51 protein-coding genes, 4 tRNA genes and 1 riboswitch (2 of these 56 running past the window's edge) are annotated in these 57,119 nt (G+C 60.3%); of the genes, 16 read left to right on the forward strand and 39 right to left on the reverse strand.

From position 1 onward, the window contains the following. Window positions 1-314, reverse strand: partial view of a dicarboxylate/amino acid:cation symporter gene (locus tag PCOSP_RS22080; RefSeq protein WP_139647896.1) — the 5' end (the start) only. 1,039 nt of this gene lie to the left of the window's left edge; only the first 314 of its 1,353 coding nucleotides appear in the window; its start codon is at window positions 312-314; its stop codon lies off the left edge, out of view. Window positions 315-648: 334 nt separating this feature from the next. On the opposite strand from PCOSP_RS22080, the gene PCOSP_RS22085 reads away from it, so the two are divergent. Further along, window positions 649-1,647: an AraC family transcriptional regulator gene (locus PCOSP_RS22085; protein ID WP_139647894.1), complete on the forward strand. Its 999-nt coding sequence runs from the start codon at window positions 649-651 to the stop codon at window positions 1,645-1,647. A gap of 136 nt (window positions 1,648-1,783) precedes the next feature. Here the strand turns inward: PCOSP_RS22085 and PCOSP_RS22090 are convergent, their stop codons facing one another. From PCOSP_RS22090 to PCOSP_RS22100, 3 genes are all read right to left on the reverse strand, one after another. Beyond that, entirely contained in the window at window positions 1,784-3,130 is a 1,347-nt protein-coding gene (locus PCOSP_RS22090; RefSeq protein WP_139647892.1) for an ATP-binding protein, read from the reverse strand. Next, window positions 3,127-3,804, reverse strand: a complete 678-nt coding sequence (locus PCOSP_RS22095) for a response regulator (protein WP_139647890.1) — start codon at window positions 3,802-3,804, stop codon at window positions 3,127-3,129. Before PCOSP_RS22095 ends, PCOSP_RS22090 begins: the two co-directional genes overlap by 4 nt. A 106-nt stretch (window positions 3,805-3,910) precedes the next feature. Continuing rightward, window positions 3,911-4,510: an outer membrane beta-barrel protein gene (locus tag PCOSP_RS22100; protein WP_047701062.1), complete on the reverse strand. Its 600-nt coding sequence runs from the start codon at window positions 4,508-4,510 to the stop codon at window positions 3,911-3,913. Between the two features lie 155 nt (window positions 4,511-4,665). On the opposite strand from PCOSP_RS22100, the gene PCOSP_RS22105 reads away from it, so the two are divergent. Both PCOSP_RS22105 and PCOSP_RS22110 read left to right on the forward strand, forming a co-directional pair. Beyond that, window positions 4,666-5,457, forward strand: coding sequence for a dienelactone hydrolase family protein (locus tag PCOSP_RS22105; RefSeq protein ID WP_139647888.1), 792 nt, complete (start codon window positions 4,666-4,668; stop codon window positions 5,455-5,457). A gap of 213 nt (window positions 5,458-5,670) precedes the next feature. Beyond that, entirely contained in the window at window positions 5,671-6,396 is a 726-nt protein-coding gene (locus PCOSP_RS22110; protein ID WP_217510121.1) for a 4'-phosphopantetheinyl transferase family protein, read from the forward strand. Between the two features lie 117 nt (window positions 6,397-6,513). Here the strand turns inward: PCOSP_RS22110 and PCOSP_RS22115 are convergent, their stop codons facing one another. Next, window positions 6,514-8,124, reverse strand: coding sequence for an ATP-binding protein (locus tag PCOSP_RS22115; protein WP_464709525.1), 1,611 nt, complete (start codon window positions 8,122-8,124; stop codon window positions 6,514-6,516). After that, entirely contained in the window at window positions 8,121-8,843 is a 723-nt protein-coding gene (locus tag PCOSP_RS22120; protein WP_464709526.1) for a response regulator, read from the reverse strand. The genes PCOSP_RS22115 and PCOSP_RS22120 overlap by 4 nt, the downstream gene beginning before the upstream one ends. Window positions 8,844-9,717: 874 nt before the next feature. On the opposite strand from PCOSP_RS22120, the gene PCOSP_RS22125 reads away from it, so the two are divergent. Next, window positions 9,718-12,609, forward strand: coding sequence for a ribonucleoside-diphosphate reductase subunit alpha (locus PCOSP_RS22125; RefSeq protein WP_464709527.1), 2,892 nt, complete (start codon window positions 9,718-9,720; stop codon window positions 12,607-12,609). A 269-nt stretch (window positions 12,610-12,878) separates the two neighbouring features. Here the strand turns inward: PCOSP_RS22125 and flgE are convergent, their stop codons facing one another. The 6 genes from flgE to PCOSP_RS22155 form a co-directional block, all read right to left on the reverse strand. Further along, entirely contained in the window at window positions 12,879-14,177 is a 1,299-nt protein-coding gene (gene flgE, locus PCOSP_RS22130) for a flagellar hook protein FlgE (protein ID WP_464709528.1), read from the reverse strand. A 29-nt stretch (window positions 14,178-14,206) separates the two neighbouring features. Continuing rightward, the gene (gene flgD / locus PCOSP_RS22135; protein WP_139647878.1) at window positions 14,207-14,929 is read right to left on the reverse strand and encodes a flagellar hook assembly protein FlgD; all 723 of its coding nucleotides are present in this window, start codon (window positions 14,927-14,929) and stop codon (window positions 14,207-14,209) included. 15 nt (window positions 14,930-14,944) lie between these two features. Next, on the reverse strand, window positions 14,945-15,388 hold the full coding sequence (flgC, locus tag PCOSP_RS22140; protein WP_139647875.1) for a flagellar basal body rod protein FlgC: 444 nt from the start codon (window positions 15,386-15,388) through the stop codon (window positions 14,945-14,947). A 3-nt stretch (window positions 15,389-15,391) separates the two neighbouring features. Next, the gene (gene flgB / locus PCOSP_RS22145; RefSeq protein ID WP_024779770.1) at window positions 15,392-15,799 is read right to left on the reverse strand and encodes a flagellar basal body rod protein FlgB; all 408 of its coding nucleotides are present in this window, start codon (window positions 15,797-15,799) and stop codon (window positions 15,392-15,394) included. Between the two features lie 381 nt (window positions 15,800-16,180). Next, window positions 16,181-17,008 carry a protein-glutamate O-methyltransferase CheR gene (gene cheR / locus PCOSP_RS22150; RefSeq protein WP_024779771.1) on the reverse strand — a complete coding sequence of 276 codons (828 nt, stop codon included), beginning with the start codon at window positions 17,006-17,008 and terminating at the stop codon, window positions 16,181-16,183. Between the two features lie 53 nt (window positions 17,009-17,061). Then, window positions 17,062-17,988: a chemotaxis protein CheV gene (locus PCOSP_RS22155; protein ID WP_139647873.1), complete on the reverse strand. Its 927-nt coding sequence runs from the start codon at window positions 17,986-17,988 to the stop codon at window positions 17,062-17,064. A 78-nt stretch (window positions 17,989-18,066) separates the two neighbouring features. On the opposite strand from PCOSP_RS22155, the gene flgA reads away from it, so the two are divergent. The 4 genes from flgA (at window position 18,067) to PCOSP_RS22175 (ending at window position 20,661) form a co-directional block, all read left to right on the forward strand. Next, window positions 18,067-18,831: a flagellar basal body P-ring formation chaperone FlgA gene (gene flgA / locus PCOSP_RS22160; RefSeq protein ID WP_041024270.1), complete on the forward strand. Its 765-nt coding sequence runs from the start codon at window positions 18,067-18,069 to the stop codon at window positions 18,829-18,831. 171 nt (window positions 18,832-19,002) lie between these two features. After that, complete coding sequence (gene flgM, locus PCOSP_RS22165) at window positions 19,003-19,308, forward strand: flagellar biosynthesis anti-sigma factor FlgM (protein WP_139647871.1); 306 nt, start codon at window positions 19,003-19,005, stop codon at window positions 19,306-19,308. A 46-nt stretch (window positions 19,309-19,354) separates the two neighbouring features. Continuing rightward, entirely contained in the window at window positions 19,355-19,822 is a 468-nt protein-coding gene (locus PCOSP_RS22170) for a flagella synthesis protein FlgN (RefSeq protein WP_139647869.1), read from the forward strand. A gap of 92 nt (window positions 19,823-19,914) precedes the next feature. Beyond that, window positions 19,915-20,661: a flagellar brake protein gene (locus PCOSP_RS22175; RefSeq protein WP_139647867.1), complete on the forward strand. Its 747-nt coding sequence runs from the start codon at window positions 19,915-19,917 to the stop codon at window positions 20,659-20,661. A gap of 122 nt (window positions 20,662-20,783) precedes the next feature. Here the strand turns inward: PCOSP_RS22175 and PCOSP_RS22180 are convergent, their stop codons facing one another. From PCOSP_RS22180 to PCOSP_RS22200, 5 genes are all read right to left on the reverse strand, one after another. Continuing rightward, entirely contained in the window at window positions 20,784-22,121 is a 1,338-nt protein-coding gene (locus tag PCOSP_RS22180) for an MFS transporter (protein WP_139647864.1), read from the reverse strand. Between the two features lie 69 nt (window positions 22,122-22,190). After that, window positions 22,191-23,432 carry a glutamine synthetase family protein gene (locus tag PCOSP_RS22185; RefSeq protein ID WP_464711987.1) on the reverse strand — a complete coding sequence of 414 codons (1,242 nt, stop codon included), beginning with the start codon at window positions 23,430-23,432 and terminating at the stop codon, window positions 22,191-22,193. 341 nt (window positions 23,433-23,773) lie between these two features. Next, a complete protein-coding gene (locus PCOSP_RS22190; RefSeq protein WP_139647860.1) occupies window positions 23,774-24,466 on the reverse strand; it encodes a sensor histidine kinase in 693 nt (230 codons plus the stop codon). Continuing rightward, window positions 24,459-26,066 carry a tetratricopeptide repeat-containing response regulator gene (locus PCOSP_RS22195; protein ID WP_175363335.1) on the reverse strand — a complete coding sequence of 536 codons (1,608 nt, stop codon included), beginning with the start codon at window positions 26,064-26,066 and terminating at the stop codon, window positions 24,459-24,461. Before PCOSP_RS22195 ends, PCOSP_RS22190 begins: the two co-directional genes overlap by 8 nt. A 256-nt stretch (window positions 26,067-26,322) precedes the next feature. Continuing rightward, on the reverse strand, window positions 26,323-27,288 hold the full coding sequence (locus PCOSP_RS22200) for a transcriptional regulator GcvA (RefSeq protein WP_175363334.1): 966 nt from the start codon (window positions 27,286-27,288) through the stop codon (window positions 26,323-26,325). A 132-nt stretch (window positions 27,289-27,420) separates the two neighbouring features. On the opposite strand from PCOSP_RS22200, the gene gstA reads away from it, so the two are divergent. Further along, window positions 27,421-28,032, forward strand: coding sequence for a glutathione transferase GstA (gene gstA / locus PCOSP_RS22205; RefSeq protein WP_464709530.1), 612 nt, complete (start codon window positions 27,421-27,423; stop codon window positions 28,030-28,032). A 116-nt stretch (window positions 28,033-28,148) separates the two neighbouring features. Here the strand turns inward: gstA and PCOSP_RS22210 are convergent. Then, window positions 28,149-28,225, reverse strand: a tRNA-Arg gene (locus PCOSP_RS22210). A gap of 530 nt (window positions 28,226-28,755) precedes the next feature. On the opposite strand from PCOSP_RS22210, the gene PCOSP_RS22215 reads away from it, so the two are divergent. Beyond that, entirely contained in the window at window positions 28,756-29,082 is a 327-nt protein-coding gene (locus PCOSP_RS22215) for an Arc family DNA-binding protein (RefSeq protein WP_047701087.1), read from the forward strand. Window positions 29,083-29,390: 308 nt separating this feature from the next. Here PCOSP_RS22215 and mgtE read toward each other — a convergent pair whose 3' ends face one another. Next, complete coding sequence (mgtE, locus tag PCOSP_RS22220; RefSeq protein ID WP_041023496.1) at window positions 29,391-30,833, reverse strand: magnesium transporter; 1,443 nt, start codon at window positions 30,831-30,833, stop codon at window positions 29,391-29,393. A 454-nt stretch (window positions 30,834-31,287) separates the two neighbouring features. On the opposite strand from mgtE, the gene PCOSP_RS22225 reads away from it, so the two are divergent. Beyond that, on the forward strand, window positions 31,288-31,791 hold the full coding sequence (locus PCOSP_RS22225) for an outer membrane protein assembly factor BamE (protein ID WP_139647846.1): 504 nt from the start codon (window positions 31,288-31,290) through the stop codon (window positions 31,789-31,791). A 40-nt stretch (window positions 31,792-31,831) separates the two neighbouring features. On the opposite strand, the gene PCOSP_RS22230 is transcribed toward PCOSP_RS22225, so the two are convergent. The 7 genes from PCOSP_RS22230 to ltaE form a co-directional block, all read right to left on the reverse strand. Next, window positions 31,832-31,908, reverse strand: a tRNA-Arg gene (locus PCOSP_RS22230). 72 nt (window positions 31,909-31,980) lie between these two features. Beyond that, a tRNA-Arg gene (locus PCOSP_RS22235) sits at window positions 31,981-32,057 on the reverse strand. A gap of 108 nt (window positions 32,058-32,165) precedes the next feature. Then, window positions 32,166-32,256 (reverse strand) — tRNA-Ser (locus PCOSP_RS22240). Between the two features lie 62 nt (window positions 32,257-32,318). Further along, the gene (gene csrA, locus PCOSP_RS22245) at window positions 32,319-32,507 is read right to left on the reverse strand and encodes a carbon storage regulator CsrA (protein WP_003178872.1); all 189 of its coding nucleotides are present in this window, start codon (window positions 32,505-32,507) and stop codon (window positions 32,319-32,321) included. A 187-nt stretch (window positions 32,508-32,694) separates the two neighbouring features. Further along, on the reverse strand, window positions 32,695-33,936 hold the full coding sequence (locus tag PCOSP_RS22250; RefSeq protein WP_139647844.1) for an aspartate kinase: 1,242 nt from the start codon (window positions 33,934-33,936) through the stop codon (window positions 32,695-32,697). An 87-nt stretch (window positions 33,937-34,023) separates the two neighbouring features. Further along, window positions 34,024-36,645 (reverse strand): alanine--tRNA ligase, encoded by a 2,622-nt coding sequence (alaS, locus tag PCOSP_RS22255; RefSeq protein ID WP_464709532.1) that lies wholly within the window; start codon window positions 36,643-36,645, stop codon window positions 34,024-34,026. A gap of 145 nt (window positions 36,646-36,790) precedes the next feature. Next, entirely contained in the window at window positions 36,791-37,795 is a 1,005-nt protein-coding gene (gene ltaE, locus PCOSP_RS22260) for a low-specificity L-threonine aldolase (protein WP_139647840.1), read from the reverse strand. 243 nt (window positions 37,796-38,038) lie between these two features. Further along, window positions 38,039-38,207, forward strand: a riboswitch (FMN riboswitch). Between the two features lie 100 nt (window positions 38,208-38,307). Between ltaE and PCOSP_RS22265 the strand changes: the two genes are divergently transcribed. Then, window positions 38,308-38,814 (forward strand): 6,7-dimethyl-8-ribityllumazine synthase, encoded by a 507-nt coding sequence (locus PCOSP_RS22265; protein ID WP_139647837.1) that lies wholly within the window; start codon window positions 38,308-38,310, stop codon window positions 38,812-38,814. A 116-nt stretch (window positions 38,815-38,930) separates the two neighbouring features. Here the strand turns inward: PCOSP_RS22265 and astE are convergent, their stop codons facing one another. The 13 genes from astE to acs form a co-directional block, all read right to left on the reverse strand. Beyond that, complete coding sequence (astE, locus tag PCOSP_RS22270) at window positions 38,931-39,938, reverse strand: succinylglutamate desuccinylase (protein ID WP_464709533.1); 1,008 nt, start codon at window positions 39,936-39,938, stop codon at window positions 38,931-38,933. A 12-nt stretch (window positions 39,939-39,950) separates the two neighbouring features. Further along, window positions 39,951-40,238 (reverse strand): hypothetical protein, encoded by a 288-nt coding sequence (locus PCOSP_RS22275; RefSeq protein ID WP_024776525.1) that lies wholly within the window; start codon window positions 40,236-40,238, stop codon window positions 39,951-39,953. Window positions 40,239-40,307: 69 nt separating this feature from the next. Beyond that, window positions 40,308-41,654 carry an N-succinylarginine dihydrolase gene (gene astB / locus PCOSP_RS22280; protein WP_175363329.1) on the reverse strand — a complete coding sequence of 449 codons (1,347 nt, stop codon included), beginning with the start codon at window positions 41,652-41,654 and terminating at the stop codon, window positions 40,308-40,310. A gap of 172 nt (window positions 41,655-41,826) precedes the next feature. Then, window positions 41,827-43,296: a succinylglutamate-semialdehyde dehydrogenase gene (gene astD / locus PCOSP_RS22285; RefSeq protein WP_175384715.1), complete on the reverse strand. Its 1,470-nt coding sequence runs from the start codon at window positions 43,294-43,296 to the stop codon at window positions 41,827-41,829. Then, on the reverse strand, window positions 43,293-44,318 hold the full coding sequence (gene astA / locus PCOSP_RS22290; RefSeq protein ID WP_041023505.1) for an arginine N-succinyltransferase: 1,026 nt from the start codon (window positions 44,316-44,318) through the stop codon (window positions 43,293-43,295). Before astA ends, astD begins: the two co-directional genes overlap by 4 nt. Window positions 44,319-44,364: 46 nt before the next feature. Next, the gene (gene aruF, locus PCOSP_RS22295; protein WP_041023506.1) at window positions 44,365-45,384 is read right to left on the reverse strand and encodes an arginine/ornithine succinyltransferase subunit alpha; all 1,020 of its coding nucleotides are present in this window, start codon (window positions 45,382-45,384) and stop codon (window positions 44,365-44,367) included. A 190-nt stretch (window positions 45,385-45,574) separates the two neighbouring features. Further along, window positions 45,575-46,795, reverse strand: a complete 1,221-nt coding sequence (locus PCOSP_RS22300; RefSeq protein ID WP_139647832.1) for an aspartate aminotransferase family protein — start codon at window positions 46,793-46,795, stop codon at window positions 45,575-45,577. Window positions 46,796-47,172: 377 nt separating this feature from the next. Further along, the gene (argR, locus tag PCOSP_RS22305; RefSeq protein ID WP_139647831.1) at window positions 47,173-48,153 is read right to left on the reverse strand and encodes a transcriptional regulator ArgR; all 981 of its coding nucleotides are present in this window, start codon (window positions 48,151-48,153) and stop codon (window positions 47,173-47,175) included. A 113-nt stretch (window positions 48,154-48,266) separates the two neighbouring features. Further along, on the reverse strand, window positions 48,267-49,031 hold the full coding sequence (locus PCOSP_RS22310) for an ABC transporter ATP-binding protein (RefSeq protein ID WP_018612663.1): 765 nt from the start codon (window positions 49,029-49,031) through the stop codon (window positions 48,267-48,269). 56 nt (window positions 49,032-49,087) lie between these two features. Further along, window positions 49,088-49,786, reverse strand: coding sequence for an ABC transporter permease (locus tag PCOSP_RS22315; RefSeq protein ID WP_041023510.1), 699 nt, complete (start codon window positions 49,784-49,786; stop codon window positions 49,088-49,090). After that, complete coding sequence (locus PCOSP_RS22320) at window positions 49,783-50,472, reverse strand: ABC transporter permease (RefSeq protein WP_025215109.1); 690 nt, start codon at window positions 50,470-50,472, stop codon at window positions 49,783-49,785. Before PCOSP_RS22320 ends, PCOSP_RS22315 begins: the two co-directional genes overlap by 4 nt. 90 nt (window positions 50,473-50,562) lie before the next feature. Continuing rightward, on the reverse strand, window positions 50,563-51,336 hold the full coding sequence (locus tag PCOSP_RS22325) for an ABC transporter substrate-binding protein (RefSeq protein ID WP_464709535.1): 774 nt from the start codon (window positions 51,334-51,336) through the stop codon (window positions 50,563-50,565). A 665-nt stretch (window positions 51,337-52,001) separates the two neighbouring features. Then, entirely contained in the window at window positions 52,002-53,957 is a 1,956-nt protein-coding gene (gene acs / locus PCOSP_RS22330) for an acetate--CoA ligase (RefSeq protein WP_139647829.1), read from the reverse strand. Between the two features lie 463 nt (window positions 53,958-54,420). Between acs and PCOSP_RS22335 the strand changes: the two genes are divergently transcribed. From PCOSP_RS22335 to PCOSP_RS22350, 4 genes are all read left to right on the forward strand, one after another. After that, the gene (locus PCOSP_RS22335; protein WP_139647828.1) at window positions 54,421-54,684 is read left to right on the forward strand and encodes a DUF2790 domain-containing protein; all 264 of its coding nucleotides are present in this window, start codon (window positions 54,421-54,423) and stop codon (window positions 54,682-54,684) included. 32 nt (window positions 54,685-54,716) lie between these two features. Then, window positions 54,717-54,932, forward strand: a complete 216-nt coding sequence (locus PCOSP_RS22340; RefSeq protein ID WP_464709536.1) for a hypothetical protein — start codon at window positions 54,717-54,719, stop codon at window positions 54,930-54,932. A gap of 487 nt (window positions 54,933-55,419) precedes the next feature. After that, window positions 55,420-56,667, forward strand: a complete 1,248-nt coding sequence (locus tag PCOSP_RS22345) for a ribonucleotide-diphosphate reductase subunit beta (protein WP_024776511.1) — start codon at window positions 55,420-55,422, stop codon at window positions 56,665-56,667. A 201-nt stretch (window positions 56,668-56,868) separates the two neighbouring features. Continuing rightward, a protein-coding gene (locus PCOSP_RS22350; protein WP_464709538.1) for a hypothetical protein crosses the window boundary here: on the forward strand, window positions 56,869-57,119 show its 5' end (the start). Its footprint extends 736 nt past the window's final position; only the first 251 of its 987 coding nucleotides appear in the window; it begins with the start codon at window positions 56,869-56,871; its stop codon lies beyond the right edge, outside the window.

The raw sequence follows: 57,119 nt of genomic DNA on the forward strand, positions 1-57,119 counted from the left end.
TTGCCCGGTTGCACGACGTTGACCACGACCAGGCCGATCAGCAGGGCGATGGTGGAGACGATTTCGAAGTACAGCAGCGCGTAGCCGCCGGTCTTGCCCACCGACTTCATGTTCTGCATGCCGGCGATACCGCTGACAACAGTACAGAAGATGATTGGGGCGATGACCATTTTGATCAGTTTGATGAACCCGTCACCGAACGGTTTGAGGGCAACACCGGTCTGCGGGTAGAAGTGACCGAGCAAAATACCGATGGCAATGGCAACGATCACCTGGAAATACAGGGATTTGTACAAGGGCTGACGAGTCGTCATGGCAAACCTTCCTCAAGCGTCCCGTGTGACAACATCCATCTGTTGTCCACGACACCTCAACTTTGCGAACCCTCCTGCACTGGAGGGATTTGTTCTGTCGGCTGCACAGGGGCAGACCTACGTAACGCATCGCAAAGCCCGTGCCATTTCTCAGAAATGCCCTACAGCCGCCATGGCAGACAGGTTTTATGACTAATCAAAGGTTGAACGATAGCGTATAGGATGGCGGATTTCCGCCAACAGCTTGATTCCTGTTCCAGGATTTGGCGGATATCCGCCTTGTCGCGATGGAGCTCCCTGCTACCATCGGTCGCTTATCGAACGGATTGATGCCATGCGCCAACGCACGATCGCCAGTCACTTTGCCCGCGCAGCCTTGGGCGGCGCACGTCGGCAGGGATTCGACGCTCTTCCCCTGCTGCAACAACTGGGCATCAGCCCTGAGCTGTTGGACGAACCCCGCGCGCGTATCGCGCCGGAGCAGTTCGCCCGTCTGTTGCAATCGCTGTGGCTGGCATTGGGTGATGAATACCTTGGATTTGGCAGCGCCCCGAGTAAACCCGGGACGTTCGCCATGATGTGCCATACGCTGATCCACTGCCGGACCCTGGGCAAGGCTCTCCAACGTGGGCTGTTGTTCTACCGCCTGTTCCCCGACGCCCCGGACCTGACACTGGTCGCCGAAGGCGAACGGGTGCGCCTGGTGCTGAACGATTCGGCATTGTGGGACCCGGATCATTTCCTCGCCGAAAGCCTGCTGGTGGTATGGCATCGCCTCGCCAGTTGGCTGATCGGTCAGCGAATCGCCCTGGAGCAGGCCAGCTTCAGTTATGCCAGGCCCGCCCATGGCGCCGAGTACGATTTGCTGTTCCCCTGTCCGCTGGCGTTCGAGGCGCAACACAGCGGCCTGCTGTTCCACAGCCGCTACCTGGACATGCCGTTGCTTCAGGACGAACGGACCCTCAAGCGTTTTCTCGAGCACTCCCCCGCCGATCTGCTCTCGCGTCCGGACGATGGCCACAGCCTGAGCAGCCAACTGCGTCGGTTGCTCGGCCGCGATACCGCACGCTGGCCGGACCTGGAGGCTGCCGCCAATCACCTGCACCTGAGCCCCCAGACCCTGCGCCGCCATCTGCGGGAGGAAGGCACCAGCTTCCAGGAGCTCAAGGATCACCTGCGGCGGGATATCGCCATCTACCACTTGGGACGCGCGGACCTGTCGTTGCAGCAGATCGCCGAGCAGTTGGGGTTCTCGGAGCCGTCGGCGTTCCACCGGGCATTCAAGAAATGGACGGGGCTGACGCCGGGGGCTTACCGGGAGCAGGAGAACTAAGGCTGGGGGTTTGCGGTGTACTGACTGCCGTCATCGCGAGCAGGCTCGCTCCCACAGGGTTTTGTGATCGGCACACATCCCCTGTGGGAGCGAGCCTGCTCGCGATGGCGTCAGCGGCTCCACCACCCAACCCCGATCAAACCGCTGGAAAAAGCACCCGGAACGCCGCGCCGCCCAGCTCCGAGTCGCCCAAGGTCAAGCGCGCACCGTAGCTTTCGATGATGTCCTTGACCACCGCCAGCCCAATCCCCTGACCCGGATGCTGGCGGTCCAGCCGCTCGCCGCGCTGCAGAATCCGCGCACGCTGGTCCGGCGGCACGCCCGGCCCGTCATCCTCGACGCACAGCTCGATCCCGCCGAGGGTCTGGTGCACGCTGACGCACACTTCGCCCAGGCACAGCCGATAGGCATTCTCCAGCAGGTTGCCGAGCATCTCGAGCAAGGCGCCCTGCTCGATCGGCACCTGGCAGTGCTCCGGCAGGTCGAAACGGACGTTGACCCGTTTATCGCGATAGACCTTGTCCAGGGTGTCGCAGAGACTTTGCAGCACCGGTCGCAGGCGCACCTGATGGCGCACCAGCCCACTCTTGCGCAAGCTGGCCCGCTGCAACTGGTAGCCGATCTGCTGGCTCATGCGCTCGATCTGGGTTTGCAGCACCCAGGCCTGCCCACGGTCTTCAGGGCGTCGGGCCATGTCTTCACTGACACCCTGCAACACCGCCAACGGCGTCTTCAAGCTGTGGGCCAGGTCGTCGAGGGAGTCGCGATAGCGGCTGCGCTGCTCCCGCTCGCTGTACAACAGTCGGTTGAGAGAGCCGGTCAGGCGCAGCAGTTCCCGGGGATGCTCGGTACTGAGGCTCTCCCGCGTGCCGCCTTCGATTTCATCCAGCTCCTGACTCAGGCGGCGCAACGCCCGCAGCCCCCAGGTCAGACCGATCCACAGCAACGCCAGCAACACCGCCAGCGCCGCCCCGAACCCCAGGTAGAGCTTGTCACGCAACCCCTGCAGGGTCACTTCGTAATCGCGCACCGGCTGCAAGGTGACGATGCTGAACGCCGCGTTCTGGCCGGCGAGCAACTTGATCTCGACGTCATAGACAAAGAACTCCTCGCCGCTCTGCTCGCGAATGCGAGCAAACTCATTGCCCTGGCCGTCATAGCGAGGCGTGTAGTTGATGTTTTCTTCCCGGGTCGCCTTCGACCGCCATACCAGTTTCCCGTCACGATCATAGATGTAACCCAGCAGACGGGCGTCGGCGAGATTGAAACGTTCGTCGGGCAACTGTGCCGGCATCTTCAGGTGATTGTTTTCCACCCGGGCGGCGGAAATCAGCGTGGTCACGTCCGAGGCCAGGCGTTGCTGGATGGATTCCTGCAACGCCAGGCTGAACGCGCCTTGCATGGCAGGCAGCAGTGCCAGCATGAACAACACCGCCAGGATCGTGGCGGCCAGCATCAACCGCAGCCGCAGAGAACGAATCACTGGCAGCGCTCGTTGAACAGGTAGCCCAGGCCACGCACGGTATCGATCGGTTTGAAGCCGGAGGGGGCTTCGAGTTTACGGCGCAGGCGCCCGACCAGGACTTCGATGACATTGGGGTCGCGCTCGTCGTCATCGGGATACAGCTGCTCCATCAGGCGGTCCTTGGCCACCACCTGCTGGTGATGGCGCATCAGGTACTCGAGGATGCGGTATTCGTAGGCCGTCAGTGCCAGGGGCTCCTCGTCGAGGGAGGCTTGCTTGCGGTTGAGGTCCAACAGCAACGGACCGGCGACGATGGTCGACTGGGTAAAACCACTGGAACGGCGCAACAGGGCATTCAGCCGGGCCTCCAGTTCCTCGAACTGGAACGGCTTGACCACGTAGTCATCGGCCCCGGCGGCCAGGCCTTCGACCTTGTCCTGCCAGTTGCCACGGGCGGTGAGGATCAGGATCGGAAAGGTCTTGTCCTGGGCACGCAGCCGGCGGATCAGCTCCAGGCCGCTGATCCCGGGCAGACCAAGGTCAATCACCGCCAGGTCGTGGTTGAATTCCGCGACCTGGTACAGCGCCTCCTCGGCATTGGCGACGGCCTGCACCACATGGCCGCTGTCGGTGAGACGGGTTTGCAGGTGATGGCGCAACAGCGCTTCGTCTTCGACGACCAGTAACTTCATGGAGCCTCTCTCCAGGCAAATCAGACAATCCGATGCTGTGCAGCGCAACGAAAGCCGCCGGATCGTCTTGGGCCGATCCGGCGGGACACGCTCACCCTCCGACCGCTTAGAACGTGTAGTTGGCGGACAGGTAGGTCTGGGCACTGCTGGTCAGGTCCAGCGACCCCACCTTGTCGCCGCCGTGGGGGCTCATCTCGGTGCTGGCGTTGCTGCGCAGGTAACGGTAACCCAGTTCCACCGAGGTGTTCTGCGAAATTTGTTGCAGGACGCCGCCCTGCAGGCCTGCCGTGAAACCGATGTCGCTGTCGCGACTGAAGCCGGGGGAGTCCTGGGTGACTTTGGTCAGGCCCGCCGTCGCACCGCCGAACAGTTTGGTGCTGCCAGTGACGGGGTAGAACAGGTCGTAGCTGCCCAGCAGGTTTTCCTGGCGCAACTTGATGCCGTTGTGGGTCCCTGAAACGTTGTCGTAAGTGGCGTAGTAGCGGCCCTGGTCGTTCTGCTTGCCCAGGCGCAGGCCATAGGTGGTGTCCTTGCCGATCACGCCGTCGGCGTTCGGATTGTTCAGCGCCTGGTCCAGGGCACTGGACTTCTTGACCTTGTCGCTGGTTTGGCCAAGGGTCAGGCTGGCGAAGTTGTCATCGGCATGGGCCATGGCGCTGGCACCCAGCACAGTGAAAGCCAGCAGCAGTTTTTTCATGTGTGTCATGTTCAGGTTCCTTTGAAACGTGGGTGGTGTGTGAAGTCGTGGTCACGTTAACCAGCGGTCCCTGAACACCCCTTGAACGTTCTCTGAACCTGCGCTGAATGAATCGGCTAGAGTGTCCAGTCTCGAGCGAACCCATTCTTTCAAGGAGATTCCCCATGCGCAGGTTGCTTGCAGTTGTACTTCTGGCCTTGAGCGGCGCGGGCCACGCCGCCGTCCAGACCCAGGAAATCCCCTACACCAGTGCCGACGGCACGAAGCTGATCGGCTATTACGCCTACGACGATGCGATCAAGGGGCCGCGCCCGGGCGTGGTGGTGGTGCATGAATGGTGGGGGCTGAACGACTATGCCAAGCGCCGTGCCCGCGACCTCGCTGGCCTGGGCTACAGCGCCATGGCCATCGACATGTACGGCGATGGCAAGAACACCGAGCACCCCACGGACGCCATGGCGTTCATGCAAGCGGCGCTCAAGGACAGCAAAGCCGCCAGCGCGCGATTCCAGGCCGGGCTCGACCTGTTGAAGAAACAGCCCCAGACCGATCCGGACAAACTCGCCGCCATCGGCTACTGCTTCGGCGGCAAAGTGGTGCTGGATGCGGCTCGCCAGGGCGTTCCGCTGGCCGGCGTGGTGAGCTTCCACGGCGCCCTGGTGACCAACACCCCGGCCACGCCCGGCAGCGTCAAGGCGAAGGTACTGGTCGAACACGGCGCGCTGGATAGCATGGTCACCGAAGAAAACGTCAGCGCGTTCAAGAGCGAGATGGACAAGGCCGGCGCCGACTACAAGTTCGTCAGCCTGAAAGGCGCCAAGCACGGCTTCAGCAACCCCGATGCCGACCGCTTGAGCCACGGTGAACATGGCGGACCGGACATCGGCTACAACAAGGCGGCCGATGAGCAGTCGTGGGCGGATATGCAGAAGTTCTTCAAGAAGATCTTTGGTTGATCACTGAAGCTATCTGTGGCGAGGGGATTCATCCCCGCTGGGCTGCGCAGCAGCCCCAAAACCTGCTGACTCGGTATGTCAGACAGATCGAGTGTTCTGGGATGGGGCTGCTTCGCAGCCCAGCGGGGATAAATCCCCTCGCCACAACAGTGTTCACAACTCCCCGGCGTCACCCACTACCCAGCATCAAGCCAACCCGGCAAAATGCCCGGCATGAACCGACTTCCTGCCCTGCCCGCCTGCTGCTCGCCCCTGGATGAACATTGGCTGTTGCCCGACGCCCTGCCCGATACAATCCTGCTGAGCACCCGCTTCGATCCGCTGTTGCTGATCGGTGACGACTTTCCGAACAGTGCCATCGAGCCGCCCGCGAGCATCCAGCGTTCGGTGCCCAAGCGCCAGGCCGAATTCCTTGCCGGGCGGATCTGTGCCCGGGCAGCCCTTCATCAGCTGAACGGCCAGCACTGCGTACCGGCGATCGGCGAAGACCGTGCTCCCATCTGGCCGGCCCATGTCAGCGGCTCGATCACCCATAGCACCGGCCGGGCGGCGGCCATCGTCGCCAGCAAGGACCACTGGCAAGGGCTGGGCATGGATCTGGAGAACCTGCTCGACCCGGAGCGCGCCGAGCGGCTGGCGAGTGAAATCCTGACCCCACCGGAACTGCAACGCATGGCCACCACCCGGCGAGATGACCGGGCCTTGCTGGTGACGTTGACCTTTTCGGTGAAGGAAAGCCTGTTCAAGGCGTTGTACCCGATCGTCGGGCAGCGCTTCTATTTCGAACATGCCGAGATGCTGGAATGGACCCGCGACGGGCAGGTGCGACTGCGTTTGCTGACGGACCTGTCGGCCGAATGGCGCCATGGCAGTGAGTTGCAGGCGCGGTTTGGGGTGAAGGATGGGCAGTTGTTGAGTCTGGTGGGTATCAAGGCCTGAAGCTTTCCTGTCGCTTTTGAAGGCGCCATCGCGAGCAGGCTCGCTCCCACAGAAGGAATGCGTTCCCATGTGGGAGCGAGCCTGCTCGCGATGAGGACAATCCAGTCGCTATATCCTTCAACTCCTGTCCTGATGCCTCGGCCAGCTCAAGCTGAAACATGCTCCACCCAGACTCTTGCTCTTGGCGATCAACGCCCGGCCGCCATGCCAGTAAATGATCCGCCGCACGATCGACAGCCCCAACCCATGACCGCCCGAAGCCCGGGCACGGCTGTCGTCCAGGCGCAGGAAGGGCTTGAACACCCGCTCCCAGGCCGCCTCCGGCACACCGGGCCCGTCATCCTCGACGTCCACCCGGCAACGCAGTTGGCCCACCTGATAGCTGACGGTCACCCGGGACTTGGCATGGCGCATGGCGTTGCCCACCAGGTTCTGCAAGGCGCGATGCAGGAAGCGTGGCTCGGCCTCGACCCAGGCGCCGTCACAATCGACGGCAGACAGGCACAGCCCGCGCTCGACCGTGACCCCGGCCCGCAACGGGCCCAGTTCCTCGATTACCTGGTTGACCAGCGCATCCAGATCCACCCGCTGGAAGTTCAGCGCCGGTGAGCCTTGCTCCAGTCGCGCATAGGTCAGCATCTCGTCCACCAACCGATCCAGGTCTTCGATGTCATGGTCCATGCCCGCCAGGTATTTTTCCCGGGCCTGGGGGGTGGCAGCACTGCCGAGCATTTCCAGGCCGAAACGCAGGCGCGCCACCGGGGTACGCAGTTCGTGGGAAACCGCCCGTACCAACTCACGCTGGATCGCCAACAGTTGTTGCAGGTGCTCGGCCATGCCGTTGAACGCGGCGGCCAACCGCCCGACCGAGTCGGCACCACGGGCTGGCACGCGGGTTTCCAGACTGCCCTGGGCAATCTGGGTGGCGGCAGCCTCCAGGCCACTCAGGCGCCGTTCCAACTGACGCACCAACAGGTAGACGATCAACCCGATCAGGCTCAAGCCCAACGCGGCGATCAGCACCAGCCATTCGGGCGGGTAAGGATTCATCTGGTACAGCGGGCCGATTTCCAATACCCACGGCGTGCCCACCATGCCGGCAAACACCCGGATCGAATCGCCCCCCTTGCCCAAGGCCATCACCGTATCGCCCTCGGATACACGACGGCGCTGGTCTTCGTCCATGTCCGCCTGCTCGGCGGTCATCAACCGCAGATCGAAGCCGAAACCTTTTTCTTCCATGAGTTGCGCGAGTCGCCGGGGTTGCTCGCCCACCGGGTAGCGCACCAGTTCGTCGGCCAGCAGATAGATAGTTGCCCGGGCCAGTTGCTCGCTGATCTGCTGGACTTCCCCCACCAACATCAATTGCTCGCCATCGCTGACCAGTCGATAGACCTTCGCCGCATGGGGCCCGGTCTGTTCGACCAGCGCCTGGCCACGCAGCACGCGGGTGCGCTGCCCCAGGTCCAGGTCGGTCTGGGCGAAGGTCTGCAACGCCAGGGGGATGCCCAGCAGCCGCTCCCACAACAGCAGCGCCCGGTGACGCTCGGTGTCGTTCATCGGCCGCAGGTTTTCGGCCATCAGGGAAAACGTGCCATGGGCCAGGCGCTCGCGGTATTGCTCGCTACGGGTCTGGTTGAGCAAGTGCAGGGCCAGCACTCCCAGCACCGCCACCAGCACCAGCGCCGCACACATGCCGCCATAGATGCGCAGAAAGATCGAATTCACGGGGCCGGGTCTACACAAGCTTCAGGCACGAACAGGTAACCTTTGCTGCGGATGGTCTTGATCAGCCGTGGATGCTCCGGGTCATCGCCGATCTTGGGCCGGATGCGCGAGATCCTGACGTCGATGGAGCGATCCTGGCCGTCATACCCGATACCACGCAGGGCGGTGAAGATTTCCTCCCGGGACAGGATGCGCCCGGCATTGGACACCAGCAGCCACAGCAGGTCGAACTCGGCGCTGGTCAGTTCGATGCCGTTGCCCTGCAACCAGGCCTCGCGCAGAGCGTCGTCCACCACCAAGGGGCCGAATTGCAGGCGCCGCGATTTCTGTGGGGAGGACGGCTCCGGCTCGCTACGCCGCAGCAGGGCCTGGATACGCGCCAACAACAAACGCGGGCGAACCGGCTTGCAGACATAATCGTCGGCGCCCAGGTCCAGGCCCTGGATCTGGTCGGCGTCGTCGGTGCGGGCCGTGAGCATCAGGATCGGCCCGTCGTACTGCGTGCGGACCTTGCGACAGATGCTCAGGCCGTCTTCGCCGGGCAGCATCAGGTCGAGGATCACCAGGTCCGGCTGCTCGGCGACGATCCGCTGCGCCGCCACCGCGCCGTCGCCTTCGATGGCGACACGCAGCCCGTTGCTTTCCAGGTAGTCACGGGTCAGCTCGGCCAGACGCTGGTCATCCTCGACGATCAATATATGCCAGGCTTCTTGTTCCACGGGGGACCTCGTCTGCTGTGAATATAAAAGGACAAATGCTCATCCCTTGTGGCGAGGGGATTTATCCCCGTTGGGTCGCGAAGCGACTCCTGTGTTCTGCCTGACACAGCTAAGCGACTGATTTGGGGCTGCTTTGCAGCCCAACGGGGATAAATCCCCTCGCCACAAGGGTATTCGCGCTCGCCCCCTCGCTCTTTTGTCATGTCAAAGGAGGATAACCCTGTCCGACGCACGGGCCGATTGTATAAACGGCGCCTTGGGAGAAAACAAGCGAACAAATGCGTTCGGTCGAGCGGGATTTGTGTGGTAACGTCCGCGCCCGCAAAAACCGGCAGGCTGTTTTCAGCGCCTCGAAAACGATGAAAAAAGGCCCACTCCAGCAGGGTCGCGGCCTACAGCGCAGTTCCCTGTTTCGCACACAAATTACGCACAGGTTTATCCACAGGCAGTACGTTGCATTCATCCCCCAAAACGCATTATCTTGTAGCCCGCTGCAAAAAAAACCCTACATGTAGGGGTTGAAGCCAAAAACCAAACACAAGTCGGACAGAGAATTCAAGCGCTTTTCGTGCCTCTCTCCACTTGAAACATCGTGTTTTCCCAAGACCAGACCGCCCCTGCGGATGGCCACTGTTTCAAAGGTCGAAAACGACCGAAACGGTACGGGTGTTGCAGTCCATTGCTGCCACCCCTGCAACCCCGGTTTCGAGCCCAGGCTCGCAACCCATGAACTTCGGATGGACGCAGCCCCACAGGGCTGCTTCCTACTGTCCCGAAGTTGTTATACCCGGCGCCAGTCGGTTGTAGTGCTTCAGGACGGAACGGTGGGCACCGTGATGGTGCCCAAACAAACATAGAGAACGTGGAGACACCCATGCACACCGACACAACTCGCGAGAACCCGCAGGGCACCGCGCCGCTGGCCGCTGATTCGACTCCGGATCTGGCTGCCACCGCGCCTGGCCAACTGCGTGTGATCAAGCGTAACGGCACTGTCGTTCCTTACACCGATGACAAGATCACCGTCGCCATCACCAAAGCATTTCTCGCAGTTGAAGGTGGCACCGCTGCCGCTTCGTCGCGCATCCACGACACCGTGGCCCGCCTGACCGAACAGGTCACCGCGACCTTCAAGCGTCGCATGCCGTCGGGCGGTACCATCCACATCGAAGAAATCCAGGACCAGGTCGAACTGGCCCTGATGCGTGCCGGCGAGCAAAAGGTAGCGCGTGACTACGTGATCTACCGCGACTCCCGTGCCAAGGAACGCGCCACCCGCAACCCGGCCGACGCACCGGTCCAGGCCCACCCGTCGATCCGCATCGCTCGCGCCGATGGCAGCCTGGCGCCGCTGGACATGGGCCGCCTGAACACCATCGTCACCGAGGCCTGCGAAGGTCTGGAAGAAGTCGATGGCGACCTGATCCAGCGCGAAACCCTGAAGAACCTCTATGACGGCGTCGCGCTCAAGGACGTCAACACCGCTCTGGTGATGACTGCGCGGACCCTGGTGGAACGCGAGCCGAACTACTCCTTCGTGACCGCCCGTCTGCTGATGGACACCCTGCGCGCCGAAGGCCTGGGCTTCCTGGAAGTCGCCGAGAGCGCGACCCACCACGAAATGGCCGACCTGTACGCCAAGGCCCTGCCGGCCTATGTAGCCAAGGGTATCGAATTCGAATTGCTGAACCCGGTCCTGGCCTCTTTCGACCTGGAAAAACTCGGCAAGGCGATCAACCACGAGCGCGACCAGCAGTTCACGTACCTGGGCCTGCAAACCCTGTACGACCGTTACTTCATCCACAAGGACGGTATCCGCTTCGAACTGCCGCAGATCTTTTTCATGCGTGTGGCCATGGGCCTGGCCATCGAAGAGAAGCAGAAAGAAGAGCGTGCCATCGAGTTCTACAACCTGCTGTCGTCCTTCGACTACATGGCATCGACCCCGACCCTGTTCAACGCCGGTACCCTGCGTCCACAGTTGTCGAGCTGCTACCTGACCACCGTGCCGGACGACCTGTCGGGCATCTACGGCGCGATCCACGACAACGCCATGCTGTCGAAATTCGCCGGTGGCCTGGGCAACGACTGGACGCCGGTTCGTGCGCTGGGCTCGTACATCAAGGGCACCAACGGTAAATCCCAGGGCGTCGTACCGTTCCTCAAAGTCGTCAACGACACCGCTGTCGCGGTCAACCAGGGTGGCAAGCGCAAGGGCGCGGTCTGTGCCTACCTGGAAACCTGGCACATGGACATTGAAGAGTTCATCGAGCTGCGCAAGAACACCGGTGACGATCGTCGTCGTACCCACGACATGAACACCGCCAACTGGATCCCCGACCTGTTCATGAAGCGTGTCTTCGACGACGGCAAGTGGACCCTGTTCTCGCCATCCGAAGTACCGGACCTGCATGACCTGACCGGCAAGGCCTTCGAAGAGCGCTACGAGTACTACGAAGCCCTGACCGAGTACAACAAGATCAAGCTGTTCAAGGTCGTCCAGGCCAAAGACCTGTGGCGCAAGATGCTGTCGATGCTGTTCGAGACCGGCCACCCATGGCTGACCTTCAAGGACCCGTGCAACCTGCGCAGCCCGCAGCAGCACGTAGGCGTGGTCCACAGCTCGAACCTGTGCACCGAGATCACCCTGAACACCAACAAGGACGAGATCGCCGTCTGCAACCTGGGCTCGATCAACCTGCCGAACCACATCGTCGACGGCAAGCTGGACACCGCCAAGCTGCAACGCACCGTGAACACCGCCGTGCGCATGCTCGACAACGTGATCGACATCAACTACTACTCGGTGCCGCAGGCGAAGAACTCCAACTTCAAGCACCGTCCGGTCGGCCTCGGCATCATGGGCTTCCAGGACGCGCTGTACCTGCAGCACATCCCGTACGGTTCGGACGCGGCCATCGAGTTCGCCGACAAGTCCATGGAAGCGGTCAGCTACTACGCGATCCAGGCTTCCTGCGACCTGGCCGACGAGCGTGGCGCCTATGAGACGTTCCAGGGCTCGCTGTGGTCCAAGGGCATCCTGCCGCTGGACTCGCAACAGATCCTGATCGCGTCCCGTGGCGAGAAGTACATCGATGTCGACCTGAACGAATCCCTGGACTGGGCACCGGTTCGCGCCCGTGTACAGAAAGGCATCCGTAACTCCAACATCATGGCCATCGCACCGACCGCCACCATCGCCAACATCACCGGCGTGTCGCAGTCGATCGAACCGACCTACCAGAACCTGTACGTGAAATCGAACCTGTCGGGCGAATTCACCGTGATCAACCCGTACCTGGTCCGCGACCTCAAGGCCCGCGGCCTGTGGGACTCGGTCATGATCAACGACCTGAAGTACTACGACGGTTCGGTACAGCAGATCGAGCGCATTCCGCAGGAGCTCAAGGAGCTCTACGCGACCGCGTTCGAAGTGGACACCCGTTGGATCGTCGACGCCGCCAGCCGTCGCCAGAAGTGGATCGACCAGGCTCAGTCGCTGAACCTGTACATCGCCGGCGCTTCGGGCAAGAAGCTGGACGTGACCTACCGCATGGCCTGGTACCGTGGCCTGAAAACCACTTACTACCTCCGTGCCCTGGCCGCCACCAGCACCGAGAAGTCGACCATCAACACCGGCAAGCTGAACGCTGTTTCCAGCGGCGGCAACCACGGTGACGATTCGGTCCTGGCTGCCCCTGCCGGCCCGGCGCCAGTGCCAAAGGCCTGCGCGATCGACGAGCCGGATTGCGAAGCTTGCCAATAAGCTGAGCGGGTGGGCGCTGCAAGGCGCCTACCTTTAAAGAAAGCCCCCGATAGACCGCTGGTTTATCGGGGGTTTTCTTTTGCCTGGAGGAAAGTGGTGGCCGGGCTGACCTCATCGCGAGCAGGCTCGCTCCCACATTGGAATGCGCTCCCCTGTGGGAGCGAGCCTGCTCGCGATGAGGCCAGTCCAGGCAGCACAAAACACCCGCCCAAAAAGGAGCCCCTCTTGCGAGGGGCTCCTTGTGCAACCTTTCAAGCCACCATCGAGAATCAGGCCATCTGAATGATGGTCTGCATGATCGTGCTCTGGGTGGAGATGGTCTTGGCGTTTGCCTGGTAGTTGCTCTGGGCCTTGATCAGCTCGACCAGTTCGTTGGTCAGGTTGACGTTGGACTCTTCCAAGGCGTTGGAAACGATGGAACCCAAGGTACCGGTGGTTGGAGCATCGTAGCCCGGGATACCCGACGAGAAGGTTTCCTTCCAGCTGGTGCCGCCTACCGGCTGCAGGCCTTGCTCGTTGGTGAAGCTGGCGAGGGCGAGCTGACCGATCGGCTTGGTCTGGTTGTTGCTGAAGTTGGCCAGCAGTACACCAGAACCATCGATGGTCAGGTTGGTGATCTGGCCGGTGGCGTAACCGTTCTGGGTCGGGATCGAACGCGCGGTGTCGGCGTTGAACTGGGTGGTGTTGCCCATGGAGATCGTGATGGTTGGCGCACTGGCGGCGCCGTTGGCGGCCCATACGCCATTGGTCACTGTGCCGGGAACCCAACCGGTCAGTACCAGATCACTATTGACCGTCGCTGGCGGAGTAGTGACCGTGGTCAACTTGCCGCTCGAATCGAAGTTCATGGTCGAAGGGACCGGCGCGGTCGCACCGGTCGTGGTCGGCAAGCTGCCGTTCAAGTTACGACCATCGATCAAGGTATAAACGTTCCAGGTATTGCCAGCCGTCTTGACCATGTACTGGTCCATGGAGTGCTGGTTACCCTGGGTGTCGTAGACCGGCGTAGTGAACTGCTTGGTAAAGGTCGAAGTATCGGTCGGATTGAACGCAGCGGTAATAGCAGTGGCCGTGGAGTTCAGGTTGATGGTCGACGAAACCAGGCTGGTAGCGCTCGGTGGCAGGTTGGAGGTGTCGATACGCAGGTCGGTCAGGATCCCGTTCTGGATCTTGCCGTTCGCATCCACGCCATAGCCCTGCAGCCTCGAAGTGCCGTCACTGTTGGTGATATAGCCTTCCTTGTCGGTCTTGAACGTACCGGCACGGGTGTAGCTCAGGGAACCGTCGTTGCTCAGGACGAAGAAGCCCTGGCCCTGGATACCCATGTCCAGCACGTTGCCGGTGTTGTTGACGTCGCCCTGGCCGAACTGCTGGGAAACGTTGGACAGGCGCACGCCGTTACCCACGGTTTTGCTGCCCGAACCCAGCTTGGTGGCCGAGTAGACGTCTTCGAATTCCGCGCGGGACGATTTGAAGCCGGTGGTTGCCACGTTGGCGATGTTGTTACCGGTGACGTCCAGCTGTTTGTTGGCAGCATAGAGACCGCTAAGGCCGATGTTGAAAGACATATTCCACTCCTTTGCCGGGTTAGTCGGCTCTACATACCAATAGTTTGTACTTTGGACAGGGCGATGCTGCCCAGCCCGGCGAGGTTGAGCATCAGCTCTCCCCCTGTCTGGCTGATCGTCACGCTGCTGACGGTCGCCGGCAGGTTGGTGATCAGCGACGTGGCCTGGCCGTCGATGGTGGTCGAGGCTACGAAGCTGTAAGTACCCGCTTCGACCGTCGTGCCCGCGTCGTTCTTGCCATCCCAGATAAAGGCGGAGTTACCGGCCTTCTGGCTGCCCAAGTCGATGGTGCGAACCGTCTTGCCATCCTTGTCCACGATCTTGACCGCGACGGACGATACCGCCGAGGGCACCACCACCGTGCCGTTGAGGCTCTTGGAGGTGTCGACCACCGCCTTGTCGCCAGGGGCAATGACTGAACGCCCCACCAGCGACGAGGCCTGCAAGGCCTGGGACGAGTTGTAGTTGCTGGCCAACCCGCTCACGGTATCGTTGAGGGTGGTGATGCCTTCCAGGCTGCTGAACTGGGCCAGCTGGGCAACGAACTCACCGTTGTCCTGCGGCGACAACGGGTCCTGGTTTTTCAGCTGGGTGACGAGCAGTTGCAGGAACGCATCCTTGCCCAGCTCCTTCTTGCCGGTCGCCGCACCTGTCAGCGAGCCCAGGCCGTCGGTGGTGGTGTTGGTCTTGACCGAGGAGTTGGCCAGAATCTCGTTGAGGCTCAAACCGCTGGTGGTGTTGGTAACGCTCATGTGACTCGCCCCTTATCACTGACCCAGGGTCAGGACCTTCTGCATCATGGTTTTGGCGGTGTTCATCATTTCGGCGTTGGTCTGGAACGAACGACTGGCGGAAATCATGTCGGCCATTTCTTCGACGACGTTGACGTTCGGGTAATAGACATAGCCCTTGGCGTCGGCAGCCGGATGGTTCGGCTCATAGCGCGCTTCGAGGTTGCTCTGGTCTTCGACCACGCCCATTACCTGCACGCCCTGCCCGGCCGCGTCCTGCTCCTGGAACAGCGAGCCGCTGCCATTCGACTGGCCACCTTGAAACATGGTGGCGAACACCGGGTGACGGGCGCGGTAGGTCTGGTCGATGCTCGACGAAACGGTCTCGGCGTTGGCGATGTTACTGGCGACAGTGTTCAGGCGAGTGGTCTGGGCACTCATGGCACTGCCGGCGATGTTGAATACGCTCGCAATCGACATGACTTACTCTCCGCGCAGGGCCGAGATCAGCCCTTTGAATTTGCTGTTGAGCAGGGTGAAGCTGGCCTGGAAGTTCACGGAGTTCTCCGCGTAGTTGGACTGTTCCAGTTGAGCGTCCACGGTGTTCTGGTCGATCGAAGGCTGCATCGGCGTGCGATACATCAGCGACTCGTCGCCGTTGCCCAAGCCTTCGGCCTCGATATGACGGCTGTTGGTCATGTTCAGGGCGAAGGAGCCGTTCTTGGTTTTCTCATTCTGCTCGGCGAGCACTTTGGAGAAGTCCAGGTCCCGCGCCTTGTAGTTCGGGGTGTCGGCGTTGGCGATGTTGTTGGCCAGAACTTCGGCACGCTGGGCGCGGAAGCTCAGGGCCTGTTCGTGGATACCGAGCGCTTTATCGAAGCTGATGCTCATGTCGGAAACCTTTGGGTGACCAGAATGTACGTACATGGACTTAGCAAGCGTCGTGCCACTTTCCAAAACCCCATAAACCGGGGCTTTGCGGGCATGGGCAAGGCGGCAATGCCAGAAAAGCGGCAACCGTTTTCCGCCGGCTGCCGCTTTTCTGCCGCTTTTTGAGTGACACTGGCAATTACAGTGGGACCGAGCTTTCGTGGGAGCCGAGCTTGCTCGCGATGAACGATGACGCGGTCGGGAGTTGAAACCGTGTTGCCTGCATCGCGAGCAAGCTCGGCCCCCACAGAAGCTCGCTCCACAGAGTGAGCGAAGCACTAATCAGCAGGCAAAAAAAACGGGAGCCTGTAGGGGCTCCCGCTTTTTGACGACCCGACTGCATCACTTCGCCTGGTAGATGATCCCCGGACTGCACTGGATCATCTGGTAATGATCCGGCAAGCCGTTCAGTGCTTCAGAGGCGCCTAGGAACAGGTAGCCGCCGGGCTTCAGAGTGCCGTGGATGCGCAACAGGATGTCCTTCTTCACTTCGGCGGAGAAGTAGATCAGCACGTTGCGGCAGAACACGATGTCGAACTTGCCCAGGCTGGCGTAGCTGTCCAGCAGGTTGAACGAGCGGAACTCCACCCGGCTCTTGATCGGTGCCTTGACCACCCAGCGCCCCGGCCCTTTCGGATCGAAGTAGCGTTGCAGGCGATCGGGCGACAGGCCGCGGCCGATAGCCAGGCTGTCGTACTCACCGGTCTTGCAGTTGTTGAGCATGGTTCCGGACAGGTCCGTGGCGACGATCTGCACGCCCCCCTTCAACTGGCCGATATTGGTCCGCTCGAACTCGTCGATGGACATCGACAGCGAATACGGTTCCTGACCCGACGAACAGGCGGCCGACCAGATCCGCAGGCGCTGGCCCGGACTGGCCTTGATGGCCGCCGGCAGCACTTTGTTCTTCAAGACTTCGAACGGATAGGTATCACGAAACCACAGGGTTTCATTGGTGGTCATCGCGTCCACCACCATTTCGCGCAAACCGCTGCGCGGCTGGGTCTGGATACGCTGCACCAGTTCGCCCAACGATTTGAGGCCCTGCTGCTCCATCAATTTGTTGAGACGGCTCGACACCAGATATTGCTTGTTTTCACCAAGCAATATGCCACAGGCTTTTTCCAGGAAGACCCGGAACTGTTCGAAATCCAAATTACCCGTAGACAAGTTACCGCCTCTTTCATTGTGTTGATTTGCCGGGCGCACAACGCGCCCGACCTTTATTCCGCTGTCTTGATCCGATCGACCACCCGGGAAGCCAGGTCGTCAGGGCGGAACTTGGCGAGAAAATCATCGGCACCGACTTTCTTGACCATCGCCTGGTTGAAGACACCCGACAGGGACGTGTGCAGGATGATGTGCAGCTTTTGCATACGCGGATCACTGCGGATTTCCGATGTCAGGGTGTACCCGTCCATCTCCGGCATCTCGATGTCGGAGATCATCATCAGGAACTCTTCTTCCGGCTTCTTGCCCTCGTCGACCAACTTGCGCAGGTAATCCAGCGCCTGCCGCCCATCGTTCAATGCAATCACTTCGACGCCGATCGTCTGCAGGCAACGGGTCACCTGCTTACGCGCCACCGACGAATCGTCCACCGTCAGCACCCGCAGCGAAACCGCCTTGTGCTGGGTTTCGGCATCCACCACACCGTGGGAGATGGTTTCCGTGGTCGGCGCCACTTCGGCGAGGATTTTCTCCACGTCGATGATTTCCACCAACTGGCCATCGACCCGGGTCACCGCCGTCAGGTAGTGATCGCGGCCGGTCCCCTTGGGCGGTGGATGGATCTCCTCCCAGTTCATGTTGACGATGCGCTCCACCGAGCGCACCAGGAATCCCTGGGTCTTGGTGTTGTACTCGGTGATGATCACAAACGGACTGCTCTGATCCAGCAGCCGACCGGAACCGGTGGCCATCGCCAGATCGAGAATCGGGATGGTCGCTCCCCGAATGTTCGCCACACCGCACACGACGGGACTGGACTTGGGCATCAAGGTCAGCTTGGGGCATTGCAGCACCTCGCGGACCTTGAATACGTTGATCCCATATAACTGCTGGCCATCGAGACGGAACAACAACAGCTCCAGGCGATTCTGACCGACCAGCTGCGTGCGCTGGTTTACCGAATCCATCACTCCCGCCATGCCCTGACTCCTACCTAACGCTAATGTGTCCGACGCGCATTCATCACTAAACGGCACGGGGCTTGCTATTCAACCGGCATGAACGCACAAACGACATTTTCTCGACGCCTGACCACTCATTGCCGCCTCTGGCTCGGTGTGCTGTTGGCTGCCTGCCTGTTCGCCTCGGGGGGACGTGCCCTTGCCGATGCTCCGGTTACCTTGCCTGATCTCCTTATCGGCGTCACTCAGGGCTTTCTTGAATTCACCGTAGAAGACTATCTGGCTTCCAGTCAAACCGAAGGTCGCTACGAAATCGAAGTCAACCAGATCGACCCGCGCCTGCGCATGCCGATGTGCGACAAGGAATTGACTGCCTCCCTGGAAAGCCCCGCCAGGCCCCTGGGACGTGTAACAGTAAAGGTCCGTTGCGACAGCGCGGCGCCCTGGACGGTATTCGTGCCGGCCCAGGTGCGCCTGTTCCGCGAAATCGTCACCACCACCCGACCATTGAAACGGGCCGGAATCGTTGAACCTCAGGACGTGACGCTGCGTGAACGGGACGTCAGCCAGATAACCCAGGGCTTCCTGACCTCTGTCGATCAGGCCATTGGACAGAAACTTGTCCGACCAATGGTAGCCGATCAGATCGTGACCCTCGTGCATCTGGAGCAGGCCGAAGTCGTTCGTAAAGGTGACCAGGTAGTGATCACCGCCCGCAGCGGCACCCTGGCCGTGCGAATGCCCGGTGAAGCCTTGTCCAATGGCGGCATGAATGAACAGATTCGGGTGAAAAACCTCAATTCCCAGCGCGTCATCAAGGCGCAGGTGATAGCCCCAGGCCAGGTGGAAGTGGCTATGTAGCGATCGGTAGAAATGGGTAGAAAGCTGGCGCTTGACCCTGCTGTTCCCTAGACTGTGCCTTACGCAAGGCAAGCGCAGACGTGCGCACGCTCATTGAACAAATGAGCCTAAAGTTTTTTTGGGGATGGCCGAAAACATGGCAAGCGTCCAAATACCCAGAGGTTTTTTACCATGGTCATCGATTTCAACCGTTTAAACAGCTCTTCACCATTGACGGGCACCACGCGCCCCAGCGCCAGCAAGGAAACCGAAAAATCCTCGCCGGCCGAGCAAGCGACAGTCGTCAAGAATGGGGAATCGGTACACCTCAGTGATGAGGCTCAACAGTTGCAGAAGGTCACTGACAAGCTGCGCGATCAACCTGTCGTCAACAACGCCCGCGTGGCCGAGTTGAAAGCAGCCATCGCCGATGGCAGCTATAAAGTCGACAGCAACCGTGTAGCCAGCAAACTGCTCAACTTCGAAGCCCAGCGCTAGGCCGCCGCCTGCGCAGGCTTTTGGACGCTAAGACCCAAGGCCAGCCATGCACGACACTCATTTATTGCAACTGATCATCGACGATTTTGTTCCAGCGCAACAATTGCTGGAACTCCTGCAGACCGAATCCCTGGCGCTGCACGGTCGCGACATGCCCTTGCTGGAAAATATCCTGGCACAGAAACAGGCATTGATCATTTTGCTCGATCAGCATGGCCGTAAACGTAGCGAGATTCTCGCCAGCCTTAACCTGCCCGCGAACAACGATGGCCTCGAGCAACTGGCGAGCCAGTCGACGATCGGCGATCAGTTGCTCTCCCAAAGTGCAGTGCTCAATGAGCTGCTCGCCCAGTGCCAGGCCGCCAACGCCCGCAATGGCCAATCGATCCAACTCCAGCAGGCCGCTACCGCCAACCAGTTGCGCATCCTCAATGGCGGTGAAATCCCGACGCTTTACGATGCTCGCGGCTCGACCGCCAAAATGGTCAAGCATCGCCCGCTCAGCCAGGCATGAAACGAACCATGCATGCGCTCTATCAACCCGCGATAGATGCTGGCAAAATGCTAGCCATTCGTAGTCGTATTTTGCCTGGAGATTGACCCACCGTGTTCAACGCCTCAAACGCGGATGATGCTCCGCAACCGCCTAAGGTCCTTACCACGCCCCTGGAAATCTCCGGCAACTTGCGGATGCTGCAAGATAGTCACGATCCACTGATCATTACCTTTCATGAACGCACCCAACGCTTCCAGAGCTACCTGGTCGACGTCGACCGCGAGAAGAACACCATTGCCCTGGATGAAATGATCCCTCGCGACGGAGAACGCTTCCTGCTCGCGGGCGAGCCGTTTCGGGTCGAGGGTTTCCATGATGGCGTGCGCATCGCATGGGAAGGCAATGGCCCGCTGACGATCAATGAGTCCAACGATGGCCGCTGCTATCGCGGCGCCTTGCCCGACGAAGTGGTTTATCACCAACGTCGCAACGCCTTCCGCGCCGCCCTGAAACTGGCGCAACTGGTGAACATCGAACTGGGCGGCGACAAGCTCAAGTCACCTGTGAACGGCAAACTGCTGGATATCTCCGCCACCGGCTGCAAGCTGCGCTTCGATGGCGACATCACCGAGCGCCTGCAATTGGGCCAGGTGTATGAGCGCTTCATCGCCGCCCTGCCCTTTGGCAACATGACGGCGCCGGTCGAGCTGCGCTACCTGCATTTCGAAGAGCGCATCAACACCACTTTCGCCGGTGTGCGCTTCCACAATATCAGTGGCCTGGTGCAGCGGCAGGTCGAGCGTTTCGTTTATCAGTTGCAGCGTGAAGCTCGCCGTTTCGATAAAGACGATCTCTGATCTTCAGCCCTAAAGTATCGCTGCTTCTGGACTGACCTCATCGCGAGCAGGCTCGCTTCCACAGGGACTTGGGTAACCCATGTGGGAGCGAGCCTGCTCGCGATGAGCGCGCCGCACTTCTCTTACCTGGCCTGAGGCTCCTCAGCCTCAGCCGCCTCGGTAACCGGCTCTGCCACCGGCTCGACCTCCGGATTCGGCGACACCTGCATCTGCTCCTGCACCACCTGCTCATCAACCCTCGGATCGAGACACGCCACCAGCGGCGAACTGGACATGCTGTCGGGCATCGCCACGTGATGCAGCGGTGCGTCATCGACCTGATGCAGGTTGGTCACCGCTTTCGGCCGTATGCGCCACACCAGTACCAATGCAAAAAAGGTGAAGAAGGCATACAGCATGTGGCTGCCGAACGACTTCATCAGCACCCCGGCCACCAACGGGCCGATACTCGCACCCACACCGTAGGTCACCAGCAGCATGGCGGTCAGCGACACCCGGCGATCGGCTTCGACGTGGTCGTTGGAAAACGCCACCGCCAGCGGGTACAAACAGAATTGCATCAGCGAACAGAAGAACCCCGCGATGAACAGAACCTCCAGCGGCACCGCCGACAGAATTGCCAATGGCGCTGCGAAAACCGCCAGGCACAGGGCAAAGCAACGGATCAGCAGCGCGCGATCGTAACGGTCGGACAGCCAACCCAGCGGCCACTGCACCAGCAGGCCGGCAAAGATGCAGCTACCCATGAACAGGCCGACCTGCTCGGTCGACAGCCCTTGCTGGGAGGCATACAGCGGCGCCAGGCCATAGAACGAGCCAACGATCAGCCCGGAGCCCAACACCGTACTCAATGACTGTGGCACGCGCTTGATGAAGAACCGCGGCTCCATCGGTGCCGGACGCAACGGCGCCGGGTGGATCCGGCGGGTCAACGCCACCGGCACCAGGCACAGGGCAAAGCACAGCGCCACCAGCATCAGCAGTTCCAGCCCCAGGGCCGGGTGGATCACCAGGATCAGTTGACCCAGCACCATCCCCAGGTACGAGGCGATCATGTAGCCGCTGAACACCACCCCACGCTGCTTCGCATCGGCCTGTTCGTTGAGCCAGCTCTCGATGACCATGTACTGGCACATCATGCCGAGACCGACGATCACCCGCAGCACCACCCAGGCCGGCAGCCAGCTCACCAGGCCGTGACCCAGCACCGCCGCACCGACGATCCCTGCACAGGCCGAGTAGGCACGAATATGCCCGACACGGGCAATCAGCCGATGGCCGATCTTGCCGCCCAGCACCAGGCCGAAATAGTTGGCGGCCATCAGCGCACCGACCCACAGGCTGTCCACATGCTCGGCAGCCAGGCGCAAGGCCAGGTAAGTACTCAACAGCCCCGAACCGATCAGCATCATCAGCGAGGCGAAATAAAGCGCTCGAAAAGGTTTCCAGACTTGGCGCATCGGCGTTCCGAGCGGCTCCTTGAGATAAGTAGGGGCCGCCTGTGAAGGCAGCCCGAATGCGACGTTTCGTTAAGCCTGGGCTGCCAGCACACGCCGTTCCCAGGGCGTGATTTCATCAAAGTAGCTGGTCAGTTCCAGGGTTTTCGTCGCGATGTAGCCTTCGATGAACTCCGTACCGAACAGTTCCTTCGCCAGAAGGCTACGTCTCAGACGCTCCAGGGCAGCATGCAAGGTACATGGCAACGATAGATTATCCGGCACCTGGAATTCACCCTGGACCGCAGCGCTCGGCTCCAGGCGATTTTCAATCCCATGAAGACCGGCCGCCAGGCTGGCAGCGATAGCCAGGTAAGGGTTGGCATCGGCCCCGGGCAAGCGATTTTCGACCCGTCGGGCCACTGGTGAACTGGCCGGAATCCGTAACCCGGCCGAGCGATTGTCGTGAGACCAACAGGCATTGTTCGGCGACGCGAACGGATGACACAGGCGCTGGTAGGAATTGACGTTCGGCGCGAACAGCGCCGTGAAGTCCGCCATGCCGGCCTGTTGCCCGCCGATGAAGTGCCTGAACGCCGCCGTTGGCTCGCCGGCCTCGTCGCTGAACACATTACGGCCGCTGTCCAGCTCGACGAGACTCTGGTGAATATGCATCGAACTGCCCGGCGTATGGGCCAGCGGTTTGGCCATGCACACCACGGTCAGGCCGTGCTTGAGAGCGACCTCCTTGAGCAGGTGCTTGAACAGGAAGGTCTGGTCGGCCAGCAGCAGAGCATCGCCATGCAGCAGATTGATCTCGAACTGGCTCACACCCATTTCATGCATGAAGGTATCGCGCGGCAACCCCAGGGCTGCCATGCATTCATAGACCTCGTTGAAGAATGGGCGCAGGCCGTTGTTGGAACTGACACTGAATGCCGAGTGGCCGTCTTCACGACGTCCATCCAAGCCCACCGGGGGCTGGAATGGCTGGGTCGGATCCGGGTTGGGCGCGAAGACGAAAAATTCCAGTTCGGTCGCCACCACCGGCGCCAAGCCCCGGGCAGCATACCGGGCGATCACCGTCTTGAGCTGGCCGCGTGTCGAGAGACGAGAGCTTTCACCGGTCAGTTCATCGGCATCGCAGATTGCCAGGGCGCGGGGGTGCGAACTCCAGGGCAGGCGGTGGATCTGTTTCGGATCGGCCACCAACGCCAGGTCGCCATCGTCACTGCCATAGAAGCGCGATGGCGGATAACCGCCCATGATGCATTGCAGCAGCACACCCCGGGCCATCTGCAACCGCCGCCCCTCCAGGAAACCCGCAGCGGTCATCACCTTGCCCCGCGGTACACCATTGAGGTCCGGCGTGACACATTCAATCTCATCAATGCCCGTCAGTCGCTGCGCGAGTGAACCCAGGCCATCGGTCGTCATGACGCATTCCTTGTTATGTGCGAGCCGCGAACGGCAACCCGTACAAAATAGGCTTCAGCTGTTCGGAATATCAAGCACCTGGAGACAATAAACATCGAGCCTGGGAACACCCTGTGGGAGCGAGCCTGCTCGCGATGGCGGCGTATCAGACAACCCGGCATAAACCGACCCGGCGCTATCGCGAGCAGGCTCGCTCCCACAAGGATGCAGGCTGCCAGGGCCTCCTGCGTGGGACAGGCTCAGGGCAGATAAATCCTGAACACGCCTCCCCCCAGCACACCGCCATTGGCAATTTCGGTTCGCCCGCACACACCGCCGCGCTGGTGCAGCCCGGCGATCCGCGCGGCGAAGTACAGGCCCAGCCCGGTGCTGCCGCTGCTGTGGTTGATGCCCTGAACATAGTCGGCCTGACGCTCGATCATTTCGGGTGGGTAGCCTGGGCCGTCGTCGTTGATGGTGAGCACCAACTGCCCGGCTTCATCGCTCGCACTGATCAACAGCGTCTGCCGGGCGTGGCGAATGGCATTGTTGATGCAGTTGTCGAGCACCGAAGCAATCAGCTCTCGGTCGAAAAAGCCCAGGGGGCTCAAAGGATCGACCTCATAGGTGACCATGATCCCACGGCTGCGGAACACCTCCTGATGGCCGGCCAACTGCGCCTCGATGAAATCGTCCAACTCATGGTAGGCCGGGTGCAGCGGCAACTGGTTGACACCCAGCTTGTACAGTCCCAGCAGTTGCACCATCAAGCCATTGAGGTGGGCGAATTCAAACTCCATCACACCCTGCTCGGGGGTCTGCTGCGCCGCTTCGGGCAGGCGCTCGAGCCACTGGGTATGAGCCTGCATGAGCAAGGTCAGGGAGTTTTTCATGTCGTGCACGGTCGACGCGATCACCGTGGAAAAATCGAGTGCCTGTTCGCTGTCATTCATCGCCAAATGCCTTGCTTCGCAGTTTCTGATAGCGCGCAAAACGCGCATCGGTGTCGGGCATCATGCCCACCAGTTTCAGGCAGGCGCGACATTCCTCCAGCAGCTCCGATTCCACACTGGTATCGGTGCCATGCAGCAGGGATTGCGCCATGTTCAGGGCAATACTGATGTTCTTCGGTTGCATCTTCAGCGCACGGCGGAACAACTCCCGCGCCTCGGGCAACGCACCGGTCTTGTAGACACGCACACCTTCGCGGTTCAGCTCGGCGGCGGCATTGCCCTGATTGAGAATATTCGGGTCGTCAGTGAGCTTGGCAATGCCTTGCATTACCGTCGGGTCATCACCGTAGATTTCCGCACAGTTCTTGAGCATCGACTCGCCGGCGCTGGTCTGGCCGAGCATCTGCAACTGCTTGGCCACCAGCAGCGCAGCCTCGGCACTCATGAATTGCTCCATGCCATCGAGACGCTGCAAGGCCTGCTCGGTGAGTTTTTCCGCGGTTTCGGCATCGTTCAGCAACAAGCTCGTGGCTTTCATCAGTCGCGCCCGGACCTGCAGTCCCGGGTCGTTGAGATTTTCCTTCGCCACCGCGCTGAGGGTCGTGTTGATCTCCAGCCGGGTCCGGGTGTCGAGGCCTTTCTCGCTGCCCTTGCTGATCAGTGCATGGGCCAGGCCGAGGTTGCTTTCCGGATCCTTGAAACGCGACTGCGCGCCCTGCCCGACCGCCTGGCGGTAGGCCCTGGAGGCGGTGTCGTAGTCTTCGTTGGTCATTGCCAACTTGCCCAGCAACGATTGTCGACGCACCGCCAGGGGCGACAGGCGAACCGCTTCTTCCAGCACCTCCTGCGCCTGTTTCGTGTCACCTTCGGCCACCAGGACATCGGCCATGCCGTCATACAAGGCAGGCATCATCGGAAATGTCTTGAGGGCCTTTTCATAAACGGCCTTGGCCTGCGCCACCTGACCGCGCTTGAACATCAATTTGCCCAGGCCCGCATAGGCCCAAGGCAACGGACGATCAGCCAGGATGGTGTTGTACAGGCGCTCCAGGGCTTCGTTCTGGTTCAGGTCCCGCAGCGCATCGGCCCGATATCGCAGGCACAACGGCCCGTAGCGCGGATCCTGCTTGCACAGGGCGATGCAGGCATTGAGCACTTCCAGCGGCTTGCCCCGATCCAGCGCCTGGAGAATCGGCTTGAGCAGGGTCTTGCGCTGCTCCAGCCGCTCTAACCGCTGGGCCAGGCCGGAGCGGTTGAACGGCTTGGTCAGGTACGCATCGGGCTCATGCTCCAGAGCACTGAGTACCATGGCCTGACTGGTCTCGGCAGTCACCATGAGAAACACGCTTTCATGACTGATGAGCTTCTCGATCATCAGGTCTTCCAGCACCTGCTGACCGTTCTTGCGGCCGTCGCCCAGGTGATAGTCCTGCAGGATGAAGTCATAGCGCTTCTGCGAACACATGCGCAGCGCCACTTCGCCGGTATCGGCGGTGTCCACGTCCTTGACGCCCAGCTCACGCAACATGGAACGGATCGAGCTGCGGAAATCCGAGAAATCATCGACGATCAGAAAACTTTTTTGGTGGTACGCCAGCATCGAGGATGTCCAGGCAAGTAAAAAGGTGCACCCAATGGCAAACAACGAAAATGCCGTCCTGCAACCCGGGGGCGCGCAGATGATAGCCACCAGCCATTAACGGGCAAGAGATTTCCGAACCTATTGTCCAGGCTGTGCCACGGCGCACATCACGAACCATTCCGGCACACACAAGTACAGGAGAAAACCGGGCTCATCAGGCTATCGGCTGAAATTGGCTTTCCGTTAAGCGGATCGTAGGGAAGAGATTAGAAGATCATTGCTCAGTCAGAGGCAGGTGCCCAGGACAGGAGGCCCATTTGAAGATTTCGGAAGCCGGGGCCGACTCAGCGCTCTGCACCAGATCGATCAACCAGGTTCGCAATGCCACGACTTTTTTCGAGTTGGCCATTTCCAGCGGCGCCACCAGATAAAAACCCAGATCGGACTTCAACTTGAGGTTGAACGGCGCCACCAGTCTTCCGGCTTTCAAATCGTCATCGACGTAGGTAGAACGACCGATGCACACCCCCAACCCGTCGATAGCAGCCTGCACCGCCATCATTGCCAGATCGAACGTCAGCCGCGTGCCTTCGGCGAGTTTCTTCGGTTGCCCTGCCGCGCTTAGCCACATATTCCAGTCGTTACTGGTCATGCCGCTGACCTGCAACAGCGTGTGATTGACCAGATCGACCGGGCTTTTCAAGGCCTTGGGCCCCGTCAGCAGCTTGGGGCTGCAGACAGGAAAGATCTCGTCGGACATGAGCCAGTCCGCACGCAAGCCCTTCCAGTCGCCGAAACCGTAGCGGATCGCGGCGTCGATGCCGCCCTTGCGGAAGTCGACCAATTCGGTTGACGCGGTGACCCGCACGTCAATATCGGGAAATGCTTCCTGGAAGGATGCCAGCCGCGGCAGCAGCCATTTGGACGCCAGGGAAACCAGTGTACTGATGGTCAATACACTGTTGCCGGTCGACTCGAGCAACATCTGCGTGGAATAGCGCAACTCATGAAATGCCGAGCGAATACCCGGCAAATAGGCATGGCCTTCAGTGGTCAGCGCCAGACCGTCCTTGAGCCGCAGAAACAGGCGAACGCCCAGTTCGTCTTCAAGTCGGCGGATCTGATGACTGATGGCCGTCTGCGTGACATTGAGCTCTTCGGCGGCCTTGGTAAAACTCATATGACGAGCAGCAGATTCAAACGCTTTCAATCCATTGAGAGAAGGAATTCTGGCGACCATAAGGCTGCGTAATGCTCATGAGATTTTGTCATAAGGTAGCGCCAAAGAAGTCCTTTGCAAAATGTTTTGCCGGTCGCGGATCCTGGCGGCCCGCGCATTCGGGCTTACGTTACCGCCTATAAGGAAATCCCCATGAAACTGTACTTTGCCCCCATGACCTGCTCACTTTCGCCGCACATCGTGCTGCGTGAACTGGGCTTGCCTTTCGAATTGATCCGAGTCAACAACAAGACCAAAGCCACCGCCGACGGTCGCGACTTCCGCGAGATCAATCCAAAGGGTTACGTCGCTGCACTGGTGCTGGATAACGGCCAGGTGCTGACCGAAGGTCCGGCCATCGTTCAGTACCTGGCAGATCAGGTTCCAGGCAATTCCCTCGCGCCGGCCAACGGCACCTGGGAACGCATTCGCCTGCAGGAGCTGCTGAATTTCATTACCTCGGAAGTCCATGGTGGTAGCGCGCCTTTGTTCAATGCCGATCTTCCTGAGCCCACCAAGGAGATTTTCCGGCAGAAGCTGTTCAAGCGCCTGGACTACCTGAACAACGGCCTGATGAACAAAGACTATCTGTTGGGTGACTTCGGCCTGGCCGATGCGTACCTGTTCACCGTGCTCAAGTGGCTGCCTTTCTTCAATATCGATATCCAGAACTGGCCGGCACTGGCGTCATTCATGAATCGCATCGAAGCACGTCCAAGCGTGCGCGCCGCCATTGCTGCGGAAGAGGCAACGCAGCCGGTTTAAACATAAAGGGTAGGAAGCCGGTGACTGCTGGCTTCTGCTGATTTCTTTTGAGAGTCGGATTGGCGCTGTACCGCATTGGCGAACGGTTCGAGAGGATGCGCCAACTTTCGATTATATGGTGTCCCAGGGCAGGTTCGAACTGCCAACCTTCCCCTTAGGAGGGGGATGCTCTATCCAATTGAGCTACTGAGACACAGGTCGACCACGAGAAACGCGGTGCGATGGACGGCGTGCATGTTAACGGCCGGCCTGGCGTTTGTCATGTCGTCCGTAGGCTTTTTAAGTGTAGGCAAATGCTGCCGTTCACCACCCCTCAGTGCGATGACACGGATAAACGGGACGCCGCTCATCCTCCCCAGCCCGCCCCTGCTAGTAAATCGGCAAATTGCCACTATCCTATACAATACAAGGACAGCACCGGTCTTTGCTGTCGTTTCGGTTATCCGCCGGACGGTATGGCACATAGACACGATGCGGTGGTCACAACGTGCAGACCTGTTGGTTTTTCAAACCAGTCCGCATTTTTGATGAAGGGTAATGGCAGAACGCCTTTACGCGGATCAATATTTGTCACAGAATTGGCGCCAATGATCTGGCAATTTTGAGGCATGATGCGGGCCTCTTAACAATTCAGGTTGAACATTTGGTCACGGTGCTTGTCCTATGCGACATCCTGCGGCCAATCCCGAGAACCGCTCCCCTGAACTAACCGGTTAAATAAATATGCGCCCAATGACAAAGGCAATTTATTCCAGCCGTACGGCTGACAAGTTCGTCGTACGTCTGCCAGACGGAATGCGGGAACGCATTGCCGAGGTGGCTCGCAATCATCACCGCAGCATGAACTCTGAAATCATCGCGCGCCTCGAGCAAAGCCTTATCCAGGAAGGCGCGTTGGGTGAAGAATTGAGCATGCGCTTGGACAGCCCGGAGCTGTCACTCCATGAGCGCGAATTGCTTCAACGCTTCCGACAACTCTCCCACCGTCAGCAGAACGCCCTCGTTTCGCTGATTGCCCACGACGCAGAGATGGCCGCCGACGCGTCCTGATCGCACTGCAATACCCAAAGCCAGCCTTGCGCTGGCTTTTTTTTGCCTGGGATTTGGGCTCGACTTGTATTTTCGAGCCCCATAAAAAACCGCCAGACAAGCGTAATGCCGTTGTGGCGAGGGGATTTATCCCCGCTGGGCTGCGCAGTAGCCCCAAAGCAGTCGACTCGCTCTGCCTGATGCACCGAGTAGTCTGATTTTAGGGCCGCTGCGCGCCCCAGCGGGGATAAATCCCCTCGCCACAATGAGCTGGGCAAGCCTTAAGTGGACAGCGTTACACCAGATAAGCGGTTTTTTTGACCAGCGACTCAGAGCAGGAAGATGGTCGCCAGCCCCAGGAAAATAAAGAACCCGCCGCTGTCGGTCATGGCGGTAATCATTACACTCGCACCCATGGCCGGGTCACGCCCCAAGCGGGCGAGGGTCATGGGGATCAATACGCCCATCAATGCCGCCAACAGCAGGTTGAGGGTCATCGCGGCCGTCATGACCACTCCCAATGACCAACTGCCATAAAGCAGATACGCCACCACACCGATCACTCCGCCCCACAGCACGCCGTTGATCAGAGCCACCGCCAGCTCCTTGCGCATCAATCGCGAGGTATTGCCGGTGCTGACCTGGTCGAGCGCCATGGCACGAACGATCATGGTGATGGTCTGGTTGCCGGAGTTGCCGCCAATACCGGCAACGATAGGCATCAGCGCCGCAAGCGCCACCAACCGCTCGATGGAGCCCTCGAACAAACCGATGACCCGGGAGGCGACAAACGCCGTGATAAGGTTGATGGCCAGCCAGGCCCAACGGTTGCGCAGGGATTTCCAGACCGAGGCGAAGATGTCTTCCTCTTCACGCAGACCGGCCATGTTGAGGACTTCGCTTTCGCTTTCTTCACGAATCAAGTCGACCATTTCATCGATGGTCAGACGGCCGATCAGCTTGCCGTTCTTGTCGACCACCGGGGCGGAAATCAAGTCATAACGCTCGAACGCCTGGGCCGCATCATAGGCGTCTTCATCTGGATGAAAACTCACCGGATCGCTGGCCATGACCTCGGCGACCTGCTTCTCAGGATCGTTGACCAGCAATCGCTTGATCGGCAGCACGCCTTTGAGCACACCGTCGTAATCGACCACAAAGAGCTTGTCGGTATGCCCCGGTAGCTCCTTGAGACGACGCAGGTAGCGCAATACCACTTCAAGGCTGACATCCTCACGGATCGTCACCATCTCGAAGTCCATCAGCGCACCGACCTGCTCCTCGTCATAGGACAACGCCGAGCGCACGCGCTCACGCTGCTGGCCGTCGAGGGTTTCCATCAGTTCGTGAACAACGTCCCGTGGCAGTTCGGGCGCAAGGTCGGCGAGCTCGTCGGCGTCCATTTCCTTGGCCGCCGCCAACAACTCGTGATCATCCATGTCGGCGATCAGGGTTTCACGAACCGAGTCGGACACTTCGAGCAGGATGTCACCGTCGCGATCAGCCTTGACCAGTTGCCAGACCGTCAGACGCTCTTCCAGTGGCAAGGCTTCAAGGATGTAGGCAACGTCGGCGGAGTGCAGGTCATCAAGCTTGCGCTGCAGCTCAACGAGGTTCTGCCGGTGGACCAGGTTCTCGACCCGGTCATGATGTGGGCCTTCCTGACGATGCGTCAGGTCCTCCACGACCCGCTGGCGATGCAGCAGCTCAACGACTTGCGCGAGACGGTCCTGAAGGCTTTCCTGCGTTTTCTTTACTTCAACTTCGGTCATAGGCGAACTCCACTCCCAGCAGTGGGGCACGCCGGAAGGATCAATCAGTCAATTCATGATTGGTGAAACGAGCTTTTGAGTAACTACTGGGTAAGTCCATGGAAGTATTCCAAAGCCCCGGCGGGGCTGACGGGCGCAATCATACACCGCTTGGCGTTTTAAAACGTTAAAAAATCATGGCAAGAACAAGCGCTTGCGAGACAAACCTGAACACAGGCTGAACCTGTGGATTTACGACGTTTTATCCTGAAAAGAAAACACGCCTCCGGGCAAAAGCAGAGCGGCTACCCTGTTGCCAGTCAGCTGATCACGAGCCCGTGGGAACAAAGCTTGCTCGCGATTGCGGTCAATCAGCAGACAGCGAAATCGGCCGGCCTACCGCTAGCGCGAGCAAGCCTTGCTCCCACAAGTGATGCATCAACTCCCACCTTTCATCCGCAAGGAAGGCGCTCGAATGCCGCTCAATCGCTATATTTTTCTGCTCGCCACCCTGTACTGCCTGCCCTCATGGGGCACCGAACACACCGTTCATCGCTGCGAAAACAGCGCAGGGCATGTCACCTTTACCACCTTGAGCTGCGGGCCGGGGGAGGATCTGTCATTGCAACGAATCCATCCGTACAGCCCGGGCTCAACCGAGCCAACCCGAGAATCTATGCTGCCCGAAGCGGAACACCGACAAACATCCAGCAACAAAACCAAGCGCAGGGAACCGACGGTCGTTGGCCAGCTCGAAGAGCGCTGCGGGAACCTGCTGAGCCCCGGGCAGCGTCGTGATGCAATCATGGACAGGCGAATCGTCACCGGCATGAACCAGCAGGACGTGGAAAGCGCCCTCGGCAAACCCGATTCAATCAGGATCAGGAATTCGAGCACCCGCTACACCTATAAAGCGAGAAACGGTCGCAGCGCAGAGGTCGTGTTCGATGAGAAAGGCTGTGTGAAAGGCAAATCGTAGACAACAAAAAGCCCGCGTTAAACGCGGGCTTTTTGATATATGGTGCACTCGACAGGATTCGAACCTGTGACCGCTCGGTTCGTAGCCGAGTACTCTATCCAGCTGAGCTACGAGTGCAGGTTGTGGTTTTATACCAGATCACAACTGGTTGAAGCCAAGTTATTTGCATTGCTGCAAACGACTCTTAAATGGTGCACTCGACAGGATTCGAACCTGTGACCGCTCGGTTCGTAGCCGAGTACTCTATCCAGCTGAGCTACGAGTGCATGTGTTGCCGCGCATTATAGGTCGTCGAATCTTTTTGTAAAGCGCTTTTTTCTAGTAATTTCAACAACTTACTGAACAAGCCAGATTACAACGCACTACATGAATAATGGCGGAGAACGGGGGATTCGAACCCCCGACACCCTTTTGAGGTGTACTCCCTTAGCAGGGGAGCGCCTTCGGCCACTCGGCCAGCTCTCCGCAACACGGGGCGTATATTAACCACCTTCCTCCCCGTTTGCAAACATAAAAATCGATAAAAATTAATGGCTTGGTTCGTCGTCCTTCTCTTTCTTGATACGCAGGTAAATTTCCTCCCGGTGCACCGCGACCTCTTTCGGGGCATTGACGCCAATACGCACTTGGTTTCCTTTGACGCCGAGCACGGTCACGGTGATTTCGCCATCGCCAATAATCAGGCTCTCTGCGCACCGACGAGTCAGAATCAGCATACCTTTCTCCTCACGCAATTCAGTTCAGGGACTACAAGTCTGCAAAACAAGGACGTCGGACCTGCAACCGCAACGGTCGCAGCCTACAGGCCTCAGTATTGACCAGCGCGAGCAAAAGAACAGTTTTGAGACGCGCCATTCAAAAAAACAAAAGGGCGCGGTAAAACCGCGCCCTTGGGACAACGCCTTATTCGCCCTGTCGGGCGGCGGCGTCGAGCTCGAAAGCCGTGTGCAGGGCGCGCACGGCCAGTTCCAGGTACTTCTCTTCAATCACCACGGAAACCTTGATTTCCGACGTCGAGATCATCTGGATGTTGATGCTTTCCTTGGCCAGGGCTTCGAACATCCGGCTGGCCACGCCTGCGTGGGAGCGCATGCCGACGCCGACGATCGAAACCTTGGCGATCTTGGTGTCCCCCACCACTTCCCGGGCACCGATTTCGGCTGCGGTCTTGTTCAGCACCGCTTCGGCGGCCTGGTAGTCGTTGCGGTGCACGGTGAAGGTGAAGTCGGTGGTGTTATCGTGCGCGACGTTCTGCACGATCATGTCGACTTCGATGTTCGCGGCACTGATCGGGCCGAGAATCTTGAAGGCCACGCCGGGGGTGTCTGGCACGCCACGGATGGTCAGCTTGGCTTCATCGCGGTTGAAGGCGATGCCGGAAATGATCGGCTGTTCCATGGATTCCTCTTCATCAATAGTAATGAGGGTGCCCGGACCCTCTTTGAAGCTGTGCAGGACGCGCAGCGGAACGTTGTACTTGCCAGCGAATTCGACCGCACGGATCTGCAGCACCTTCGAGCCGAGACTGGCCATTTCCAGCATCTCTTCGAAGGTGATCTTATCCAGGCGCTGAGCCACGGGAACCACTCGCGGATCGGTGGTGTAGACGCCATCCACATCAGTGTAGATCTGGCACTCATCAGCCTTGAGAGCCGCCGCCAGCGCAACACCGGTGGTGTCGGAACCGCCGCGACCGAGGGTGGTGATGTTGCCGTGCTCGTCCACGCCCTGGAAACCGGCGACCACCACAACGCGGCCGGCCTTCAGGTCACCGCGGATCTTCTGATCGTCGATCTGCAGGATACGCGCCTTGTTGTGCGCGCTGTCCGTCAGGATACGCACCTGGTTGCCGGTGTAGGACACCGCCGGCACGCCACGCTTCATCAGCGCCATGGCCAGCAAGGCGATAGTCACCTGCTCGCCAGTGGACACGATCACATCCAGTTCACGGGGAACCGGCTGCTGCTCGCCGCTGATTTGCTTGGCCAGATCGATCAGACGGTTGGTTTCGCCGCTCATTGCCGACAGCACAACCACCAGGTCATCGCCCGCATCACGGAATTTCTTAACCTTGTCGGCAACTTGTTCGATTCTCTCGACAGTGCCGACCGAGGTGCCTCCAAATTTCTGTACGATCAAAGCCATTTCAAAGCCGCCTCTGCCCATGAAGGGCGCCCAATAGTTACTACGGCGGTCGGGCCCGCGACTAGACCGCGAGCCCGAAGCACCGCCTTAAATACCCTGTTCTACAAATGCAACAGTCTGGGCCAGTGCTGCGTCCAGTGCGCCAACGTCGGTACCGCCGCCTTGCGCCATGTCCGGACGACCACCGCCCTTGCCGCCCACTGCCGCAGCGGCCTGCTTCATCAAATCACCGGCTTTGAGTTGGCCGGTCAGGTCCTTGGTCACGCCTGCGACGAGAACGACCTTTTCCTCATGGACACTGCCGAGCAGGATCACTGCGCGGCCGAGTTTGTTTTTCAGCTGATCGACCAGCCCCAGCAGGGCCTTGCCGTCCTGACCGTCCAGACGCACGGCCAGCACTTTCACACCCTTGACGTCCACGGCCTGGGCCGAGAGATCGTCGCCCGCGGCGCTGGCAGCCTTGGCCTGCAACTGCTCGAGTTGCTTCTCCAGCAGGCGGTTGCGCTCCAGCACTGCCGACAGCTTGTCGATCAGGTTGTCACGGCTGCCCTTGATCAGGCTCGCCGCTTCCTTGAGTTGTTCTTCGGCAGCGTTGAGGTACGCCAGTGCCGCGGCACCGGTGACCGCCTCGATACGGCGCACGCCGGAGGCCACACCGCCTTCACTGATGATCTTCAGCAGGCCGATGTCACCGGTCCGGTTGGCGTGGATGCCACCGCACAGTTCCACCGAGAAATCGCCCATGCTCAGCACGCGTACGCTGTCGCCGTACTTCTCGCCGAACAACGCCATCGCGCCTTTCTTCTTGGCGGTGTCGATGTCGGTTTCTTCGGTTTCTATCGGGGAGTTCTTGCGAATCTCGGCGTTGACGATGTCTTCCAGGGCCTTGAGCTGCTCCGGCTTGATGGCTTCGAAGTGGCTGAAGTCGAAGCGCAGGCGCTGGCTATCCACCAACGACCCCTTCTGCTGGACATGCTCGCCCAACACCTGGCGCAACGCAGCATGCAGCAAGTGCGTGGCGGAATGGTTCAGCGAAGTGGCGTGACGCACTTCGGCGTCGACATGGGCGGACACCGGGGCGGCAATCATCAGGCTGCCCGAAGCCAGCACGCCGTGGTGCAGGAACGCACCGCCGGTCTTGGTGGTGTCGCGCACGTCGAAACGCGAGCTGCCAGCCTGCAAGTAACCGCTGTCACCGATCTGGCCGCCGGACTCGGCGTAGAACGGGGTCGTGTCGAGCACGATCACGCCTTCCTGGCCTTCGCTCAGGATGTCGACCGATTGGCCGTCCTTATAGATAGCCACGATCTTGGCCGAGCCGGTGGTGCCGGCATAACCGGTGAACTCGGTGGCCACGTCAACCTTGACCAGGCTGTTGTAGTCCATGCCGAAGGCGCTGGCGGAGCGCGCACGCACCCGCTGGGCTTCCATCTCACGCTCGAACCCTTCTTCGTCGAGGGTCAGGTTGCGTTCGCGGGCGATGTCGCCGGTCAGGTCCATCGGAAAACCGTAGGTGTCGTACAGCTTGAACACCACGTCGCCCGGTACCACGTTACCCTTGAGCTCGGCCAGGTCCTGCTCGAGGATCTTCAGGCCCTGCTCCAGGGTCTTGGCGAATTGCTCTTCTTCGGCCTTGAGCACGCGCTCGATATGCGCCTGCTGGGTTTTCAATTCCGGGAAGGCGTCGCCCATCTCGGCCGCCAGGGCCGCGACGATCTGATAGAAGAAGCTGCCCTTGGCGCCCAGCTTGTTGCCGTGACGGCAGGCGCGACGAATGATCCGGCGCAGCACGTAGCCACGGCCTTCATTGGATGGCAGCACGCCGTCGGCAATCAGGAAGCCGCAGGAACGGATATGGTCGGCCACCACTTTCAGCGAAGCCTGGTTGTCGTTGGTGCAACCGATGGCCTTGGCCGAAGCGTCCAGCAGGCTCTGGAACAAGTCGATCTCGTAGTTGGAGTGAACATGCTGCAGCACCGCACTGATCCGCTCCAGCCCCATGCCGGTGTCGACCGACGGTGCCGGCAGCGGATGCAACACGCCGTCGGCGGTGCGGTTGAACTGCATGAAGACGTTGTTCCAGATCTCGATGTAACGATCGCCGTCTTCTTCCGGCGAGCCGGGTGGACCACCCCAGATATCGGCGCCGTGATCGTAGAAGATCTCGGTGCAAGGGCCGCACGGGCCGGTATCGCCCATGGTCCAGAAGTTGTCGGAGGCGTAAGGCGCGCCCTTGTTGTCGCCGATGCGCACCATGCGCTCGGCCGGGACACCGACCTCTTTGGTCCAGATGTCATAGGCTTCGTCATCGGTGGCGTAGACCGTTACCCAGAGTTTCTCCTTGGGCAGGTTCAGCCACTTGTCGGAGGTCAGGAAGGTCCAGGCGAAGGTGATGGCGTCGCGCTTGAAATAGTCGCCGAAGCTGAAGTTACCCAGCATTTCGAAGAACGTGTGGTGACGAGCGGTATAACCGACGTTTTCCAGGTCGTTGTGCTTGCCGCCGGCACGCACGCATTTCTGGCTGCTCACCGCGCGGGTATAGGCACGTTTCTCCTGGCCCAGGAAGCAGTCCTTGAACTGGTTCATCCCCGCGTTGGTGAACAGCAGGGTCGGATCATTGCTCGGGATCAAAGAGCTGGAGGCTACTCGGGTGTGGCCTTGCTCTTCGAAGAAGCGAAGGAAGGCTTCACGGATTTCTGCGCTTTTCATTAGGTTCTTCCACGGAGGCTGCGGCCAAAGGCCTGTGCAAAACGTCAACAGACGAAGCAACGGCAAAGGGCCGCATTATATCGGCCCTGCGCTTGGGGTACAGCGTGTTATGCGATAGAAACTGTCAATTGGGCCGCTTGGGCGATCAGTTGCCGGAAAATTCGACGAAAGTGGCGATCACCCGGTCGATTTGCGCAGCGCTGACGTCCAGGTGGGTCACCATCCGCAGGCGCGGTGCGGCAACGAGTTTGATGCCTCGCTCAGCGGCAAATGCCTTGATCGCCTCGGCCCGCTCGCCCATTTGCACATAGACCATGTTGGTCTGCACCGGCTCGACCTCATAACCCGCCGCCTGCAACCCTTCGGCAAGACGTCGGGCATTGGCGTGGTCGTCGGCCAGGCGCTGGACCTGATGATCGAGGGCATAAAGCCCCGCTGCCGCCAGAATTCCGGCCTGGCGCATGCCACCGCCGACCATCTTGCGCAGCCGGCGCGCCTTGTCGATCAATCCGACGCTGCCGCACAGAACCGAACCGATCGGCGCGCCCAGTCCTTTGGACAGGCACACCGACACCGAGTCGAAGTGCTGGGTGATCTCCCGCGCATCGACATTGAGCTTGACCACCGCGTTGTACAACCGCGCCCCGTCCAGGTGCAGCGCCAGGCCGTGTTCCTGGGTGAAACGCCGGGCATGGGCCAGATATTCCAGCGGCAGCACCTTGCCTTGCATGGTGTTTTCCAGGGCCAGCAGACGGGTGCGGGCAAAATGGAAGTCATCCGGCTTGATCGCCGCGGCGACCTGCGCCAGGTCCAGGGAGCCATCCGCCTGCACCTCGAGGGGTTGGGGCTGGATCGAACCGAGCACTGCCGCGCCGCCGCCTTCGTATTTGTAGGTGTGGGCCTGCTGGCCGACGATGTATTCATCGCCACGCTCGCAGTGAGCCATCAACCCCAGCAGGTTGCTCATGGTGCCGCTGGGCACGAACAGCCCCGCCGCGAACCCCAGGCGTCCGGCGAGCTCGGCTTCGAGACGATTGACCGTCGGATCCTCGCCATACACATCGTCGCCGGTCGGCGCGCCGGCCATGGCATCCAGCATGGCGGCGGAAGGTTGGGTGACCGTGTCGCTGCGAAGGTCTATAACGCTCATGAATCGGGCCTCGGGTGTGGGTGCGGGGGAAATTCCCTTTCGAATGGCAATTACTGCGGTCACGGCGATGAATAATCAAGACCGCCAGAAGGAAAAGACACACCCTGTGGGAGCGAGCTTGCTCGCGATAGCGGTGGTTCAGCTTGCAGCGATGCTGGATGTACGACCGCCATCGCGAGCAGGCTCGCTCCCACAGGGGGTTATGTGTTAAAAATCCTGCGCCGCCACACAGCGTAGCGGCAAAAACGTTCTCAGGGCGGGGTGTAATTCCCCACCGGCGGTAATTGCACACAAGGTGCATAGCCCGCGAGCGCTTGGCGAGGCACGGCTTTTTGCGGTGCGGCGGCAAGGTCAGCAGACCCGGTGTGATCCCGGGGCCGACGGTCATAGTCCGGATGAAGAGAGAACGGGATCGGCACCCAAGGACCGCTTGCGGCTGTTTGTGCGCGGCGCATCCTCGACTCCCCTTCGATTCATGACGCCCTGTTTTTCACACAAACAGGAACCAGAACATGCAACCCACTGCAATCGACAGCAAAATCAAACATCCGGGCGAGCGCATTGCGTTCATCCAGGCCTGCTGGCACAAGGAAATTGTCGACCAGAGCCGTAACGGCTTCGTCGCGGAAATGATCAACCAGGGTTATCAGGAAAGTGACATCGACCTCTTCGAAGTCGGTGGCGCCTTCGAGATCCCGCTGCACGCCAAGCTGCTGGCCAAATCCGGCCGCTACGCTGGCATCGTCGCCGCCGGCCTAGTGGTGGATGGCGGCATCTACCGGCATGAATTCGTCGCCCAATCGGTGATCAGCGGCCTGATGCAGGTACAGTTGGAAACCGAGGTGCCGGTGTTCTCGGTGGTGCTCACGCCGCACCACTTCCATGCCGGGGAAGAGCACCAGAAGTTTTTCTTCGAGCATTTCGTGCACAAGGGCCAGGAAGCGGCGAAGACCTGCGCTGACACCTTGCACAAGACCCGGGCGCTACGCCGTAGCGAACAGCGCGCCTTAGCCGTCTAAGCACCGCCCCGATGTGGGAGCGAGCCTGCTCGCGATGACGGAGTGTCAGGCTATCAATGCCGACTGATACACCGCTATCGCGAGCAGGTTCGCTCCCACAAGGGTTCGGTGTTGGGTCAGGCCAGGTTTTCGCCGGTGGCCGGCACAATCAGGATGCCCGCCCGCAAGCCATTCTTCACCTTGGGATTCGGGAAGATGATCCGCGCGCCCTCTTCTTCGATCACCCAACGGGTCTGGGCGATGTCTTCGGCCAGCACGTAGCCTTTACCCAGCTCAGAAAAATTCTCGATGTCCGCCGGCAGGTTCAGGCGGAAGCTGTCGCTGTGCTTGATGATCTCCCGGGCCACGCTGAACAGCTGGAGGCCATCCAGCCCGTCGTCCAGCTCAGGCTCGTTGCCTTCGATGATCTGCTTAAGGCGGGTTTCCAGCAGGCTGACATTGACGCCTTCGTTCTCCCCGAACGGCCGCGCCTTGCCCAGTTCCAAGGTGAAGGATTCTGCGCCGAGCTGGTCGTAGGTGTAGGCACTGAAGACGATGGACGGCTTGTTCTGCAGCAGCACCGCTTCCATACCCGCCGCACGCAGGCGGGCCAGTTCACGACGTGAATGCTGGCGACCTTCCTTCCAGGGGTACAGGGCGAACTGCTCGATCTTCGAGCCACGGATGGCCGTGTGCAGGTCGTAATGCAAGCGACTGCGCTCTGGCCGGTTGAAGAAGCTGGCGGCCAGCCGCTCCAGCTCGCAAGCCCGCAGCGCTTCCGGGCCACCGCTCAGTTCATGACGGCCATTGAACAGCCGGTTGACGTCCTGTTCGACGAAACGCTCACCGCGGCGGATGGCTTCGGGATTGCCGAACAGGAACAGAATGCGTGCCCGAGGCTTCACGTCTCCACGGGCGATTTCATGCAGCAGGCGGTCGAGCAATTCGATTGGCGCGGTTTCGTTACCGTGGATCCCCGCCGATAACAGCAGGTCCAGGCCATTATCCCGGGCTTCGGGCGGCTTGACCTCCAGCGCGCCCTCGCTCAACCAGCGCATCCGTACGCCTTCGACAGTCAGTTGAGTCTTCTCCGCCGGTTCACGGCCGGCGAGGGTCAGTTCAAGCAGTTTGCCGAGGGCGAGCATAGCGCGGTTTCCTTAATGGTCGTGGCCGCAATCCGGGCCATGGACATGGTCGTCGTCGCCGAGGTCGGCCGGTTCCATTTCCAGCTGCAGGCTGACCAGGTTGGTTGCCAGCGGACGCAACAACAGGTTGGCGTATTCCTCATCCCCTTCCTCGACGTCCACGCCGATCAGCAGCTGACCGCGGCCGTCCTGCTGGATCCACAACTCCTTGCCCTGCCACATCACCGCCACGCGGGTGCAAGAGGTTTCCAGTTGGGTGCCGTCGGTGTCTTCAAGAATCAGCTGCAGTGCATCGCTCATGTTTTTACGTTCTCGTCTGGAGATAAGGCCACGCGCCCTGCTTTGACTGTAGTCAGGTCGCGCGCGCTTTCAATTGATCTGGAAAGGATAGACCGCGCCAAGTTTAAGGATTTGTGTCAATTCATCCAGTGCCGACCGGCATTCGAGCAGCAATTGCGGGTCCGCCAGGTCGCTTTCGGTCATACGGTCGCGGTAATGCCGCTCGACCCACTGGGTCAGCGAATCGTACAGCGGCGCCGTCATGATAACCCCTGGGTTGACGGCCGCCAGCTCGGTTTCATTGAGAGCCACGCGCAACCTCAGACAAGCCGGGCCGCCACCGTTCTGCATGCTCTGCTTGAGGTCGAAGACCTTCACTTCGCGAATCACCCCACCAGAACCCGTCAGGCCTTGCAGGTATTGCCAGACGCGCGGATTGCTGCGGCACTCTTCCGGCACGATCAACAGCATCGAGCCGTCGGGACGCGACAGCAGCTGGCTATTGAACAGGTAGGAACGTACCGCGTCATCGACGCTGACTGCGGAGCGCGGCACGCACACCGACTGAAAGGTTCCACCGACCTTGGCGAGTTTGCTGCTCAGTTCGGCCAGCATCCGGTCGGTCTCGAGAAACGCGTCCTCGTGATAGAACAACACCTCGCCATTGCCGACCGCGATCACGTCGTTGTGAAACACGCCCTGGTCGATCACCGACGGGTTCTGCTGGGCGTACACCACGCCCTCTTCCCGCAGGCCATGCAAACGGGCGACCGCGCGGGACGCTTCGAGGGTCTGGCGAGCCGGGTATTTCTGCGGCGCCGGGTAACGGGTGTCGAAAGCACTGCGACCGAACACAAAGAATTCGACACCTGCCTCACCGTAGCTGCGGCAGAAACGGGTGTGGTTGGCCGCCCCTTCGTCGCCGAACTGTGCCACCGCGGGCAACGCGGCGTGATGGGCGAAGTGCTGTTGATCGGCAAACATCGCCCCCAGTACGCGACTGGTGGTCGGGTGCTCGATGCTGCGATGGTACTTGCAGTTCAGGTTGGCGGCGGTGAAATGCACGCGGCCGTCAGCGGTGTCGGCACTCGGGCTGACGGTGGCGGCATTCGCCACCCACATGCTGGAGGCCGAGCAACTGGCGACCAGCAGCGGCATCGCTTCTTTCGCGGCCTGCTGGATGACCTCGGCGTCGCTGCCGGCAAAACCCAACCGGCGCAGGGCTGCCACGTCTGGACGCTCCTGTGGCGCCAGCACACCTTGCTGGAAGCCCATGTCCATCAGCGCTTTCATTTTCGCCAGGCCCTGCAACGCCGCTTCCTTGGGGTTGGAGCACGCCTGACTGTTGCTCTGGGACGCGACGTTGCCGTACGAGAGCCCGCCGTAGTTATGGGTCGGCCCCACTAGACCGTCAAAGTTGACTTCAAAGGATTTCATCAGCGAGGCTCCACGAGGATCTGTTTTTTATAGGCATCAAGTAGCAACTGCGGCGCGGCCATCGCGGGCAAGCCTTGCTCCCACAGGGGATTCATACAAAGCCTGTGGGCCAAGGTCAGTTCCCCCAGGGACGGCATGGAACCTGTGGGAGCAAGGCTTGCCCGCGATGGATTCATACCATTCGCACACCCGGCGTGAGACTGGCTGGCATGACAAGGCTCGGCGTCTCCAGGGACGCCACCGGGTACGCGCAATAGTCAGCCGCGTAATAGGCGCTGGCGCGATGGTTGCCAGAAGCACCGACGCCGCCGAACGGCGCGCTGCTGGCAGCGCCGGTCAGCTGTTTGTTCCAATTGACGATACCGGCACGGCTTTGCAGCCAGAACTGCTGGTAGCGCTCCTGGGAGTCGGACAACAAGCCGGCGGCCAGGCCGTATTGGGTGTTGTTGGCCTCGGCGATGGCCGCTGGGAAATCCGCGTAGCGGATCACTTGCAGCAATGGCCCGAACAGCTCTTCGTCAGGACGTTCGGCCACCGCCGTCACATCGAGAATCCCTGGCGTCAGCAACGCGGCCTGAGGCTGTGGCTGAGTCATCGTCAGCAGCGCCACGGCGCCGAGGCCCAACAGGTGATTCTGTGCGTCCATCAAGGCTTTCGCCGCGCCCAGGGAAACCACCGAGCCCATGAACGGTGCCGGCTGCTGGTCGAAAGCACCGACTTCAATCGCAGAGCTGACCGCCACCAGGCGCGCCAGCAGGGCATCGCCCCACGCCCCTTCCGGGACCAGCAACCGGCGCGCGCAGGTGCAGCGCTGGCCGGCGGAAATGAATGCCGATTGGATGATGGTGTAGACCGCCGCATCAACGTCCGCCACTTCGTCCACCACCAGCGGATTGTTACCGCCCATTTCCAGCGCCAGGATCTTGTCCGGGCGACCGGAGAATTGTTGATGCAGCAGATTGCCGGTGCGGCTGGAGCCGGTGAAGAACAGCCCGTCGATGCCCGGATTCGCCGCCAGGGCGATGCCGGTTTCCCGTGCGCCTTGCAACAGGTTCAGCACACCCGCCGGCAAACCGGCTTCGACCCAGCACCTGACCGTCAGCTCGGCGACTTTCGGGGTCAGCTCGCTCGGTTTGAACAGCACACAGTTACCTGCCAGCAGCGCCGGCACGATGTGGCCGTTGGGCAAGTGGCCAGGGAAGTTGTAAGGGCCGAATACCGCCACCACACCGTGGGGCTTATGCCGCAGGACCGCAGTGGCGTCGCCCAGGGGGCCGCTCTTCTCGCCGGTCCGCTCGCGGTAGCTCTGCACCGAGATGGCGACCTTGTTGATCATGCTGGTGACTTCGGTGGCCGCTTCCCACAACGGCTTGCCGGTTTCCTCGCCGATGCAGTGGGCCAGTTCGTCAGCGTGGCTCTTCAGCGCCGCGGCAAAGGCATCCAGCACCTGAATGCGTTCATCCAGGGAACGCCGGGCCCAGTCCGGGAACGCCTGACGCGCAGCCTGCACCGCCGACTCGACCTGCGCGGCCGTGGCGCCCTTGCCCGACCACAGCACTTGCTGGGTCACCGGGTTCAACGACTCAAACATGTCGCCCTGGCCTTCCAGCCAGCTTCCCGCGATATACAGCGAGTTCATCATTTCGACTCCCGAGCAGCAGACAACGCAACGGCGCGCACTTGATCGCCGGCATTGAGTTGAAGACGTTTGGCGGTCAACGGATCGACCACCAGGGTGCCCGAGGCGAAGCGCGCCGGTGCCGCCGTGATGCGGCAATCCAGGCACTTGCGGTTATGGATGAGGAACGGCGTGGCGTCGTCGCCCGGCGTACCGATGGCCAGCACCAGGGCCTGGCTGTCACGGACAGCACGGATCTTAGCGGTTTCGCATTCCACGGCCGGGCCGGCATCGAAGATGTCGACGTAGCCTTGATAGTTGAACCCTTCGCTCTTGAGCATCGACAAGGCCGGCTCGGTGTCTGGATGAACCTGGGCGATCACGGCGCGGGCATCCTCGGACAGGAAACAGGTATACAGCGGAAACTTGGGCATCAGTTCGGCGATGAACGCCTTGTTGCCGACCCCGGTCAGGTAATCGGCCTGGCTGAATTCCATCTTGAAGAAGTGCCGGCCCAGGCTTTCCCAGAAAGGCGAACGGCCGGTGTCGTCGGACATGCCGCGCATCTCGGCAATGATCTTGTTGCCGAACAACTGCGGGTATTCGGCAATGAACAGCAACCGCGCCTTGGCCAGCATGCGGCCATTGAGGCCATTGCGGTAATCGGCATGCAGGAACAGCGAACACAGCTCGGAATTGCCGGTCAGGTCGTTGGCCAGGAACAGCGTCGGGATTTCCCGGTAGATGTTCAGCTCCTGGGAAGCGCTCACCGTCAGGCCCACGCGGAAGTTGTACCAGGGCTCACGCAGGCCCACGGCACCAGCGATGGCGGAGATGCCTACCACTTGGCCATCATCGTTTTCGAGCACGAACAGGTAGTCCGCATCGCCACGCCCGGCTTCGCCGCGAAAGGTCTTCTCGGCCCAGCCAACCCGATGGGCCAGGCGCTCTTCGTTGGCCGGCAAGGTGGTCAGACCGGTGCCGGTGCTGCGGGCCAGGGCGATCAGAGCGGGTAAATCGCTGCTGCGTACGGGACGAACGATCATGCTATCTCCTCAGACGGGCCGCTCATGCCACCCGCGAAACTCAGACTTAAACCGCCACCAGGCGCACGCTGGCGCCTTCGCCAACGCCCAGGGCCTCGGCCGCTTCCATGTCCAGGGTCACCGGTTTACCCGGCGCGTAATCGAGCTCGAGCAACACCGCGCGGTAATCCTGCAACTGGGCATTGGCCACCAGGTATTGCCGGCCGGCACCCTTGACCGGCTCGCCGAGCTTGACCGGCACCACGCGGCTCTGGGCAATCGAGCGAATCCCCGAGACGCGGGCATGCAGGGTCGGGCCGCCATCGAAGATGTCGATGTAATGATCAGTCTCGAAGCCTTCGCGCATCAGGATGTCGAAGGTGATCTGCGCACGCGGATGGACCTGCCCCATGGCTTCCTGAGCGGCGTCCGGCAGCAGTGGCACGTAGATCGGGTAATGGGGCATCAATTCGGCGAGGAAGGTACGGCTCTTCAACCCACACAGGCGCTCGGCGGCGGCGTAGTTGAGGTCGAAGAAGTTGCGACCAATGGCGTCCCAGAACGGCGAGTCGCCATTTTCATCGCTGTAGCCGACGATCTCGGTCACCACCGAATCGGCGAACCGCTCCGGATGGCTGGCGACGAACAGCAGGCGCCCGCGGGAATTGAGTTCCGCCCACGGCGTTCCCACCAGGTCCCGGACCACATAGAAACTGGTCAGCAGGCTGTTGCCGGTCAGGTCGTGGCACTGGGAAAGCACGTGGATCTTGTTGTGGATCTTCAGCTCACGGGAGGCATGGACGAACGTCTCGTTGCGAAAACTGTAGAACGGCTCGGAATAACCGGCCGACGCGACGATGGCCGAACAGCCCACCAGCTTGCCGGTGGCCGTGTCTTCAAGGACGAAGAAATAGCTTTCTTCACCGTTGAAACTGACTTCGGCGGCAAACGAGGCTTCGCTCGCGGCGATCTTGTCGCTCAAGCGTTCCACGTCATCCGGCAAGGAAGTGACACCGATCGGACTGTCCGCAGCCAGACGCTGTACCTCGCCCAGATCCGCCATTTGCGCGGGGCGCATCACCAGCATGGTGTCACTCCTTAACTTGAAATAAAGGGTTCGACCAAAAGGTCGACACAAAGAAAAAAACGACTTCATGTGGGAGCAAAGCTTGCTCGCGATGCAGACACTGGGCTTCACCTTTCACAACGAGGCGATCCCATCGCGAGCAAGCTCAGCTCCCACAGGAACCTGGCTCCCATGGAGCCAGTTTTCAGAATCAGGCTTGGGTCAGCTTCGCCGCGGCCTTCTCGAAACGGTCCAGGCCGGCGTCGATGTCGGCGTCTTCCACCACCAGGCTCGGGGCGAAACGGATCACGTCCGGGCCGGCTTGCAGGATCATCAGGCCTTCCTGTTCGGCGGCGTTGAAAATGTCCTTGGCCTTGCCTTTCCAGGCGTCGCTCAGCACGCAGCCGATCAACAGGCCCAGACCGCGTACCTGGGTGAACAGGCCATACTTCTCGCCGATCTGCTCCAGGCGGGCCTTGAACTTGTGATGCTTGGCCTTGACGCCGTCGAGCACCTCGGGGGTGTTGACCACATCGATCACTGCCTCGGCCACCGCGCACGCCAGCGGGTTGCCGCCGTAGGTGGTGCCGTGGGTACCGACCACCAGGTGCTTGGCCAGCGCTTCGGTGGTGAGCATCGCCGCGATCGGGAAACCACCGCCCAGGCTCTTGGCGCTGGTGAGGATGTCCGGGACCACGCCGTAATGCATATAGGCGAACAGTTTGCCGCTGCGGCCCATGCCGGTCTGTACTTCGTCGAACACCAGCAGCGCATTGTGCGCATCGCACAGGTCGCGAGCGCCTTGCAGGTAAGCTTGCTCGGCCGGCAGCACGCCGCCTTCGCCCTGGATCGGTTCCAGCACCACGGCGCAGGTCTTGTCCGAAATGGCCGCTTTCAGGGCTGCCAGGTCGTTATAGGGAACATGGGTGATGCCGGTGATCTTGGGACCGAAGCCATCGGAATATTTCGACTGCCCGCCGACATTGACGGTGAACAGCGTGCGGCCGTGGAAACTGTTGAGCGCGGCGATGATTTCGTACTTTTCCGTGCCGAAACGATCGAACGCAACACGACGGGCCAGCTTGAAGGCGGCCTCGTTGGCTTCGGCGCCGGAGTTGCAGAAGAACGCACGCTCGGCGAATGTCGCGTTGACCAGTTTATGGGCCAGGCGCAGCGCTGGTTCGTTGGTGAATACGTTGGAGACATGCCACAGTTTGTTGGCCTGCTCGGTGAGCGCGCCAACCAGCGCCGGGTGGGCGTGGCCCAACACGTTGACTGCGATACCGCCGGCGAAATCGATCAACTCGCGGCCGGACTGGTCCCACACACGGGAACCGGCGCCACGCACGGGAATGAAGGCAGCAGGCGCATAGTTGGGGACCATTACCTGGTCGAAATCGGCGCGTTGTACCGCGGCTTGCTCAACGGACATCGGAGTCTCCTGAAGAGAAACACTCGCCTGGAAATGGCGAGCTTGGTGAGGATTGTAAGGACAGTTTTCAGCCCGGCCTTGCCGCCAAGCGACAACTTCTTATAGCGCCAACCCCCGTTTTCATTGGGTTTATGGCAATGCGACAAATAGCGTCGCAAAGGCGCAGTTTAAACGTTGTCGGGGGACTTTAGGCGTCGACGTCCACATTTCCATTGCCAGACACAGATCACCTGTGGGAGCGAGCCTGCTCGCGATAGCGCAATGTCAGTCGACATCGATGCCAACTGAACCGACGCCATCGCGAGCAGGCTCGCTCCCACAGGTGTTTTGCGTAGACCGCCCTACTTTTGCGCCCCCTGCCCTCCGGCGGGAGCTGCCTAACCGCGCTCGGCCGGCACCGACGACAATTCGAACGGGCTGCTGCTGCGTCGCTGGTTGCGATCTTCCCGCGGCGTGGCGCCGAAGAAGTTGCGGTAGGCGCTGGAGAAGTGCGGCCCTGAGGAGAAACCACAGGACAAGCCGATCTGGATGATGGATTTGCTGGTCTGCATCAGCATCTGCCGGGCCTTGTTCAGGCGCAGTTCCAGGTAGTACTGGCTCGGCACGCGGTTGAGGTATTGCTTGAAGATCCGCTCCAGTTGCCGGCGGGATACGCACACATGCTGGGCGATTTCGTCAGTGGTCAACGGTTCTTCAATGTTGGCCTCCATCAGCAGCACCGCCTGGGTGAGCTTCGGATGGCTGGAGCCGAGACGATTCTGCAGCGGAATGCGCTGGCGCTCGCCGCCCTCACGGATGCGCTCGACCACCAGCTCTTCCGACACCGCCCCAGCCAGTTCCGCACCGTGATCACGCGACAGCACCGCCAGCAGCAGGTCGAGCACCGACATGCCACCGCAGGCCGTAAGACGGTCGCGATCCCAGTCGAACAAATGACTGGTGGCGATGACCTTGGGGAAGCGCTCGGAGAAATCGTCCTGCCAGCGCCAGTGCACGGCGGCGCGGTAACCGTCGAGCAAGCCCAATTGAGCCAGGGGATAGACCCCTGCCGACAAGCCACCAATCACACAACCGGCACGCACCAGTTGCTTGAGTGCGCTACTCAGGTTGGAGGCCAGCGCAGCCGGGGGCTCATCGGCCACCAGGAAAAGCTTCTGGAGACCTTCGAGCTTGCCCGCCCAGGGTTCGCCGGGTAACTGCCAGGCCCCCTCGCCCGCCGGTTCGGCCTGCAGGAACGACAATTCGTAGACTACTTCCGGATGCACCCGCTGAGCGACACGCAAGGCCTCCTCAGCCAGCGCCAGCGTCAAGGCTTTAGTGCTGGGCCAAATCAGGAAACCAATTCGATGGGCAGTCATGGCGGGCGATCCGAAACGAAAACAGTGTTAAAGCCAAAAGCGGCTGCAACCAAATTAGACCATCTGGCACGTGGTGCGCAGCATGACCCAAATCAGGTGCGTAACGGGAGCAATTACTTGAGGCTGCCCGAAAGAAATTGTTGCAGGCGCTCCGATTGCGGATTGACCAGCACTTCACGCGGGTTGCCGCTTTCTTCGACAATGCCTTTGTGCAGGAACACCAGCTGGTTCGACACTTCGCGGGCAAAGCCCATTTCGTGGGTCACCACCACCATGGTCCGGCCTTCCAGGGCCAGGGCCTGCATCACCTTGAGCACATCGCCCACCAACTCAGGGTCGAGGGCCGAGGTCGGCTCGTCGAACAACATGACTTCCGGCTCCATCGCCAGCGCCCGGGCAATCGCCACGCGCTGCTGCTCGCCGCCGGACATGTGGCCCGGATAGGCGTCCTTGCGATGGGCCACGCCCACTTTGTTCAGATAATGCTCGGCCTTCTCGCGAGCCTCGGCCTTGGCGACGCCCAGGACATGCACCGGCGCTTCCATGATGTTTTCCAGCGCAGTCATGTGGGACCACAGGTTGAAATGCTGGAACACCATCGACAGCCGCGAACGCATGCGTTGCAGCTGCTTGGGGTCCGCGGCCTTCAACGCGCCGTCTTTGCCGGCCACCAGCTTCAGCTCTTCGTTGTTGAGCAGGATCTTGCCGGCATGAGGTTGCTCAAGCAGGTTGATGCAACGCAGGAAGGTACTTTTGCCGGAGCCGCTGGAACCGATGATGCTGATCACATCGCCGGCGGCAGCTTTCAGGGACACACCCTTGAGCACTTCGTGACTGCCATAGCGTTTATGCAGGTCTTGGACTTCGAGCTTGTACATGCGGTCGGTTCTCACAAAACGTCAGTCGTTGGGCAGTCGATCGGGTCGACGCGTTATCAGTGCTTGCGCGGGGCCAGGTAACTCAGCCAGCGACGCTCGGCCAGCTTGAACAGGCGCACCAGGATGAAGGTCAGGCACAGGTAGAACACGCCGGCCGTGATGTAGGCCTCGAACGGCAGGTAATACTGGGCGTTTACCGTGCGCGCGGCACCGGTGATGTCGATCAGGGTCACGATGGAGGCCAGGCTGGTGGTCTGCAGCATCATGATCACTTCGTTGCTGTATTGCGGCAGTGCCCGGCGCAGGGCCGACGGCAGCAGGATCCGGCGGTAGAGCGTGAAGCGCGACATCCCCATGGCCTTGGCCGCCTCGATCTCGCCATTGGGCGTGGCCCGCAGGCTGCCGGCGATGATCTCAGCGGTGTAGGCACTGGTGTTGATGGCGAACGCGAGACACGCACAGAATGTCGCGCTGGACAGCCACGGCCAGAGGAAGCTCTCGCGCACGAACTCGAACTGCGCCAGCCCGTAGTAGATCAGGAACAGCTGCACCAGCATCGGCGTGCCGCGAATCACGTAAGTGTAGAGCCAGGCCGTCATGTTCACGACCGGCTGCTTGGACACCCGCATCAGCCCCAGGGGCAGCGCCGCCAGCAGACCGAAGAACAGCGACAGTGCCAGCAACTTCAAGGTGGTCAGCAGACCGCCGAAGTACAGCGGCAAGGCTTCATAGATGACGTTGTAGTCGAAGATCATAGATCAGCCGCCCTTACGCCTACCGAGTAGCGCTTCTCAAGGTGACGCAATGCCAGCAACGAGACGCTGGTGATCACCAGGTACATCGCCGCCACTGCCAGGAAGAAGGTGAAAGGCTCGCGGGTGGCATCCGCCGCCTGCTTGGCCTTGAACATCATGTCTTGCAGACCCACCACCGAAATCAGCGCGGTCGCCTTGGTCAACACCAACCAGTTGTTGGTGAAGCCCGGAATCGCCAGGCGAATCATCTGTGGCACCAGCACCCGGAAGAACACCTGGAACCCGCTCATGCCATACGCCATGCCCGCCTCGGCCTGCCCCTTGGGGATCGCCATGAACGCGCCACGAAAGGTTTCCGACAGGTAGGCACCGAAGATGAAGCCCAGGGTGCCGATGCCGGCCGCCAGGGGGTTGAGATCGATGTAGTCGTCATAACCGAGCATCGGCGCCACGCGGTTGAGCAGGTCCTGGCCGCCGTAGAAAATCAGCAGGATCAGCACCAGGTCGGGAATACCGCGGATGACCGTGGAATACAGGTCACCCAGCCACGCCAGCCAGCGCACTGGCGAGAGGCGCAACGCGACACCGATCAGTCCCAGGACGATGGCCAGGGCCATGGACGACAAGGCGAGCTGAAGCGTCAACCATGCGCCATCGAGGATGACAGCCCCGTAGCCTTTCAACATGATTCAGGTCCTCGAAAGTGGGATGAAAAAATGGCGCAAACCGCAGGGAGCCTGTTGCTTGCGCCATTTCGCACGAGTGGCGGGACGGTATTACTTGCCGTAGATGTCGAAGGCGAAGTACTTGTCCTGGATCTGCTTGTATTTGCCGCTCTCGCGAATCGCGGCGATTGCGCCGTTGATCTTGTCTTTCAAGGCGTCGCCTTTGCGAACCGCGATCCCTACACCGTCGCCGAAGTATTTGACGTCGGTGAAGGCCGGGCCCACGAACGCGAAGCCTTTGCCGGCGTCGGTCTTCAGGAAACCGTCATCCAGCAGGGTAGCGTCTGCCACGGTGCCGTCGAGACGACCGGCAGAGACGTCCAGGTAGATTTCGTTCTGCGAACCGTATGGCTTGATCTCGGCACCCAGCGGGGCGAGGACTTCACGGGCAAAACGCTCGTGGATCGAACCGCGCTGCACGCCGATGTTCTTGCCCTTGAGCTCGGTCAGGCCATCGCTGACCTGGGTACCGGCCTTCATCACCAGACGCGCCGGGGTGTTGTAGTACTTGTTGGTGAAGTCCACGGACTTCTTGCGATCTTCGGTGATCGACATGGAGGACAGGATCGCGTCGATCTTGCGCACCTTGAGCGCCGGGATCAGGCCGTCGAATTCCTGCTCGACCCACACGCACTTGACCTTCATCTCTTCGCACAGCGCGTTGCCGATGTCGTAGTCGAAACCGACGATGCTGCCGTCCGGGGCTTTGGAGGCAAACGGAGGGTAAGCCGCTTCGATACCGATCTTCAGGGGCTTTTCACCGGCGAATGTCGGCAGGGACAGCACGGACAGTGCCAGGGCGCCAAGCAGCACAAGTTTCTTCATCTTGGGACTCCATCGGTAAAGGGCAAAACGGCAGAGTGAGCAACAGCCCAATATGCGAATGGGTGAAACGAACGTAGGTGCTGCGTCCTAGGAAGCAGGCGTTTTTATCAACGCAGGCCACGACGAGCGAGTGATCGGCATTCTAACGACAGGCCCGAAGCCGATATTTCTTCAATGCGACAACAAATTACAGAAGCACCGAGAAAGCAGTTCGAGCACATTGACAGCCCAGCAAATTCATGCAAGAGCGAAAGAAAGGAAACCAATACACGTTGCAAATTGCGGGCCCATTATTCGCAAACCCTTCTAATCCGGCAAGCACAGCGTGTCGGCAAATTTTATCGAGAGGCTGCGAACGCCCTGAAACGGGGCTCGACGTTTCCCATCGCCTCGGTAGGGTGCCTTTGGTTACACATTTAGAAACATCGGTAACGCTTCGAAAGATCTGACGCGGAACGTCGATATTTATTCGTAGACCTTTCCACACTGATCGTTCCCACGCTCCGCGTGGGAATGCAGCCAAGGACGCTCTGCGTCCCTGAGAGCCGAACGCGGAGCGTCCGTAGAGGCATTCCCACGCGGAGCGTGGGAACGTCAGTCAGCTCCCAAGAAAAAGCCCCGCCGGGCAATTACCGGGCGGGGCTTTCAGGGATCACAAACCGTCGTCAGGCGACGTTCATGGTCTTGTGCGTCTCGATCAAATGCGCCACCACACCCGGATCGGCCAACGTGGAGATATCACCCAACCCGTCGTATTCCGCCGTGGCGATCTTGCGCAGGATGCGGCGCATGATCTTGCCGGAACGGGTCTTCGGCAAACCGGGTGCCCACTGGATGACATCCGGCGAAGCAATCGGCCCGATCTCCTTGCGCACCCAGTTTTTCAACTCCAGGCGCAGGGCTTCGCTGGTTTCTTCGCCGGCGTTGAGGGTGACGTAGACATAGATGCCCTGCCCCTTGATGTCGTGCGGCACACCGACCACCGCCGCTTCGGCGACTTTCGGGTGGGCGACCATGGCACTTTCGATCTCGGCGGTACCCATGCGGTGGCCGGACACGTTGAGCACGTCATCCACCCGACCGGTGATCCAGTAGTAGCCATCGGCATCGCGGCGCGCGCCGTCGCCGGTGAAATACATGCCGCTGAAGGTCTTGAAGTAGGTGTCGACGAAACGGTCATGGTCGCCGTACAGCGTCCGCGCCTGGCCTGGCCACGAATCGAGGATCACCAGGTTGCCTTCGGCCGCGCCTTCGATCAGGTTGCCGAGGTTGTCCACCAGGGCCGGCACCACGCCGAAGAACGGACGCGTGGCCGAACCCGGTTTCAGCGCCGTGGCACCTGGCAGCGGGCTGATCAGCACGCCACCGGTTTCGGTCTGCCACCAGGTGTCGACGATCGGGCAACGCTCCTTGCCGACGTTCTTGTAGTACCAGTCCCAGGCTTCCGGGTTGATCGGCTCACCCACCGAACCCAAGAGCCGCAGGCTGCTGCCATCGGCGCCTTCGACGGCGGCGGTGCCCGAGGCCATCATCGCGCGGATAGCGGTTGGTGCGGTGTAGAGGATATTGACCTTGTGCTTGTCGATGACCTGGGCCACCCGGGTGATGTCCGGGTAGTTCGGCACGCCTTCGAACAGCAGCGTGGTCGCGCCGTTCGCCAGCGGACCGTAGACGATGTAGCTGTGGCCGGTGACCCAGCCGACGTCGGCGGTGCACCAGTAGATCTCGCCCGGCTTGTAGTCGAACACGCGCTCATGGGTCAGGGCGGCGTACAGCAGGTAGCCGGCCGTGGTGTGTTGCACGCCCTTTGGCTTGCCGGTGGAACCGGAGGTGTAGAGGATGAACAGCGCTTCTTCAGCACCCATTTCCTTCGGCGCGCAAACGGTACCGGCGACTTTCATCAGGTCTTCGTACCAGATATCGCGGTGCTGGTTCCACTTGATGTTGCCCGCAGTGCGCTTGCACACGATGACTTTCTGGATGCTGCTGGTTTCCGGGTTGGTCAGCGCGTCGTCGACGTTGGCCTTGAGGGGGATCTTCTTGCCGGCGCGAACGCCTTCGTCGGCGGTGATCACCACTTTGGATTTGCAGTCGATGATGCGACCGGCCAGTGCTTCAGGGGAGAAACCACCGAACACCACCGAGTGAATCGCGCCGATCCGGGCACAGGCCAGCATGGCGACCACAGCCTCTGGAATCATCGGCATATAGATCGTCACCACGTCGCCACGATGCACGTCCTGGCCGCGCAGGGCGTTGGCAAACTTGCAGACTTCTTCGTGCAGTTCGCGATAAGTGATCTTGCGACTCTCGGCCGGGTCATCGCCCTCCCAGATAATCGCGACCTGATCCCCACGCTCGGCCAGGTGACGGTCGAGGCAGTTGTAGGAAACGTTCAAGGTGCCGTCGGCAAACCACTTGATATCGACATGGTGATCGTCGAAGGACGTCTGCTTCACCGTGGTGAACGGCTTGATCCAGTCGAGGCGCTTGGCCTGCTCGCGCCAGAAACCATCCGGGTTGACCACCGACTGTTGGTACATGGCCTTGTAGGTCGCCTCGTCAGTCAGCGTATTGGCTGCTACCTCGGGACGAACGGGATACACAGAAGCCGCACTCATGTTTCTTACCTCGGTGACATAGTTGTTTTTGTATGGTCCCGTTGTAGCCCGGGGCGGGCCTATAGAACCATTCGACGATGGTAGTAACAAGTCCCTACAAAATGTCGGTACTAACGTGCAAGACCCACCCACACCTGAATTTCAGTGAATACCTGTTTTTGTCACCAACATAGATCCCCCGTGGGAGCGAGCCTGCTCGCGATGACGCCAGCCAATCCAAAACAGATCCAACAGGAAGTCTTCGACTCCTGGCGATTATTACCAAATCCACCAAAAGTCTTTATCAAAACCCGGTCTGTTTGCATCCACCCCCACTCCCTAGAATCCACCTCGCCAACTGGCAAATACGATTGACGCAACACAGCCCCCACGAAGGCCGTTAATCAAACTTCCCAAACCTGCTCCACACGCAACCCCAAAAAGGTTGCGTGACCCCACTCGACCTCAGAAAAGGTGAAATCAGATGAAAGCTTTATGGGTTCTGGTCCTCGGCAGCCTCAGCGCAATGGCGATGGCAGACGAGGCCCCGACCGATGTCGCTCAGCAAAAACCTGCCATTGAGGAATACACCTACTCCACCCACCTGGACATCGCCAAAGTCATTTCCATGAGCGCGGTCCCGGATGTCTGCGAAGTGGTCCCGGCAAAAATGGAATACCAAGACTCCAAGGGCCAACTCCATATCCTGCGCTACAGCGTCATGGGCAACGGTTGCTCCAACGGCTAACCAGTGTGTGAACGAACCAGGAGTTATCCACTTTGAAATACAAACTGTTCTGCGCCTTGGCCCTGTCCGTACTGGCCGCCAATAGCTTCGCCGCCGACGGCTTCGATCACACCGGTTCAGCCGCCGCAATGAACCGTCACGACCTCGCTAACGCCGCCACGGTCGATACCGACCACCACACCCCTACCGATCCGAGGACCGTCGCCGCCGATGGCAGCGACCGCTCCGGCTCGGCCCATACCGATTGATCATTATTGGCAGTTTCCATGGCCCGACTCCGGTCGGGCCTGGTTGTGTCTGGAACCGAAGAAAACCCTCCCCAAACACAACATGTAGTGTAAAAACGCAAAAACAGGTCGTTTTTTGATCAAAAAAACACGCCATCCGATTCATGCAAAAAAAATCTATAACCGCCAAAGCCTTGTAAACCCTCGCTCCAACGCGAATCAGCCCCCCACCGCGCCCTCCGTGGGCGATTTCGCCGCACCACGTAGGCAAAAAAGTCCTTATAATGCCGCCTTAAACGGGCCTGCAATATTCCCTTACAGGGGAATCAAGCCAGCCTGAAGCCCACGCAAAGGCCCCTCGCCTCTTCGCGTTCACAGCCGCTTCAGCATGACCCGTACATTTTTCTGTTTATTGCCTGCGTCAGCTGCAAGAAACGATTTTCCAAGATCCACCGCCGCCAGCAGGCCTTCACCAGGCTTCTGGCCCTCACGCAGGAGACGACACGTCATGCTGAGCTGGGACGAATTCGACAAAGAAGACGGCGAAGTCGCTGTAAAAGGCGCCAATGCCGGCCACGCTTCTGAAGCCAACATGGACCGCCTCGACAGCGCCGGCGGTGCCGCCGCGCTCGAAGCCCGCGCCGTGACGGCCAGCGACTCGGCCGCGATCATTCGCGCCAAGGCCGCCCTCGATAAACTCGACGTTGCCGAAGGCCTCGCCGAACTCGAAGGCGCCTCCGCCCGTGTCGCCGTCGATGAAAAGCGCATGATCAACTGCCGCGCCGACCTCAACCAGCTCGTGCCGTTCAAATACGACTGGGCCTGGCAGAAGTACCTGGACGGTTGCGCAAACCACTGGATGCCGCAAGAAGTCAACATGACCGCCGACATCGCCCTCTGGAAAAACCCGGAAGGCCTGACCGACGACGAGCGCCGCATCGTAATGCGCAACCTGGGCTTCTTCTCCACCGCAGACTCCCTGGTCGCCAACAACCTGGTCCTGGCCGTATACCGCCTGATCACCAACCCGGAATGCCGCCAGTACATCCTGCGCCAGGCCTTCGAAGAGGCGATCCATACCCACGCCTACCAGTACTGCATCGAATCGCTGGCCATGGATGAAGGCGAAATCTTCAACATGTACCACGAGATCCCATCGGTCGCGAAGAAAGCCGCCTGGGGCCTGAAGTACACCCGTTCGATCTCCGATCCGAAGTTCGAAACCGGCACCCCGGAAACCGACAAAGAGTTGCTGCGCAACCTGATCGCCTACTACTGCGTCCTGGAAGGCATCTTCTTCTATTGCGGCTTCACCCAGATCCTCTCCATGGGCCGCCGCAACAAGATGACCGGCGTCGCCGAGCAGTTCCAGTACATCCTGCGCGACGAATCCATGCACCTGAACTTCGGCATCGACGTGATCAACCAGATCAAAATCGAAAACCCGCACCTGTGGGATGCCGAGATGAAGGAAGAAGCGACCCAGATGATCTTGCAAGGGACCCAACTGGAGATCGAATACGCCCGTGACACCATGCCTCGCGGCGTATTGGGCATGAACGCGGCGATGATGGAAGACTATCTGAAGTTCATCGCGAACCGTCGTTTGTCGCAGATTGGTCTTAAAGAAGAATATCCAGGCACGACTAACCCGTTCCCTTGGATGAGCGAGATCATGGACTTGAAGAAAGAGAAGAATTTCTTTGAGACGCGGGTGATTGAGTATCAGACCGGTGGTGCGCTTAGCTGGGATTGATGTCGAGAGAAAAATCCCAAGCTGACCTGTCGGCTGACGCCTTACTAAAAACCCCGTGAAAACGGGGTTTTTTGCATTCTGTCCTACACGCCCTGGCCACTGGTGGGTGAATAGCTGCGATTTTGAATTGAAAACATTCAGTGCAACCCACCTCTCCACCCGCTATTAATACCCTCCTCTACTCAAGGACCCGAGCCCGCCATGAAATTCGACCTCGCCTACTGCCGCAGCCTCGACGACAAGTTGTCGATCTATGACGTGCGCGATTTGAATTTTGACGAAACGGTGAATTTCGATTCGGCGAAGGAACAATTCCAATGTCCCAACGATGCCTGTCGAGCGGCGTTCGATGCGGCGAATGTGCTGGTGACGTTCAACGCCAAGAATGTGAATTACGTGCGCACACCGCACTTCAAGAACACCCCCAGTACGCGGCATGTCGAGGGTTGTCC

This window comes from Pseudomonas sp. MAFF 730105 (genome assembly GCF_055380705.1).

Excerpts from the sequence above, each read along its gene's own strand:
- flgD (WP_139647878.1), bottom strand. The coding sequence starts at position 14,929 with ATGAGCGTTACCAACACCACCAGCGGTTTGAGCCTCAACGAGATTCTG.
- PCOSP_RS22155 (WP_139647873.1), bottom strand. The coding sequence starts at position 17,988 with ATGGCGGGAGTGATGGATTCGGTAAACCAGCGCACGCAGCTGGTCGGT.
- PCOSP_RS22170 (WP_139647869.1), top strand. The coding sequence starts at position 19,355 with ATGCACGACACTCATTTATTGCAACTGATCATCGACGATTTTGTTCCA.
- PCOSP_RS22185 (WP_464711987.1), bottom strand. The coding sequence starts at position 23,432 with ATGACCGCTGCGGGTTTCCTGGAGGGGCGGCGGTTGCAGATGGCCCGG.
- PCOSP_RS22200 (WP_175363334.1), bottom strand. The coding sequence starts at position 27,288 with ATGGTCGCCAGAATTCCTTCTCTCAATGGATTGAAAGCGTTTGAATCT.
- flgC (WP_139647875.1), bottom strand. The coding sequence starts at position 15,388 with ATGTCGATTGCGAGCGTATTCAACATCGCCGGCAGTGCCATGAGTGCC.
- argR (WP_139647831.1), bottom strand. The coding sequence starts at position 48,153 with ATGACTGCCCATCGAATTGGTTTCCTGATTTGGCCCAGCACTAAAGCC.
- alaS (WP_464709532.1), bottom strand. The coding sequence starts at position 36,645 with ATGAAAAGCGCAGAAATCCGTGAAGCCTTCCTTCGCTTCTTCGAAGAG.
- PCOSP_RS22265 (WP_139647837.1), top strand. The coding sequence starts at position 38,308 with ATGCAACCCACTGCAATCGACAGCAAAATCAAACATCCGGGCGAGCGC.
- astB (WP_175363329.1), bottom strand. The coding sequence starts at position 41,654 with ATGAAATCCTTTGAAGTCAACTTTGACGGTCTAGTGGGGCCGACCCAT.
- PCOSP_RS22125 (WP_464709527.1), top strand. The coding sequence starts at position 9,718 with ATGCACACCGACACAACTCGCGAGAACCCGCAGGGCACCGCGCCGCTG.
- flgB (WP_024779770.1), bottom strand. The coding sequence starts at position 15,799 with ATGAGCATCAGCTTCGATAAAGCGCTCGGTATCCACGAACAGGCCCTG.
- astD (WP_175384715.1), bottom strand. The coding sequence starts at position 43,296 with ATGATGAACTCGCTGTATATCGCGGGAAGCTGGCTGGAAGGCCAGGGC.
- astE (WP_464709533.1), bottom strand. The coding sequence starts at position 39,938 with ATGCTCGCCCTCGGCAAACTGCTTGAACTGACCCTCGCCGGCCGTGAA.
- csrA (WP_003178872.1), bottom strand. The coding sequence starts at position 32,507 with ATGCTGATTCTGACTCGTCGGTGCGCAGAGAGCCTGATTATTGGCGAT.
- flgM (WP_139647871.1), top strand. The coding sequence starts at position 19,003 with ATGGTCATCGATTTCAACCGTTTAAACAGCTCTTCACCATTGACGGGC.
- PCOSP_RS22225 (WP_139647846.1), top strand. The coding sequence starts at position 31,288 with ATGCCGCTCAATCGCTATATTTTTCTGCTCGCCACCCTGTACTGCCTG.
- PCOSP_RS22345 (WP_024776511.1), top strand. The coding sequence starts at position 55,420 with ATGCTGAGCTGGGACGAATTCGACAAAGAAGACGGCGAAGTCGCTGTA.
- PCOSP_RS22310 (WP_018612663.1), bottom strand. The coding sequence starts at position 49,031 with ATGTACAAGCTCGAAGTCCAAGACCTGCATAAACGCTATGGCAGTCAC.
- PCOSP_RS22100 (WP_047701062.1), bottom strand. The coding sequence starts at position 4,510 with ATGACACACATGAAAAAACTGCTGCTGGCTTTCACTGTGCTGGGTGCC.
- PCOSP_RS22315 (WP_041023510.1), bottom strand. The coding sequence starts at position 49,786 with ATGATCTTCGACTACAACGTCATCTATGAAGCCTTGCCGCTGTACTTC.
- PCOSP_RS22335 (WP_139647828.1), top strand. The coding sequence starts at position 54,421 with ATGAAAGCTTTATGGGTTCTGGTCCTCGGCAGCCTCAGCGCAATGGCG.
- PCOSP_RS22095 (WP_139647890.1), bottom strand. The coding sequence starts at position 3,804 with ATGAAGTTACTGGTCGTCGAAGACGAAGCGCTGTTGCGCCATCACCTG.
- PCOSP_RS22085 (WP_139647894.1), top strand. The coding sequence starts at position 649 with ATGCGCCAACGCACGATCGCCAGTCACTTTGCCCGCGCAGCCTTGGGC.
- PCOSP_RS22190 (WP_139647860.1), bottom strand. The coding sequence starts at position 24,466 with ATGAATGACAGCGAACAGGCACTCGATTTTTCCACGGTGATCGCGTCG.
- ltaE (WP_139647840.1), bottom strand. The coding sequence starts at position 37,795 with ATGAGCGTTATAGACCTTCGCAGCGACACGGTCACCCAACCTTCCGCC.
- PCOSP_RS22110 (WP_217510121.1), top strand. The coding sequence starts at position 5,671 with ATGAACCGACTTCCTGCCCTGCCCGCCTGCTGCTCGCCCCTGGATGAA.
- flgE (WP_464709528.1), bottom strand. The coding sequence starts at position 14,177 with ATGTCTTTCAACATCGGCCTTAGCGGTCTCTATGCTGCCAACAAACAG.
- gstA (WP_464709530.1), top strand. The coding sequence starts at position 27,421 with ATGAAACTGTACTTTGCCCCCATGACCTGCTCACTTTCGCCGCACATC.
- flgA (WP_041024270.1), top strand. The coding sequence starts at position 18,067 with ATGAACGCACAAACGACATTTTCTCGACGCCTGACCACTCATTGCCGC.
- PCOSP_RS22180 (WP_139647864.1), bottom strand. The coding sequence starts at position 22,121 with ATGCGCCAAGTCTGGAAACCTTTTCGAGCGCTTTATTTCGCCTCGCTG.
- mgtE (WP_041023496.1), bottom strand. The coding sequence starts at position 30,833 with ATGACCGAAGTTGAAGTAAAGAAAACGCAGGAAAGCCTTCAGGACCGT.
- PCOSP_RS22300 (WP_139647832.1), bottom strand. The coding sequence starts at position 46,795 with ATGTCCGTTGAGCAAGCCGCGGTACAACGCGCCGATTTCGACCAGGTA.
- PCOSP_RS22195 (WP_175363335.1), bottom strand. The coding sequence starts at position 26,066 with ATGCTGGCGTACCACCAAAAAAGTTTTCTGATCGTCGATGATTTCTCG.
- aruF (WP_041023506.1), bottom strand. The coding sequence starts at position 45,384 with ATGCTGGTGATGCGCCCCGCGCAAATGGCGGATCTGGGCGAGGTACAG.
- PCOSP_RS22325 (WP_464709535.1), bottom strand. The coding sequence starts at position 51,336 with ATGAAGAAACTTGTGCTGCTTGGCGCCCTGGCACTGTCCGTGCTGTCC.
- PCOSP_RS22275 (WP_024776525.1), bottom strand. The coding sequence starts at position 40,238 with ATGAGCGATGCACTGCAGCTGATTCTTGAAGACACCGACGGCACCCAA.
- PCOSP_RS22105 (WP_139647888.1), top strand. The coding sequence starts at position 4,666 with ATGCGCAGGTTGCTTGCAGTTGTACTTCTGGCCTTGAGCGGCGCGGGC.
- astA (WP_041023505.1), bottom strand. The coding sequence starts at position 44,318 with ATGATCGTTCGTCCCGTACGCAGCAGCGATTTACCCGCTCTGATCGCC.
- PCOSP_RS22215 (WP_047701087.1), top strand. The coding sequence starts at position 28,756 with ATGCGCCCAATGACAAAGGCAATTTATTCCAGCCGTACGGCTGACAAG.
- acs (WP_139647829.1), bottom strand. The coding sequence starts at position 53,957 with ATGAGTGCGGCTTCTGTGTATCCCGTTCGTCCCGAGGTAGCAGCCAAT.
- PCOSP_RS22320 (WP_025215109.1), bottom strand. The coding sequence starts at position 50,472 with ATGTTGAAAGGCTACGGGGCTGTCATCCTCGATGGCGCATGGTTGACG.
- PCOSP_RS22250 (WP_139647844.1), bottom strand. The coding sequence starts at position 33,936 with ATGGCTTTGATCGTACAGAAATTTGGAGGCACCTCGGTCGGCACTGTC.